Here is a 56,263-nt window from a genome sequence, read left to right on the forward strand (position 1 = left end):
CTCGATGCGGTTGAGTGCGGCGACGCGCTTGTCCTCCAGCGGGCCGAGGATGGCGTTCTGGACGAAGTTCGGGCCGCCCTGGCCGACGGTGTCGATGAGGCGCTGGTTGGCTTCCTGGATCTGCGTGTCGAGCTGGGCGAGGTTGCGGTCGACCTCGGCCTGCGCGGAGGCGGGGATGGCCGGGAGTTCGCCCTCGACCTCGGGGCAGGTGATGGTGCCCGCGGCACCGGCGTTGCCCGCGTCGGCGGCACCCTCGCCGGCACCGGCCTCGGCACCCGCGCCCGCCTCGGCGCCCGCACCGGCCTCGGCTCCGGCATCCTGGCCGGCCTCGGCCTCCTCACCGGCGCCCGCGGCACCACCCTGGTTCAGCTGGCAGGGCGCGAGGGCTTCGAGGCCTTCGGGCTTGGCGGCGGCGCGGCCGATGGCGGTCTCGATGCGGTTGAGTGCGGCGACGCGCTTGTCCTCCAGCGGGCCGAGGATGGCGTTCTGGACGAAGTTCGGGCCGCCCTGGCCGACGGTGTCGATCAGGCGCTGGTTGGCTTCCTGGATCTGGGTCTGCAGCTGGGCGAGGTTGCTGTCCACCTCGGCCTGCGCGGAGGCCGGGATCGCCGGGAGGCTGCCCTCGACGGCCGGGCAGGTGATGGTGCCGGGGGAGGCGTTCCCCGCGGCGTCCTCGTTGTTGGCACCCTCGCCGGCGAGGGCGGAACCCGCGATGACCGCTCCGGAGAGCACGACCGCGGCGGCGCCGCCGATGATCCCTACGCGACGCTTGTTGTACTTCGGAAGAGCCCTGGACATGCGGATGCCTCACTCGGGTCGGGTGTGGTCGGTGTTTACGAACGCGGCGCCTGCGTCCGGTGTGAGTTACGTGAAAGCGGTTTCGTTTGTTCAAACGTTTCTCGGCGTCTCTCGAACTTCTCCCAGATTGACGATTCATGCAGAGTTCTGCATACTCATGCATGGCAGTGAACGCAGTAAGCGGAGATCTAGGAGCAACGCGAGTGAGCAGCAACAGCGGTGACGTACGGCTCTGGGGCGGCCGTTTCGCCGACGGTCCCGCCGAGGCCCTGGCGAAGCTGTCCGCGTCCGTCCACTTCGACTGGCGGCTGGCCCCGTACGACATCGCGGGCTCCCGTGCCCACGCGCGCGTCCTCCACAAGGCGGGCCTGCTCACGGACGACGAGCTGACGGACATGCTGGCCGGCCTGGACCAGCTGGAGGCGGACGTCGCGGACGGCTCCTTCGTCGGCACCATCGCCGACGAGGACGTGCACACCGCCCTGGAGCGCGGCCTGCTCGAGCGCCTCGGCCCCGACCTGGGCGGCAAGCTGCGCGCCGGCCGGTCCCGCAACGACCAGGTCGCGACCCTCTTCCGGATGTACCTGCGCGACCACGCCCGCACGATCGGCGGTCTCATCGCCGAGCTCCAGGACGCGCTGATCGGTCTCGCGGAGGCCCATCCGGACGTGGCGATGCCCGGCCGCACCCACCTCCAGCACGCCCAGCCGGTCCTCTTCGCCCACCATGTCCTCGCTCATGTGCAGTCCCTGTCCCGGGACGCGGAGCGCCTGCGTCAGTGGGACGAGCGCACAGCGGTCTCCCCGTACGGCTCGGGCGCCCTCGCGGGCAGCAGCCTCGGCCTGGACCCGGAGGCGGTCGCGAAGGACCTCGGCTTCGAGCACGGCAGCTCCGCGAACTCCATCGACGGCACGGCGTCCCGTGACTTCGTCGCCGAGTTCGCCTTCATCGCCGCGATGATCGGCGTGAACCTCTCCCGGATCGCCGAGGAGGTCATCATCTGGAACACGAAGGAGTTCTCCTTCGTGACCCTCCACGACGCGTTCTCGACGGGCTCGTCGATCATGCCGCAGAAGAAGAACCCGGACATCGCGGAGCTGGCCCGGGGCAAGTCCGGCCGCCTGATCGGCAACCTGACGGGCCTCATGGCCACCCTCAAGGCCCTGCCCCTCGCGTACAACCGCGACCTCCAGGAGGACAAGGAGCCGGTCTTCGACTCCATCGACCAGCTGGAGGTCCTCCTCCCCGCCTTCACCGGCATGATGGCCACCCTCACCGTCCACCGCGAGCGCATGGAGGAACTGGCGCCGGCCGGCTTCTCCCTCGCCACCGACGTCGCCGAGTGGCTCGTCAAGCAGGGCGTCCCCTTCCGCGTCGCCCACGAGGTCGCCGGCGAGTGCGTCAAGGCCGCCGAGGCCGAGAACAAGGAACTGAACGACCTCACGGACGACCAGTTCGCCAAGATCTCGACCCACCTCACCCCCGAGGTCCGCTCCGTCCTCAACGTCCCCGGCGCGCTGGCGTCCCGCAACGGCCGAGGGGGCACGGCCCCGAGCGCGGTGGCGGTCCAACTGGCGGACATCAAGCGCGATGTGGCGGCCCAGCACACGTGGGCGACAGCCAAGAGGAGCTGACCACACACGCGCCCCGAAAGGGGCGCGGGCAACTGCGCGACCAGCCCCCACCGAACCCGCACACGGGGGTCATAGGGGCGCAGCCCCTGAAGGGCGGGACGGGACGGGACGGGACGGGACGGGACGGGTAGGGGCGGCGGGGGCGAAAAACTCCCCGAAGCCCCCACCCCCCGCCCCACACCGCACCACGAAGGTCATCACGGGTTACGTTGGCTCAGGAACCGCAAGGAGCCGACCCGAACGGAGCCCGCGATGCCCTTCGCCCGACTGGCCGCAGCGACCACCCCCACCTGCCACATCGGCTTCGGTCTGGCCGCGGTCGCCCGCCCCGGCTACATCAACCTCGGCCGCGACGACGACCTCGGCGAGGACCGCAGCGTCGAAACCCTCCGCGCCCGCACCCACGAACTCCTCGACGCCGCCTACGCCCAGGGTGTCCGCTACTTCGACGCGGCCCGCTCCTACGGCCTTTCGGAGGAGTTCCTGGCCGCCTGGCTGGCCACCCGCCCCGACATCGACGACATCGTCATCGGCAGCAAGTGGGGCTACACCTACACCGCCGACTGGACCACCGACGCCGAGAAGCACGAGGTCAAGGACCACAGCGTCCAGACGTACGAACGGCAGCGCGCCGAGAGCGCCGACCTGCTCGGCGACCGCCTCGACCTCTACCAGATCCACTCGGTGACCCCGGACAGCCCAGCCCTCACCGACAAGGAACTCCACGCCAGGCTGGCGGAGGCCGTCGCCCAGGGCGTCACCGTCGGCTTCTCCACCAGCGGCCCGGCGCAGGCGGACGCCATCCGCGCCGCGCTCGCCGTGACCGTCGACGGTGAGCCCCTCTTCCGTACCGTCCAGTCGACGTACAACGCCCTGGAGACCTCCGCCGCCGCCGCACTCGCCGAGGCGCACGACGCCGGACTGACGGTGATCGTCAAGGAGGGCATGGCCAACGGCCGCCTCGCGGCTCCGCACGCCCCCGACCCGCTCAGGGCCGTCGCCGAGGAGACGGGCCTCGGCTGCGACGCGGTCGCTCTCGCCCTCGTCCTGCGGCAGCCGTGGGCCGGCGTCGTCCTCTCCGGCGCCGCCACCGTCAACCAACTCGCCTCCAACCTGCACGCGGCGGTCGTCGACCTCGACGACGACCAGCTGACCCGCCTCGCGGACCTCGTCGAGGACCCGCGGACGTACTGGGAGAAGCGCGGCAGCCTGCCCTGGCACTGAAAGGCGCCGGTGAGTGACCAGCCATGAGACGCCTATGCTCTCTATGAGACAGCAATGTCTCACGTGCGCTATGGTTGTCTCATGGCTGTCGATCGTGAGCATGTGCTGCGCAGCGCAGCCGCCCTGCTGACCCGTAAATCCACCGCGACCATGGACGAGGTCGCCAAGGCCGCCGGGATCAGCCGTGCCACGCTGCACCGCCACTTCGCCGGGCGCGACGCGCTCGTACGGGCGCTGGAGGCGCTCGGCATCGCGGAGTGCGAGGCGGCGCTGGACGCTGCCCGTCTGGCCGACGGCCCGGCGCGCGAGGCCGTACGACGGCTCGTGCGCGAGATCGAACCGGCCGCGGGCCTCCTCGCCTTCCTCTACACCGAGAACCAGCTGTTCGAGGGGGAGGGGCAGAACGAGGGCTGGACCCGGATCGACGACCGCGTCGCGACGCTCTTCAGGCGGGGCCAGGCGGCCGGCGAGTTCCGTATCGACCTCACCCCGGCCTGGCTCACCGAGGCGCTGTACGGCCTGCTGGCCTCCGGCGCCTGGGCGGTCTCGGAAGGCCGCGTGGCCTCCAAGGACTTCACCTTCATGATCGTCGAGCTGCTGCTCGGCGGCGCGCTGCGTCATCCCGAACACGCGCCACGTCATCCCGGACCCACGCCAGACCATCCCGGACACACGCCAGACCATCCCGAACGACCGAGAGAGGAATCATGACCAGCACCCTGCGGCCGGCCCGCGCGGCGGAGACGGAGAAGAGGCCGGGCCGCTGGCTCGCGCTCTCCGTCCTGGTGCTCGCCGTGCTGCTGGTGGCCGTCGACGCGACCGTCCTCGGCCTGGCGACCCCCTACATCAGCGAGGACCTGAAGCCCTCGGGCACCCAGCTCCTCTGGATCGGCGACGTCTACTCGTTCGTCATCGCGGGTCTGCTCGTCTCCGCCGGCAGCCTCGGCGACCGCGTCGGCCGCAAGAGGCTGCTGCTGATGGGCGCCACGGCGTTCGGCGCGATATCCGTGCTCAACGCGTACGCGACGACACCCGAGACGATGATCGTCGCCCGGGCGCTGCTCGGTGTCGCCGGCGCGACCCTGATGCCCGCCACCCTCGCCCTGATCCGCAACCTCTTCCACGACCCGCGCGAACGCAGCCTCGCCATCGGCATCTGGGGCGCCACCGCCTCCGCGGGCACGGCGGTCGGCCCGGTCGTCGGCGGCTTCCTGCTCGAACACTTCTGGTGGGGCTCGGTCTTCCTGATCAACCTGCCCGTGATGGCCGTCCTGGTCCTCGTCGGGATCAAGCTGCTGCCCGAATCACGCCACCCGAACCCGGGCCCCTGGGACCTGCCCAGCGTCGGCCTGTCGCTCGTAGGCATGATCGGTGTCGTCTACGCGGTGAAGGAGACCGCGGCCCACGGCCTCGACGGCAACGCACTCGCCGCCGGCCTCCTGGGTACCGCCGCACTGTTCGTCTTCGTACGCCGTCAGCTCACCCTGCCGCACCCGCTGCTGGACATGCGGCTGTTCCGCAACCGGGGCTTCTCCGGAGCGGTCCTCGCCGACCTGCTGACCATCCTCGGCCTGTCCGGCCTGGTCTTCTTCCTGTCGCAGTTCCTGCAACTCGTGCAGGGCAGGCGCCCGTTGGAGGCGGGCCTCGCCGAACTCCCGGCAGCCGTGGGCGCGGTGGTCGCCGGCCTGATCGCCGGAGCCGCCGCCCGCCGCCTCTCCGTCCGCTCCGTGGTGGCGGGCGGCCTCGCGGCCATCGGCGTGGCCCTGGGCCTGCTCACCCTGGTCGACCAGTCCACCGGCTACCCCCTGATCGGCGCCGCCCTGCTGATCGTCGGCATCGGCGCGGGCTTCTCCTTCACCGTCACCGCCGACGTCATCCTCTCCAGCGTTCCCAAGGAACAGGCCGGCGCGGCCTCAGCGGTCTCCGAAACGGCCTACGAACTGGGCGCCGCCCTCGGCATCGCGGTCCTGGGCTCGATCGTGACGGGTGTGTACCGCGACTTCACAGCCCCCGCGGGCACACCGTCCGGCGCCCACGAGTCCCTGGGCGGCGCGGTGGAGGCGGCGGCGACCATGCCGCCGGACGCGGGTCAGGCCCTGCTCGCGTCGGCCCGCGATTCCTTCGTCGACGGTCTGACGATCGCCGCCGGTGCGGGAGCGGCGGTCCTGCTGGCAACGGCGGCAGCGGCATGGTTCATGCTCCGCGGCCAACGGCTCGACAGCCGCCCTTGAGGGGCGCGGGGCTGTATCGATCTGCGGCTCCGCCGCGTGGGCGCGACAAGCCCCCACCGACCCGCACCCGACAAGCAACCGAAGTCCCCGGCACCCCCAAGCGGAGCGGCCCCGCGGAGCTACGCCGCTTCCTTGGCCTTGGACGCATACATGTCCACGTACTCCTGCCCCGACAACCGCATGACCTCGGCCATCACGGAATCGGTCACCGCCCGCAGCACATACCGGTCCCGGTCCATCCCCTCGTACCGGGAGAACTCCATCGCCTCACCGAAACGCACCGTCACCCGGTGCGGCCGGGGCAGCCCCGCACCCCCCGGCTGGATCTTGTCCGTCCCGATCATCGCGAAGGGAACGACCGGCGCCCCGGTCATCAACGTCAGCCGGGCGATCCCCGTACGCCCCCGGTACAGCCGCCCGTCGGGCGAACGCGTCCCCTCGGGGTAGATACCGAACACCTTGCCCTCGTCCAGCACCCGCCGTCCGGTCATCAGCGCGGCGACACCGCCCCGGCCGCCGTCGCGGTCGACGGGGATCATGCCGACCCCGGTGAAGAACCAGGCCATCAGACGGCCCTTGACGCCCTTTCCGGTGACGTACTCGTCCTTGCCGATGAAGAAGACCTGACGGTCGCAGACCAGCGGCAGGATCATCGAGTCGATGAAGGTCAGATGGTTGCCGGCGAGGATCACCGGACCGTCCCCCGGGATGTGCTCCGCGCCTTCCACCCGGGGGCGGAACATCAGGCGCATGATCGGTCCGAGCACTGCCTTGATGAGCACGAAGCGGGACAACTGGCCCTCCCATGTCAAGCGTTCCGGTACAAGTCTGTGCAGGTGAGGACGATACTCCCGGCCCACAGGGCGGCGCACATCGGGTTCACCGAGTGGATACCTACTGTTGACACACCTTTACCTGCGGTGACGCGCTGATGGCGGGTTGTCACCCGCTGCGACATGTGACGGACATCGCGTCGCCGAACAGATACTCCATCAACTTCTGCCTCCGGTGCGACATAAGGCGTCTTCCGCGTGTTCGGTCCCAGGTCTCCCGGCGGTCACCTCGGGACACCTACGATCGTCCCGCTTTGACAGGTGCGGGGCATCACGGTGGAGGAGCCGGTCATGGGGACGCAGGAGTCGCGGCAGTCGCAGGACTCGCAGGAGCAGGGACGCGCAACGGGCCGACGGGCGCTGCTCGGTGCCGCGGTGCTCGGCGCGGGCGGAGCGGTCCTCGGACTGCCGGGCGCGGCGAGAGCCGACGAGGCGAAGACGTACGGCAATTCGGGTGACGGCTTCCGGAGCCTGCCCGTTCCGACGGTCATCGCGCACCGCGGCGCCAGCGGCTACCGCCCGGAGCACACGCTCGGCTCGTACCAGCTCGCCCTCGACATGGGCGCGCACGTCATCGAGCAGGACCTCGTGCCCACCAAGGACGGCCATCTCGTATGCCGTCACGAGAACGACATCACCGGCACGACCGACGTCGCGGCCCATCCCGAGTTCGCGTCCCGGAAGACCACGAAGGTCGTCGACGGCGTCTCCTACACCGGCTGGTTCACCGAGGACTTCACCCTCGCCGAGCTGAAGACCCTGCGCGCCAAGGAGCGCATCCCGGGCAACCGCCAGGAGAACACGCTCTACGACGGCCGCTGGGAGGTGCCCTCCTTCGAGGAGGTGCTGCGCTGGGCCGACAGGGAGGGCAAGAAGCGGGGCCGGCGCATCTGGCTGCACGTCGAGACCAAGCACCCCACCTACTTCCGCAAGCTCGGCCTGGGCCTCGAGGAGCCGCTCGCCAAGCTGCTGCGCAAGTACAACCGCCACAGGAAGAACTCGCCCGTCTTCCTGCAGTCCTTCGAGCCGAGCAGCATCCAGCGCCTGAACCGCCTGGTCGACAGCCCCCTCGTCGTCCTGCTGTCGGGCGCCGCCACCCGCCCCTGGGACTTCGTCGAGGCCGGCGACCCGCGCACCGTCGCCGACCTGGTCAAGCCGGCCGGGCTCGCCTGGATGGCCACGTACGCCAACGGCATCGGCCCCACGCTCGACCTGATCATCCCGCGCGACTCCGGCGGCAGGCTCACCACGCCGACCACCCTCGTCGCCGACGCGCACGCCAAGGGCCTGATCCTGCACCCCTACACGATGCGCAACGAGAACACCTTCCTGCCCGCCGACTTCCGCAAGGGCACGGACCCCAACGCCTACGGCGACGCCTTCGCCGCGTTCAAGGTGTACTTCGACACCGGCATCGACGGCATCTTCACCGACAACCCGGACACGGGCCTGCTGGCCCACGCGGACTTCGTCAACGACTGAGACGGCCCGACCGTCGGGGGGACCGTGAGCACCGCGACCACGGCCCCGCGCGTCAACGGCCGAGCCCCGTCGCCCCGTTTGGGGTGACTCCCGTCCGCCCCGGCAACCCCTTGCCGGGGCGGCGGCGTCCCGGGGCATATGACCCACGACATGCTCGCCACCCTCCGCCCCCTGCTGGTCGCGGAGGTGTCGGCCGAGGCGTACGCGGCCGGTACCGACACGGGGGACCTGGAACAGGCGGTCTGGCTGCGCCTGCTGGAACGGCTCGACGCCGACGGCCCGCCCGCAGATCCCGAGAGCTGGCTGCGCAGCGCCGTCCGCTTCGAGGCCCGCCTCAGCCGACGCGCGGCCCGGACCGAACGCCCGTACGTCGACGAGCCCGTCGACGACCACGCGCCGGGTCCCGAACAGCAGGCCCTCACGGCCGCCCGCCGCCGCGCGCTCTACGCGGCCGTCCGCCGGCTCCCCGGCCGCTGCCCCCGTCTGCTCGCGGCTCTGCTGTCCCCGCAGGACCTCACATATCGCGAGATCGCGGGCGAGTTGGGTATCTCACAGGGCAGTCTCGGCCCGGAACGTTCCAGATGTCTGGGATGTCTTCGGCGATTGCTGACCGCGGAGGTTGCGGCGCGCGAACCGCGGGGATAGGAGTGAAGGACATCGGGTGAGCAGGTGAGCGGGAGGCGTGCACACATGGGCATGAGCGTGACCATCTCGGTGGCGACCGAGCAGGACGCCGAGCAGATCTTCAGGCTGCAGTACCTGTGCTTCCAGAGCGAGGCGGCACTGTACGGCAACTACCGCATCGATCCGCTCGTCCAGAGCCTCGACTCCGTCCGCGAAGAGGTCGCCTCGGACTGTGTGTTCGTGGCCCGGCTGGGCGACGAAGTGGTCGGCTCCGTGCGCGGCGCCCTCGACGACGACGGCACCGCCTCCATCGGCAAGCTCTGCGTCCACCCGCGCCTCCAGGGCCACGGCATCGGCGCGAGGCTGCTCCGCGCCGCCGAGTCGGCCCTCGCCGAGGAGCGCGGCGCCACCAAGTTCCGCCTCAGCGCGGGCCACCGCAGCGAGGGCAACCTGCGGCTGTACCGCCGGGTGGGGTACGAGACGGTCGGCACCAGTCAGGGTCAGGACGGTGTGCCGATGGTGGTGCTGGAGAAGCCGGCGGGGGCGTACGCGACGACGGCTTGACAGGGGCGCCCCTGAAAGGGGGCGCGGGGACTGCGCGACCAGCCACGACGAGCCCGCAGCCGCCTGACGGTCCTCAGGCGGCCTCCCCCCGTCGCGCACTCTTCCGCAGCCAGTACATCGCGGTGACCGGAAGAATCACGGGAATGAACAGGTACCCGATCCCGTAGTCCGACCACACCGTCTTGTCCGGGAACGCCGACGGCTCCACCAGCGTCCACGTACCCACGATCAGCACGCCCGCCAGTTCCACCGCACAACAGATCCGCGCCGCCTTCCGGGCGAACTCCCCGCCCCGCACCAGCGAGTACGTGATGAAGCCGTACACGACACCCGCCACCGCCGACAGCGAATAGGCGAGCGGCGCGTGCTCGAACTCGGTCGAGATCTGCACGACGGAACGCGACACCGCCCCGACGACCATCACGCCGTACAGCCACACCAGCAGCATCCCCGGGCCGCTGATGAGCCGCGCCCGCTTGGTCTCCCGCTGTGCGCGATCCGTGGCGGACACGTCAGCCTCCCCAGATGTCATAGAGCCGCACCTGCAGGACGGCGAGCACCACACCACCCGCCGCGACGGTCACGCTGCCCCAGCGCGTGCGCTCCGCCAGCGACATGAACCCGGTCACCGGGACACAGGCGAACGCCCCGAGGAGGTAGGAGACGAAGATCGTGGTCCCCTGCTCCGGCTGCTGCCCGCGCGCCAACTGCGCGATCCCGACGACCAGTTGGACGAGAGCCAGCACCGACACCACAGCCATGCCGATGAAGTGCCAGTCCTTGGTCGGCTGATCGCGGTAGGCGGCCCAGCCGCACCAGGCGGCGAGCAGGAGCGCGGCGACGGCGGTCGTCACCGTCAGGGCAACAAGCATGCCGCGACCCTATTACGGCTCAAAAGCCCCGCCGCGCCCGGCCCCGGGCCCGGAAACCCGCGGGCGGCCCATCGTGGCCTCGGCCACAGTGGTGGGTGGCCACATGGCGGACAGCATCGGTCCGCACCTGCGGAAATGCCCGCCCGACCGTCCGCTATACGGACAGCCCTCGCTCGCCTGCGCCATACATCTGCTTTACTGATCTCATGACCACGACGAGCTACCGCACCCTTGCGACCGAGGCGACCATGACGCCCGGTGCTCGTTGTATGTGTCGAATGTGCGCCTTCTAGAGGGCCCCGTACGCCGTTCCGCGTAGCGGACCGAGCTTCCCCGCGCACATGTTCTCCCCCGGTTCCCTCGCCACCGCGAGAACCGTGTCGCGTCCCTGACCGCTTGCACCTCTGCCCGGGCACACCCACGCCCGCGCACTCGACAGTGACGGAAACCCAGTGATCACCACATCGGGCCTGACCAAGGTCTACCGCGGTCGTGGCCGCGAGACCATCGCACTCGACGGCGTCGATCTGCACGTACGCGAGGGTGAGGTGTACGGCGTGATCGGCCAGTCCGGCGCCGGCAAGTCCTCGCTCATCCGCTGCGTCAACCTCCTCGAACGCCCCACCTCCGGAACCGTGACCGTGGCGGGCCAGGACCTGACCGCCCTGGCCGGTCAAGGCCCCCGCGCCGGCCGGGAACTCCGCCGCGCGCGCAGCCGTATCGGCATGGTCTTCCAGCACTTCAACCTGCTGTCCTCCCGCACGGTCCAGGACAACGTCGAGCTGCCGCTCGAGATCCTCGGCACGTCGGGCAAGGAGCGCTCCCGCAAGGCGCTGGAGCTGCTCGACCTCGTCGGTCTGGCCGACAAGGCGAAGGCCTATCCGGCCCAGCTCTCCGGAGGCCAGAAGCAGCGCGTCGGCATCGCCCGCGCGCTGGCCGGCGACCCGAAGGTGCTCCTCTCCGACGAGGCCACCAGCGCCCTCGACCCGGAGACCACCCGCTCGATCCTCCAACTGCTGCGCGACCTGAACCGGCAGCTGGGCCTGACCGTCCTGCTCATCACGCACGAGATGGACGTCGTCAAGACGATCTGCGACTCGGCCGCCCTCATGGACAAGGGCCGTGTCGTCGAGTCCGGCACGGTCAGCGAACTGCTCGCCACCCCCGGCTCCGAACTGGCCTCCGCCCTCTTCCCGGTGGGCGGCGAGGCCTCCGGCGCCGACCGCACCGTCCTCGACGTCACCTTCCAGGGCGAGGCGGCCACCCAGCCGGTCATCTCGCAGCTGTCCCGCACGTACAACATCGACATCTCGATCCTCGGCGCCGCCATCGACACCGTCGGCGGCCTCCAGATCGGCCGGATGCGCATCGAACTGCCCGGCCGCTACGAGGAGAACGTGGTCCCCGTCGGCTTCCTGCGCGAACAGGGCCTGCGGATCGACGTGGTCGACCCGGACGCCCAGACGTCCACGCCGGTGAAGGAAGGCGCCAAGTGACCTGGACCGAGACGCGCCCGCTGCTGGAGCAGGCCTGTTGGGACACCCTCTACATGGTCGGCTGGTCCACCCTCATCGCCGTCGCGGGTGGCCTCCCGCTCGGCATCCTGCTCGTCCTCACGGACCGGGGCGGCCTGCTGCAGAACGTCCTCGCCAACAAGGTCATCGGGCAGATCGTGAACATCGCCCGCTCGATGCCCTTCATCATCCTGATGGTCGCGCTGATGGAGTTCACCCGCTGGGTCACCGGCTCGACCATCGGCCGCGAGGCCGCGATCGTGCCGCTCGCCATCGGCGCGATCCCGTTCTTCGCACGCCTCGTCGAGACGGCCGTCCGCGAAGTGGACCACGGGCTCGTCGAGGCCGTGCAGGCCATGGGCGGCAACACCTGGACCGTCGTCCGCAAGGTCCTCGTCCCGGAGTCCCTGCCCTCGCTGATCTCCTCCGCCACCACGACGATCGTCGCCCTCATCGGCTACTCGGCCATGGCCGGCACCGTCGGCGCCGGCGGCCTCGGCGACATCGCCATCCGGTACGGCTACCAGCGCTTCGAGACCGAACTGATGTGGATCACCGTGGCGGTCCTCGCGGTCGTCATCTCCGTCATCCAGTTCGCCGGCGACTACGCCGCCCGCGCCCTGCACCGGCGCGGCGGCCGCTCCGGAGCCGCACCGAGGCTCCGACTCCTGAAGGCCGGGCCCACCGTGCCCGAGGTCACCAAGGCCTAGCCGTACCCGAGGCCCAGCCCGTCTCGGAGGCACCCCAAGGTCTCCCGTCCCACCCAAGACGGGATCGCTCCACCCAAAAGGAAAGGCACTTTTCGTGCGTAACACCGCCAAGCTCACCACCGCCGCACTGGCCGCAGGAGCCCTCACCCTCGGGCTCACCGCCTGCGACGCGGGCCAGGACTCCGCCTCCGACACGAGCGGCCCGCTGGTCGTCGCCGCCAGCCCGACCCCGCACGCCGAGATCCTCACCTATGTGAAGGACAACCTGGCGAAGGACGCGGGCCTCGACCTGGAGGTCAAGGAGTTCACCGACTACCTCACGCCGAACACGGCGACCGAGGACGGGTCCGTGGACGCCAACTACTTCCAGAACCAGCCGTACCTGGACGACTTCAACAAGAAGCGGGGCACCCACATCGTCCCCGTCGTCACGGTCCACCTGGAGCCGCTCGGCCTCTACTCGAACAAGGTCAAGAGCGCCGACGCCCTCAAGAGCGGCGCCACCGTCGCCATCCCCAACGACACCGTCAACGAGGCACGTGCCCTCAAGCTCCTCGACGCGAACGGGATCATCACGCTCAAGGACGGCGTGGGCACCGAGGCGACCCCCGCGGACATCACCGACAACCCGAAGAAGCTCGAGTTCAAGGAGTTGGAGGCCGCCCAGACCGCGCGCTCCCTGGACGACGTCGACGCCGCGGTGATCAACGGCAACTACGCCCTGGAGTCCGACCTCTCACCCGCCGACGACGCTCTCGCCGTCGAGCCCGCCAAGGACAACCCGAACGGCAACTTCCTCGCCGTCAAGGAGGGGCACGAGGACGACCCGCGCGTCGAGAAGCTCGCCAAGCTGCTCACCTCCGCCGAGGTCAGGAAGTTCATCGAGGACAAGTGGAGCAACGGCTCCGTCCTCCCGTCCTTCTGACCGTCCTTCTGGCCGCCCTTCCGACCGGCCTTCGCGGCCGACGGCACGTATACGGCGTATCGCCACGCACGGGGTCCACTCGCTCACCGCGGGTGGGCCCCGTGGTGCGATTCAGTGCTTTCATGCTGCATGCTGGGCAGTTCAGCAGGCCCTCACAGCTTTCGAAGGTTACGGAGCGGCGCATGACGAACACCTTCCCCGACATCTCCATCAGCACGGAGCGGTTGGTTCTGCGCCCGTTCGACGAGGACGACATCCAGGCGCTCACCGAGATGATGAACGACGAGCAGGTGATGGCCTGGACGGACGTCCCGCAGCCCTTCACCGAACGCGGGGCGCGTACCTGGATCACGGAGTACGCGCCCACCGAACGCACCTCGGGACGCGGCATCGACCTCGCCGTCACCGAGTTCCTCACCCAGCGCCTGGTCGGCGTCATCCAGCTGACCAGGACGAACTGGCACGTACGGTCCACGGAACTGTCATACGTCGTCGCCCCCTGGGCGCGCGGCGAGGGTTACGCCTCCGAAGCCGCCCTCGCGACCGCCCAATGGCTGTTCCGCGAGCAGAAGTTCGAGCGCATCGAACTGCGCACCGCCGCCGACAACACCGCCTCCCAGCAGGTCGCGCAGAAGATCGGCTGTATCAGCGAGGGCGTGCTGCGCAACGCCTGCATAGCCCGGACCCGCACCGCCGAGGACAGCTGGACCGAGGTCCGCACCGACTTCATCGTCTGGAGCCTCCTGCCGGAGGACATCGAGGGCGTCAGCGAGGAACTGGCCGACAGTGGTGGTTTCGGCTCCTACTCGGACTGGAACTGAACAACCCACGGGCACGCGCACGGCCGCCGCCCGGCCGCCGGGGCCCTCCGCGTCACCAGGTACTCTCACGGGACCCCGAGCGGGCAATCCCGACGACCTGCGAAGACCCTCTGGAGACTGACGACGATGGCCGACCGGGTCACGGTGATCGGCTGGGACGGCTCCCCCCTGACCGCCGCGGCGCGCTCCGCCCTCGCCGCCGCCACACTGGTCGCCGGCGCGGCCCACCATCTGGCGCTGCCCGAAGTGCCCCCGGCCGCCGAACGCATCCGGCTCGGCAGCGTCGCCCTCGCCGCCCGCCGCATCGCCGCCCACCGAGGCACCGCCGTCGTCTTCGCCGACGGCGACCCGGGCTTCTTCGGAGTCGTCCGCACCCTCAGGTCCCCCGAGTTCGGCCTGGAGGTCGAGGTCGTCCCCGGCGTCTCCGCCGTGGCCGCCGCCTTCGCCCGCGCGGGCATGCCCTGGGACGACGCACAGGTGGTCGTCGCCAACGGCCGTACGCTGCGCCGCGCGGTGAACGTCTGCCGCGCCCACACCAAGGTCGCCGTCCTCACCTCACCCGGCGCCGGACCCGCCGAACTCGGCCTCCTCCTCGACGGAGTTCACCGCACCTTCGTCATCTGCGAGGAACTCGGCACCGCACGCGAACGCGTCACCGTCGTCACCTCCGACAAGGCCGTCGACCACACCTGGCGCGACCCCAACCTCGTCATCGTCATCGGCGGTCCCGTCACCGCGGGCGAGGGCGGCGGCTGGCTCGCCGGCCGCGCCCCCGGCACCGGACCGCGCGGCTGGGCCCTGCCCTCCGACGTCTACGGCGGCGCCATGGGCGAGGGCGAGGCCGAACTGCTGCGCTCCTCCCAACTCGCCCTCCTGGGACCACGCGTGGGCGACCTGGTGTGGGACATCGGCTCCGGCAGCGGCGCCTTCGCCACCGAGGCCGCCCGCTGCGGCGCCGCCGTCATCGCCGTCGACCGCGACCCCGAGGCCTGCGGCCGTACGACCTTCGCCGCCCGCCGCTTCGGCGTCCAGCTCCAAGTGGTGCACGGCGCCGCCCCGCACATCCTGGAGAACCTGCCCGAACCCGACGTCGTACGCGTCGGCGGCGGGGGAGCGGCGGTGGTCTCCGCCGTCGCCGACCGCCGCCCGCAGCGCATCGTCACCCACGCCCTGACCCGCCCCGCCGCCGAGCGCGTCGGACGGGACCTGACCGAGCACGGATACGAGGTCAAGTGCGACTTCGTGCAGTCCGTCGAACTCGATACAAGGGTGTGGACGGAGCGGGAACGAAGTGTCGCCTTCCTGCTCAGCGGGACCTTGCCCGAACGTTCCCTGTGATCCGGTTGTCGTACCGGCGCGGTAGGCTGGCCGACCGTCGTACCGCATGTGGACACCCGGCACTTCGTCGGTCAATGTCCTAAAAACGCGCCCGATTTGAGGGTGTGTGTGGTACGGCGGAACGGGGAGGACGCGCAACGTGGCGCAGTCCACAGCGGACCGTCGCGGATCAAGCTGTCGCGACGGGGGGACGACCGCGACAATGGCCATTCAATGGCTTTGTCGACATGCAGGCGGGTCGTCACGTGCCGCTGGGCACGCACGCTCGTTCTCCACAGTGGGGCGGTAGGTGCGCCGTCCCGGGCCAGCTGGCATGGAGGCACTAACCGATGGGCGAGGGGTACGCATGACCGACACCGGCCAGGTCCCGGGCGAGGGACAGCCGGAGAGCGCAGGCACGGTGGAGCAGCCGGGCGTCCCTGCGCCGGGTGCGTACACCTACCTCTCCGAGACCGCCGCCGAGGACGAAGACCTTCTGCTTCCGGGCGCCCAGGGCGCGTGGGGCAACGAAATGCCGCCGCCCGCCCCCGAGCCCGTCGTCCAGGTCGTCCACGAGCCGGGCCCGCACGAGATGTCCGGCCGGGACAGCGGCTCGCACGACCTCAGCGCCGTCCGCACTCCCGTGGCGACCCCCGTCCCGCAGCCGCCGGTGGCCCGCCGCCCGCTGCACCTCGGCCCGCCCACCCCCGACGCCTCCGCCAGCCCGGTCCGCTCTCTCGCCGACCGCGGTCCGGCGGGCGCTCCCGTCCCGCCCAGCGCCGCACGCCCGTCCGGCCCGCCCACCACCGGGCCCGAGTACCTCGACGTGCCCCCGCAGCCCGTGTCGCAGTGGGTCGGCGCACCGGCTCAGACCGCGCCCGCACCGGCAGTGGCCGCCGAGGGCACGGCTGCAGAAACGGTCGTTCCGCAGGAGGAGCAGGTTTCCGTGGCCGTCGCGGAGGCGTCCCTCGCAGCGGAGGCTCCGCAGGTCGCGGCACCGGAGGAGATCCAGGACCTGGAGGCCCTCCACCAGGCCCAGGATGCCGCCTACGCCCTGGCCCAGGAAGCGGCGGCCGCCCAGTTCCGGAGCCCGGAAGCCGTGGGGACCCCGATCGCCGCCCAGCTGCAGACCCCGGAGGCGGCCGAGGCCCCGGCCGCCGTCGAGCCTGAGGCCCCGGAGGCAGCCGAGGCTCCCGCCGTCGAGCAGGCCGAGGCTCCGGGGGCCGCTGAGACTCCGGCTGCCGTAGAGGCCGAGGCTCCGGAGGCGGTCGAAGCGCCGGTTCAGGCCCCGGCGGAGGCGCAGGTGTCGGGCGATGCGCAGGCTGCTGTCCAGACACAGGCTCCGGAGACGGCTGAAGCCCCGGACCCGGACCAGACCCCGGCCCCGGAGGCGGCTGCGGAGCCCCCCGCGACGCCCGAGCCCGCCGAGGTCGCGGCCGTCGTGGAGGCCGCGCAGGCTCCGCAGACCGAGACACCGCAGGACCCCGAGCCCGTGGAAACGACACCCGACGCGCAAGCTCCTGAGGTGCAGGCCCCCGTGGTGCGGGCCCCCGAGGCGCAGGCCCCCGGGGAGGTCGCGCCCGGCGCCCCGGCCGCGCAGGTGCCGGACGCGACGCCCTTCCCTCCGGCCGCCCAGGGCCCCGAGCCGGTCCCGGCCCAGGTGGTCGCCGAGGCCCAGGAGGGCCCCCAGGTACCGCAGGAGCCCGAGCAGGGCGCGGAGCCCGCCGACGCGTCCGTACCGGCCCAGACCGTCGAGGCCGACGTGCCGCCCCCGGCCGCCGAGCCGGGCACGCTGCCGCAGACCGGGACCGGGACCGGGACCGGGACCGAGACCGAGACCGTAGTGCCGGCGCAGGCCGAGGCGCCGTCCGCGGTGGAGGACGCCGAGCAGGTGGCCGCCGCCGCCGCCGAGGAGGCCGGGGCCGCCGCCGAGGAACAGTCGCCGACCGCTGTGACCGACGAGCAGGCTGCCACCGGCGTCACGGACCCCCAGCTCGCGACCGCCGCGCCGGCCGGCGAGAGCGTTGCCGCGTCCCCTGCCGAGCCGGCCGCCGACGCCGTACCGGACCCCCCGCAGGACACCGAGCCCGCGCAAGCCGCGCAGGAGTCGGCGGAGGCGCCGGTCGCCGAGGCACCGCAGCCGACGGAGGCCGGGCCGGGCGAGGCCCAGACGCCGGAGGCCCCGGTGGCGGAGGCCGCGCAGCCCGAGGCCGTCGCCGAGGAGGCCCAGCCCCTGGAGGCCGCCCAGCCGGAGCCGCAGTCCGCCGCCCAGGGCCCGCAGGTCACCGAGCCGGTCGCGCCCGCCGCTGACGCGACAAACCAGGAGCAGGACCAGGAGCAGGACCAGGCCGCGGGGGAGCAGGACACCGACCCCACCTCCCAGCCGGAGGGCGCACAGCCGCCCGTGGCCGAGGCCGGCGTCGAAGCCCAGGTCACCGAGGTGAACGCGGCGGACGAGCGGGCCGACAGCGCGGACACCGCCCAGGAGCCGACGCCCGCCGGCCAGCTGACCGGCGAGGCCTCGGCACCGGCGGCACCCGCCGATCCGGCAGCCGTGGACCCCGAGGCCGGGAACCCCGCAGCCGTGGCACCCCCCGTCACCGAGGCCCCGGCGCCCGTGCCCTCCCAGATCGACGCCCCTCAGGGTGCCGTCGTCCAGAGCCTGGCCGAGCCGTCCGCTGACGCCCCGCTCGCGGACGCACCCGAAGAGCCCCGGACCGAGCCCGAGGCCGAGACCGACCAGCCACTGGGCCAGTTCGTGCCCGTGGACGGCTCGGTCCCGACCGCCCCGCACGCCGCCCCCGCCCCGCCCCAGGGGATGACGGTGGCCGCGGACGATCAGCGGACCCCTGTCGCCGCCGAGTTCCCGGCGGCCGAAGGACAGGCAGAGGCCGCCGAGGAGGCACCGGAGCCGGAGGCGCCGGCCGAGCCCGTCGCCACCGTCCCCGCGCCCCGGGGCTCCGAGGCCGAGACGATCGTCGTACCGCGTCCGCCGGCGGCGGCCGACGCGGACCCCGAGGTCGTCCAGAACGCGGAGGACCTGGACACCAGGGCCGCCGATCAGGAAGACAGCGAAACAGCAGCGGTGGAAGCAGTAGCAGCAGCCGAAGAGAGCGCGGCCCCGGTGGAAGAAGCACCCGAAGACGTCCGGGACGAAGTACGGCGGCCCACGGGCCCGGCCGCGCCCCCCTACGACGACGCCGAGCGCGATGCCGTCCTCAAGGTCATGCGCGAGCGCCGTGACATCCGCAACGGCTTCCGCGGCGACCCGATCCCGCACGACGTGTTGCTCCGTGTCCTGGAGGCCGCCCACACGGCGCCCTCCGTCGGCCACTCGCAGCCCTGGGACTTCGTCGTCATCCGCTCGGCCGAGACCCGCCGCACGATGCACGAACTCGCCCAGCGCCAGCGCGAGGCGTACGCGAAGTCGCTGCCCAAGGGGCGGGCGAAGCAGTTCAAGGAACTGAAGATCGAGGCCATCCTCGACACCCCGGTGAACATCGTCGTCACCGCCGACCCGACCCGGGGCGGCCGCCACACCCTGGGCCGCCACACCCAGCCGCAGATGGCGCCGTATTCCTCCGCGCTCGCGGTCGAGAACCTCTGGCTCGCGGCCCGCGCCGAGGGCCTCGGCGTCGGCTGGGTCAGCTTCTTCGACGAGCGCGAGATGGTCCGCGCCCTCGGCCTGCCTGAGCACCTGGAGGTCGTGGCGTACCTGTGCGTCGGGTACGTCGACGAGTTCCCGGAGGAGCCCGAGCTGATGCAGGCGGGCTGGGCCAAGCGCCGCCCGCTGTCCTGGGTCGTCCACGAGGAGACGTACGGCCGCCGCGCCCTGCCCGGGGCCGAGCCGCACGACCTGCTGGCCGAGACCGTCGCCGGTATCCGCCCGCTGGACGCCAAGGCGCTCGGCGAGGCCTGGGAGCGCCAGAAGCGCATGACCAAGCCGGCCGGCGCGCTCGGCATGCTGGAGATCATCTCCGCCCAGCTGTCCGGGCTGTCCCGCCAGTGCCCGCCGCCGATCCCGGAGCCCGCGGCGGTCGCGATCTTCGCGGGTGACCACGGCGTCCACGCCCAGGGCGTCACCCCCTGGCCGCAGGAGGTGACGGCCCAGATGGTCGCCAACTTCCTCGGCGGGGGAGCGGTCTGCAACGCCTTCGCCACCCAGGTCGGCGCCGAGGTCTGCGTCGTGGACGTCGGCGTGGCCGCCGACCTCCCCGCGACCCCGGGTCTGCTGCCGCGCAAGGTCCGCGCCGGCACGTCCGACATGACCACCGGTCCTGCGATGACCCGCGAGGAGGCCAAGCAGGCCATCGAGGTGGGCATCGAGACGGCCCGCGACCTGGTGGCGGCCGGCAACAAGGCCCTCCTCACGGGCGAGATGGGCATCGCCAACACCACGGCGTCCGCCGCCCTGATCGCCGTGTTCACGGGCGCCGACCCCGCCGAGGTCACCGGCCGGGGCACCGGCATCAACGACGAGACCCTCGCCCGCAAGACGGAGGTCGTCCGCCGAGCCATCGAGCTCCACCAGCCGGACCCGGCCGACCCCATCGGCGTCCTGGCCGCGATCGGCGGCTTCGAACACGCCGCCATCGTCGGCCTCCTGCTGGGCGGCGCCTCCCTCCGTACGCCGGTCATCCTCGACGGCGTCAGCGCCGGCGCCGCCGCCCTGGTGGCCCGCGCCATCGCCCCCGAGGTCCTCGCCGCGTGCATCGCCGGGCACCGCAGCGCCGAGCCGGGCCACGTGGCAGCCCTCCAGAAGCTGGGCCTCCGTCCCCTGGTCGACCTCGACCTCCGCCTCGGCGAGGGCACCGGCGCCCTGCTCGCCCTCCCGGTCGTCCAGAGCGCGGCAAGAGCGATGCACGAGGTGGCGACGTTCGATTCGGCGGGGGTGACCGAGAAGTAGGCGAGGGGGCGCGGGGTGCCTGGTGACCCGGGCGCGGTTGTGGGCAGTCGTTCCGCAGGGACGACGGGGGCACCTCCCGCTCGAGCGAAGCCGAGAGTGGGGAGGGTGGGCACAACCGCCCACGGACGTTCAGTCGGCAACGGCGCTCAGCCACTGGACCAGCAAGCCGCCCATCCGACCCGCACTCTAGAATTCCGCACGTCAGAGGCGCTCCAGAGTCGCAGCGCACCTCACCCGCACAAAGCCCCGCAGGGAGCCGCACCCTCATGGCCGAACACCCCGCCTACCCCGTAGGCCTCCGCCTCACCGGCCGCCGAGTGGTCGTCATCGGCGGCGGCCAGGTCGCCCAACGCCGCCTCCCCGCCCTCATCGCGGCCGGCGCCGACATCCTCCTCGTCTCCCCGTCGGCCACCCCCTCCGTGGAGGCGATGGCCGACGCGGGCGAGCTGACCTGGGAGAAGCGCAGGTACGCGGAAGGCGACCTCGCCGAGGCCTGGTACGTCCTGATCGCCACCGGCGACCCGGAGGCGAACGCACGCGCGTCGGCCGAGGCGGAACGGCACCGCATCTGGTGCGTCCGCTCCGACAACGCCGAGGAGGCCACCGCCTGGACCCCGGCGACGGGCCACAGCGAGGGCGTCACGGTCGCCGTCCTCACGGCCAACGCCCAGGGGCGCGACCCCCGCCACACCGCCGCCATCCGCGACGCGGTCGTCGAGGGCCTGCGCGACGGCACCCTCGTCGCCCCCCACCACCGCACCCGCGCCCCCGGCGTCGCCCTCGTCGGCGGCGGCCCCGGCGACCCGGACCTGATCACCGTGCGCGGCCGCCGCCTCCTCGCCCAGGCCGACGTCGTCATCGCCGACCGCCTCGGCCCGCGCGACCTCCTCGCCGAACTCCCGCCGCACGTCGAGGTGATCGACGCGGCGAAGATCCCGTACGGCCGTTTCATGGCCCAGGAGGCGATCAACAACGCGCTGATCGAGCACGCGAAGCAGGGCAAGTCGGTCGTGCGACTCAAGGGCGGCGACCCGTATGTCTTCGGCCGTGGCATGGAGGAACTGCACGCGCTCGCCGAAGCCGGCATCCCCTGCACGGTCGTTCCCGGCATCTCCAGCTCGATCTCCGTTCCGAGCGCGGCCGGCATCCCGGTCACCCACCGGGGCGTCGCCCACGAGTTCACCGTGGTCAGCGGCCATGTGGCCCCCGACGACGAGCGCTCCCTGGTCGACTGGCCCGCCCTCGCCCGGCTGACCGGCACGCTCGTGATCCTCATGGGCGTCGACAAGATCGGCCGCATCGCCGAGACCCTGGTGGCGAACGGCAAGTCCCCCGACACCCCGCTCGCCCTGATCCAGGAGGGCACCACGGCGGCCCAGCGCCGGGTCGACGCCACCCTCGCCACGGTCGCCGACGTCGTGCGTACACAGGAGGTCAAGCCGCCGGCGGTCATCGTCATCGGCGACGTCGTGAAGGTGGGTCCCGGGGCGAACGCCTGATTCCGTTCGGGGGCGCCGGATCCCACACCGTAACCACGGGTAACACAACCCGTCCCAAGCCGTTGGCACCACACCCAGGACAAGGCAGTATCACCCTGTGGCCGATCTCATCACCGTTGAGGACCCCGACGACCCGCGCCTGCGCGACTACACCGGCCTGACCGACGTGGAGCTGCGCCGCAGGCGCGAACCCGCCGAGGGCCTGTTCATCGCCGAGGGCGAGAAGGTCATCCGACGGGCCAAGGAAGCCGGCTACGAGATGCGCTCGATGCTGCTCTCCGCCAAGTGGGTCGACGTCATGCGCGACGTCATCGACGAACTCCCGGCCCCCGTCTACGCGGTCAGCCCGGAACTCGCCGAACAGGTCACCGGCTATCACGTGCACCGCGGCGCCCTCGCCTCCATGCAGCGCAAGCCCCTGCCGACGGCGGACCAACTCCTGGGCGCCGCCCGCCGGGTCGTGATCATGGAGTCGGTCAACGACCACACCAACATCGGCGCGATCTTCCGCTCGGCCGCCGCCCTCGGCATGGACGCGGTCCTGCTCTCCCCGGACTGCGCCGACCCGCTCTACCGCCGCAGCGTCAAGGTCTCCATGGGCGCGGTCTTCTCGGTCCCGTACGCCCGTCTGGAGACCTGGCCCAAGGGCCTCGACGCGGTCCGCGACGCCGGCTTCACCCTGCTCGCCCTCACCCCGGACGAGAAGGCGAAGCCGCTCGACGAGGCCGCCCCGCACCGCATGGACCGCGTGGCCCTCATGCTCGGCGCCGAGGGCGACGGCCTCTCCACCAAGGCCCTCATGTCCGCCGACGAATGGGTCCGCATCCCCATGGCCCACGGCGTCGACTCCCTCAACGTGGGCGCGGCGGCAGCGGTCGCCTTCTACGCGGTGGCGACGGGACGCCCACACCTCTGAAAGGGGCCGGCCTGTCAGAGGCACCGGGAACCGTGCGACGAGCCCCGTCGAACCCGCGGCGAAAAACCGAGCCGCAGTCCCGAGCTCTGCCTCTCGACGTCCTTGTCACCGGCCGACCGTCAGCCGCCGTCCAACTCCACGAACGACCGCTCCTGCCGGGGGCCCCCGTCCCCACCGAGCCCCCGCGAGGGACCCTGACACCCCTGCGCCGTAGCGATGCCGAGTGCCGCGAGCAGCGTCACCACGACGAACACCACAAGCCGCTGCCGCAACAGCCGAGGATTGGCGGGCCGCCGCCCCGTCCCGTTGGTCCGCGGCCCCGGCCGCCCCGCACCCCCGCGCGGCGCGGGCCGCTTCCCGGATCCGGTGGTGTTGCGAGACGGCGCGGGCCGCGCACCGGGCCGTGAGCCACCGCCGGTCCGCGCACCGGCCCCGCCCGTACGGGAACCGTTTCGGGGCAGCGGCGTACCCGGCGCCCCCGACCTGCCCGGCTGTGTCCCACGGGTCTCCGGCGGCTGCCGCAAGGTGCGCTGCTCGACGTACTGCTCCGCGAGCCGCCCGGAGGGCCGGTCCTGATCCGTACGCGGCGCGGGCGGCCGGACGTCCGACAGCCCCTGCGCCTCACGGGCGGCGATCTCCTTGAGCCGCAGCGACAGCTGCAGCGTGCTGGGCCGCTCCTCCGGGTCCTTCGCCAGACAGGCGCGGACGAGCGGGGCGAGCGCGTCGGGCACTCCGCGCAGCTGCGCCTCCTCGTGCACCACCCGGTAGAGCATGACCTCCGAACTGCCGTGTCCGAAGGGCGAGTCGGAGGTCGCCGCGTAGGCGAGCGTGGCCCCCAGGGAGAAGACGTCCGTCGCCGGCGTGACGGTGGCCCCGCGCACCTGTTCGGGCGCGAGGAAGCCGGGCGAACCCACGGCCGTACCGACATGGGTCAGGGTCGAGGCCCCGGTCGCCCACGCGATACCGAAGTCGATGATCCGCGGCCCCTTCGGGGACAGCAGGATGTTGGACGGCTTCAGATCACGGTGTACGACACCGGCCTCGTGGACGGCCACCAGACCCTCGGAGAGGGCGGCACCGACGGCGGCCACGTCGGCGGCCGACATGGGCCCCTCCTCGGCGACCTTGTCGTGCAGCGAGGGCCCCGGCACGTACTGCGTGGCGAACCACGGCCGCTCCGCCTCCAGGTCGGCGGCCACCAGCCGGGCCGTGCATCCGCCCCTGATCCGCCGCGCGGCCGACACCTCGCGCGCGAACCGCGATCTGAACTCCTGATCCTCCGCCAGATCCGGCCGGATCACCTTCAGCGCGACTCGCTGTCCACGCCGGTCGGAGCCCAGGTAGACAACGCCCATCCCGCCCGCGCCGAGCCGTCTGTGGATCCTGAACGAGCCGACGACGCGCGGGTCCTCGCGCCTCAGGCGCATCATCGCCATGTTCATCCCCGCTGCCCGTTCCGTCTGACGAGCCACAGCTTACGTTTCCACGGCCGGGCGTGCGCAGAGGCCGCGCCCTCACGACCCGATCGATTGTCAGTGCCGGGTGGGAGACTTGAAGGGTGGTCAGGGAACAGCAGTTCGGGCAGGTGTTGGGCCACCTGTGATCCCAACCGCCCACCACCGAAGGGGGATTGAACCCGTGAAGGGTGACCGTGTGGAGATAGTCGTGGATGCCGGGGACACGACGCGCACCTACGAGGTGATCGCGAGCAGGGCCGGCCGCCGGGTGGAGACGGCGGTAAGGCGAGGTGTCGTGGAAGTGAGCGAAGTCACCCGAAACGGCTCCGTGGTACGAACGGCAAGGTTCATGGCGAACCGCGTGCTGGCGCTGGTGGAACAGCCGGTTCCCCGCGAGGACGGGTCGGAGCGCAACCCGTAGCAGAAGGGGCAGACCGGGCGTCCCCTCCGGGAAGACCCCGAGACCTAGGACCTCGTCTCCACCCTGGGGAGTACGTCGCAGGTCATCGCTCATCCTCGGGGAGGCCCGGCAAGCGGTACGAGGGCATGACGACCCAGACGCGCCACACGCCTAGATTTGAGGTCAAGCGGCGGGTGCAGCACTCGTCCCCCGAGGTCAGACACCCGCCGCTGCCAACAAGAGCAAGACCGACGAGAACAGTCAGGAGGAGGGACCATGGCCTACACGGCACCGCGGACCGAGATCCGCACACGGGAGCGCAGGGCGTTCACCGCCGACCGCCGTCCGGGCCGTCGTCACCCCTTGGTGGCGACCGCGATGGTCCTCCCCCTGGCGGCCCTGCTCGTGTACGCCTTCGGTGGCTGGGATGCAGTGGTCACACAAGCGTCGTCCGTGGGTGTGATGCTGGGGCGCTGAGCGGCGACCCCAGGCCCGGAAGAGCGGTCCGGGCGGGGACATCCACCCATGAAACCCCGTGGGGACGGGGGTGCGGCGGACGGCAAATAAACGCCCGCGCAGCTGGGGAGCTGCGCGGGCGTTGTCTTTTTGCGCCCGAACCGGCGCCTCGCAACCGCCGAGCAGTGGAACCTCCCCGGCCGGCCCCAGCGCACGGCCCCGGTCCGCGTAGGCTCGAGCTCGGCGCCGTACGACCACGCAGGGGGACCCATGACCGCCACCGCCGACGCAGCCGTACTCCCGGCCCTCAAGGCCAAGGTACGAAGCACGGCCCACCCCGCGTCCGCCCCCTGCTCCCACCCCGACACGGTCCTCGCGGAACGCGCGGACGGCACGGTCGTCCGCCACGCCGACACCGTCGCCAAGGCCCACGCCCCCGATACGGATCCCACCCACCTGACCCTCCGTCTGACCGTCGCCGCCACCGACCCGGACACCTTCCTCGCCCCCCTCCACCCCACCCCGACCCCCCTCCACGGGCGCCTCGTCACGTTCTGGCCGTACGGCACCCCGGTCGACCCCGAAGCCCCGGAGCACGCCCCCTGGGAAGAGGCGGCCACCCTCCTGGCCCGCCTCCACCAGCAGCCCGCACCCGCCGGCCTGCCTCCGATGCGAGGCCCGGCCAAGGCGGCCCGAGCCATCGCCCGCCTCGGCACCACCGCGCCCCACCACCCCGCCGCCGCCACCGTCCTCCGCGCCTGGCGCACCCTCCCCGCCTGGGCCAGAGCCGAGGCGCCCATGCCCGACTCGACCACCCTCTGCCACGGCGACCTGCACCTCGGCCAACTGGTCCGCCACCCGGCCACGACCGGCCCCTGGCGGCTGATAGACGTCGACGACCTCGGCGTGGGCGTCCCCGCGTGGGACCTCGCCCGCCCGGCCGCCTGGTACGCCTGCGGCCTTCTCCAGCCTGACGAATGGATCCGCTTCCTCACCGCCTACCAGCAGGCCGGCGGCCCGGCAGTTCCCGCGCACGGCGACCCCTGGCCCGTACTGGAGGTACCGGCCCGCGCACTCACCGTGCAGACGGCTGCCCTGGCGATCGCGAAGTCCACGGTGGCCGGCCGCCCTCTCGATGACGCGCAACAGTCCGTTGTGGACGCATGTGACCGAATAGGAGGCATCCCGCCGGAGTTGGTGGGGGCTTTCCCGAAGTAGGGTGCAACCGACCGCAGCCGGACAGTGTCTGTCCTGGCGTAACGCGAAGCAGCACCGAACGGCGAGGAGTTGAGCCGAACCATGCACATGCAGTGTCCGAAGTGCCATGCGCCGATGCACACCTACAACCGCAATGGCGTCCAGATCGAGCAGTGCAGCGGCTGCCGCGGGATCTTCCTCGACTACGGCGAGCTGGAGGCCCTGACCCGCCTGGAGGGCCAGTGGGCCGGCGGCCCGGCCGTTCCGCCTCCGCCGGCCGCCCCGCAGTACCCGGCGGGAGGCGGCCACAACGCCCCTGCCTGGGGTGCCCCGCACGGTGGTCACCATGGTGGGCACCACGGTGGCCACGGTCACCACAATCGCGGCTTCGGCCACATGCTGTTCTCCAGCTGAGCCGCGCGTGTGGCGCCGGTCGCGCCACACGTACGACGAAGCCCCCGGCCGTACGAGACGGCCGGGGGCTCGGGGTGTGTGGACGATACTGGGATTGAACCAGTGACCTCTTCCGTGTCAGGGAAGCGCTCTCCCGCTGAGCTAATCGTCCTCGGGATCACAGCCCGGGGCTGTGGATCTTGCGTGCGCGATACTGGGATTGAACCAGTGACCTCTTCCGTGTCAGGGAAGCGCTCTCCCGCTGAGCTAATCGCGCGAGTCGAAGCCTTACGGCTCCAGAAGCCCTGGGGCCTCAGTGGACGATACTGGGATTGAACCAGTGACCTCTTCCGTGTCAGGGAAGCGCTCTCCCGCTGAGCTAATCGTCCTTGGAGGTGGAGACGGGATTTGAACCCGTGTAGACGGCTTTGCAGGCCGTTGCCTCGCCTCTCGGCCACTCCACCAGGAGTGTGGGGCTCGGGAAGATCCCCCACTTTCCTGCGAGCGGACGACCAGGTTCGAACTGGCGACCTCAACCTTGGCAAGGTTGCGCTCTACCAACTGAGCTACGTCCGCGTGTCGTTTCCAGTCCGCTTCCGCGTCCCGGCGACGAGTTGAACTCTAGCGGATTCCGGGGCCAGTACAAAAACGCGTTTGTGCAGCGTGCTGCGGTGCGTCCGGTCCGCGACCCGGCCGGGCCCGCCCACGGGGCACCCGTCCTAGACTCGACTGCGTGCTCGACCTTCCTCCGCTCGCCCGCTTCGGCGACCTCGTGGCCACCGGTCTCACCGATGTGACCAGCGATGCCGCCGCCCTGGACTCGTCCGGCTTCTGGGCCGTGTGCGCGGACTACGAGGGCGGTCTGGTGTGCGCGCGCTTCAGTGACGTACGTCGCGAGCCGGCACCCGCCCCGGTACCGGGGGAGTGGCACGGCCCGAGTGCCGGTGACTGGACGTCGTCCCTCGACCGCGCCGCGTACACGGCGGGAGTACGCCGGATACGTGAGCACATCGCCGCCGGCGAGGTGTACCAGGCGAACCTCTGCCGGGTGCTGTCCGCGCCCGTCGCGCCGGACGCCGACGTGGACGCGCTGACCGCGCTGCTGGCACGCGGCAATCCGGCGCCGTTCGCAGGAACGATTCGCCTGCCGGTGCGCGGCGTCGAGATCGCCACCGCGTCCCCCGAACTGTTCCTGCGCCGCGACGGCCGGGTCGTCGAGTCGGGCCCGATCAAGGGCACCGGACGCACCGAGGCGGATCTCCTGGAGAAGGACTACGCCGAGAACGTGATGATCGTCGACCTGGTCCGCAACGACATCGGGCAGGTCTGCGCCACCGGCTCCGTGACCGTGCCCGAGCTGTGCGTCGTCGAGAAGCACCCGGGACTGGTGCACCTGGTCTCGATGGTGCGCGGTGAACTGCGGGACGGGGCCGGCTGGCCGGAACTGCTCGCCGCCGCCTTCCCGCCCGGCTCCGTCACCGGCGCGCCCAAGTCCAGCGCCCTGCGGATCATCGACGCCCTGGAGGCCGCCCCGCGCGGCCCGTACACCGGCGGCATCGGCTGGGTCGACGCCGACCGGGGCACCGGAGAGCTGGCCGTCGGCATCCGCACCTTCTGGATCGACCGGGCCGCGGGCGAGCTTCGCTTCGGTACGGGCGCGGGCATCACCTGGGGGTCGGACCCCGAGGCGGAGTGGGTGGAGACCGAGCTCAAGGCCGCCCGACTGCTCGCGGTAGCGTCGGGGACGTACGAGGCGAGTGGGAGGACCCTTACGTGAAGATCTGGCTCGACGGCGGCCTGCAGGAGATCGACTCCGCCCGTGTCTCCGTCCTCGACCACGGACTGACCGTGGGCGACGGCGTCTTCGAGACCGTGAAGGCGGTCGACGGGCGGCCGTTCGCACTGACCCGTCACCTCGACCGGCTGAGCCGCTCGGCGCGCGGACTCGGGCTGCCCGAGCCCGACCTCGACGAGGTACGCCGCGCCTGCTCCGCCGTGCTGGAGGCGGGCCCGGTGGCGCTCGGCCGGCTGCGCATCACCTACACCGGCGGTGTCTCCCCGCTCGGCTCCGACCGGGGCGACCACGGCCCGACCCTCGTCGTCGCCCTCGGCGAGACCGCCCGGCGCGCCGACTCCACCGCCGCGGTCACCGTTCCGTGGACCCGCAACGAGCGCGGCGTCCTCACCGGCCTGAAGACCACCTCGTACGCCGAGAACGTCGTCGCCCTCGCCCGTGCCCATGAACAGGGCGCGACCGAGGCGCTGTTCGCCAACACCGTGGGACAGCTCTGCGAGGGCACGGGCTCCAACGTCTTCGTCGTCCTCGACGGCGAGATCCACACCCCGCCGGTCGCCTCCGGCTGCCTCGCCGGCATCACCCGGGCCCTCGTCGTCGAGTGGACGGGCGCCCGCGAGACCGACCTGCCGCTGGACGTCCTGGAGCGCGCCGACGAGATCTTCCTGACGTCGAGCCTGCGCGACGTGCAGGCCGTGCACCGCGTCGACGCCCGCGAACTGTCGCCCACGCCGGGCCCGGTGACGGCCAAGGCGATGCGGGTCTTCGACGAGCGGTCCGGCGACGACCTCGATCCCTGAAAGCCTCGGATATTGAGCTGACCCGGTGGTCCGAAGCGGGTAGAACACCCCTGATGACCACCACCCTGCGGCCCATCGAGCCGCTTCAGCACGCCGCCGACGGGTCCCGTTCGCGCCGCTACCAGGTGTGCGTGAACAGCCGTCCCGTCGGCGAGATACACCTCGGTACGCGCCCCGACCCCGGGTCCTCGGCCGCCCGGATCCTGGATCTGCGGATCGACGAGCCCGACCGGCGGCGCGGCCGGGCCACGGTGGCCGCGCTGGCGGCCGAGGAGGTCGCGCGTGGCTGGGGCTGCCGCCGCATCGAGGCGTCCGTGCCGGCCGACGCCGAGGCCGCCCTGCGACTGACCCAGGCCCTCGGCTACGTCCCGCGCAACCGCAGCATGCGCAAGCCCCTCGACGGCACCCCGCCCGAACTGCCCGAGGGCAGCCGGGGCCGGCCCATGACCGAGGCCGAGTACGGGCCGTGGAAGGAGGCCGGGCTGGAGGGCTACGCACAGGACCTGATCACCCGTGGCGTGCCCGAGGCGGAGGCGTACGGGAGGGCCGTCGACGACTACGAGCGGTGTCTGCCGCAGGGACCGACGTCCGAGAACAACCTGTGCCTCGTGCTGGAACACGAGGGGACGAGAGTCGGCACCCTGTGGCTGTGGCTTCCCGACGACACCGCCTGGGTGTACGACGTGGAGGCGGACGCGGCTCACAGGGGGAGGGGGCACGGCCGTACGCTCATGCTGCTGGCCGAGGCCCAGGCGGTGGCGGCGGGGAAGACCGCCATCGCGCTCAACGTCTTCGCGGGCAACTTCCGGGCCGAATGCCTCTACGACTCCCTCGGCTACGAGACGACCGCCCACCACCTGTCCAAGCCGCTGCTCTGACGGCCGGGGGCGGCGCGTGGCGCCCGGCCGCCCCCGGCCGGGCAGCCGACGGCGGTCAGGCGTCCCCGGCCAGCAGCCGGTCGGCGATCTCCTCGATCCGCTCACGCAGCCCCGCCTGGCTCTTGCCGCCGTCCAGGCGTTCGCCGCCGATGACGTAGGTGGGCGTGCCGGTCACGCCGATCGCCTTGCCCTCGGCCTGGTCGGCGTCGACGATCAGGATGTGCCGGCCGTCGATCAACGCGGTGTCGAACTCCTCGGCGTCCAGACCGAGTTCACGCGCCACCTCGACCAGGAAGGGCTCGCCCGCGCGGTCCAGCTCCTCGACCCTGCCGAGCACGGCCTCGACGTACGGCCACGCCTGCCCCTGCTCCGTGGCCTCCTCGGCGGCCTGCGCGGCGGCGAAGGCGTGCTTGTGCTTCTCCAGCGGGAAGTGCCGCAGCCGTACGTCGAGCCGGTCGCCGTAGCGGGCCCGCAGCGCGCGGATGTCGCCGAGGGCGCTGCGGCAGTCGGGACACTGGAGTTCGCACCAGACGTCCAGGACGACGGCGGACGGTACGGGGGAGGAGTCGCTCATGGGGATCAGTCTTTCAGCTTCCCGGACGTGCGACCGACCCCGAGGCGACCCGGAGATGTCCCTGAGGTCTCCCCGGACCATGGCATATCGGACGCGCGGCGGTGCAGGATGGAAGGGACGGACGAGACCGCCCGACCGAGTACCGCCTGGAGGACCGGATGATTGCCGAGACAGTGTGTGCCGCCGTCTCCGCGGCAGGCCTGGGCGTCGCCGCCATCACGGCGTATCGGAAGCGTTTCCTCAGGGCGACTCGTATCGCCGCCTATTCACTGGTGCCCCTCGGGCTGGTGATGACCGGCGTCGTCGAGTGGGTGGCCGACACCGCGTTCAGCCCGACCGCTTGGGCCGGCTTCGGTGTGCTCGGTGCCGCCTGGTTCCTGTTCATGACCACCCGTGCCGTGGAGCGGCGCCGTGGAGTCACCGGCAAGGATCGCAAGGAGGCCAAGCCCTCGCGTACCGAGGCGATAGCCCCGGCCGCCTCGGCGCCCTCGCTGGGACAGAGCGCACGGCCGGCGGCCCGCCCGGCGGCCACACCCCGGGCGTCGGGTTCCGGGACGTCAGGCGCGGACGACTTCAGCGACATCGAGGCGATCCTGAAGAAGCACGGCATCTGATCGAGGGGGCCGCGCACGGCATCCAACGGGTCCAAGTGCCCCGCGGACTGAAACGACACAGAAGGTCGGGCGGCGGCGCCGAAGTGATCACGTTCGCTCCGGACGTTGTGGATATTGGCGAACTCTCCGTCATTCCAGGTTGGTTGATCGCGCGGAGGGTGCCCGCTGCGTCATCATCGCGGCGAGATGCTGGACACAACACAGAGCGACACCGTCGCCCCACCGGAGGAGCGGCGAGGTTGTCTCTTCGCGCTCTCCCAGCCACCGCTGATGATCTTCCTTGCGGTGATCGGCTGCCTGCTGCTCATGGCGTCACTGCACGACCTGCTGATGCTCTGAGCCGTAAACGGAGCCCCTGACGTCACCCGTCGAGGGCTCCGTCAGTCCCGGTATTCGTCCCGGTCTCGTCTTCGTCCTCGTCCCGGTCCCCGTCCTCGTCGTCGGCTCCGGCCGTGCTGTCAGCCCGCCGCCTCCTTGCGTCGTGCCCGGTAGGCGGCCACATGCAGGCGGTTGCCGCAGGTGCGGCTGTCGCAGTAGCGGCGGGAGCGGTTGCGGGAGAGGTCGACGAAGGCCCGTCGGCAGTCGGGCGCCTCGCAGCGGCGCAGCCGCTCCTGCTCGCCGGCGACGACGAAGAAGGCGAGCGCCATGCCGCAGTCGGCCGCGAGGTGGTCGGCGAGGGACGCGCCGGGCGCGAAGTAGTGCACATGCCAGTCGTAGCCGTCGTGGTCGGTGAGCCGGGGCGTGGTGCCCGCCGCCGCGATCAGATCGTTGATCACCGAGGCGGCCGAGCCCGCGTCCGGGGCCGCGAAGACCTCGGCGAACCGGCCGCGGATCGTGCGCACGGCCGAGAGGTCGAACTCCGACAGCACGCCGACATCGCTGACCTCGTGGTTGCGTACGAAGTCGGCGAGCGACGGGACATCCCCTAGCCCGTCCTGCGCCGTGTCGTTCTCCGGCGCGGTGTTCACCAGATCCACCACGGTGTCGAGGGCACACCGGGTGTCGTGGGTGATCAGCACGTTTCGCTCCCTGGCCTGCGAGGGTCGGGCGGGGCGCCCGCCGATGCTGGCCGATGGTAATGGCTCGGCCAGGGCGGCGGACCGGCATGGACCGGCCTGGAGCACCCCTGTACGAACCGGAACGGGTCAGGGGCCCGATTAGGTGCCCCTGACCCGTTCCGGCGGGCCGTGGCACGGCGACGCCGCCGCGCGGAGGACCGCGCGACGGCGTCGGTGGGTCGGCCTGAGCCGTATTCGGTTGTGTTGGCCCGAGCCGTCTCCCCGAGTGGACGGCGCCGGGCGGCTCTGTGGGGCCTCGCCCTAGCTTTCCGCCAGAATGTGCGAGAGCTCCTGATCGAGGTCGAAGTGCCGGTGCTCCGTGCCGGGCGGCACGGCGGCGTCTGTGCGCTTCAGGAAGGACTCCAGGGCCCGCGCCGGGGCCTCGAGGAGAGCCTCACCCTCCGGAGAGCTCAGGGCGATGCACACGACGCCCTGACCGTGGCTGCGGGACGGCCAGACACGGACGTCGCCGGTGCCGGTGGGCCGGTGCAGGCCCTCGGCGAGGAGGTCGCGGGCGAACACCCACTCGACCGTTTCCTCGGCTCCGGTGTGGAAGGTGGCGTGCACGGCGTAGGGATCGGCCGTGTCATACCGCAGTCCTGCGGGAACAGGCAGTGAGGACTCGCTCGACACAACGAGGCGCAGGTGCAGCTCGCAGCTGACCGTGGTGTTCATAAGCGCCAAGGCCTTTCGCTCAGTGTGCGCTCGGGGATTCGCACGTCGGCGAAATCGACATGCCACCTACGGTGCCGTTGTAAACCCCTCTGGGAGTTTTGCGTCGCTTTTGGTAGCTCATCCGGCCGAGACCGACTTCTGTCGGTACGGCCATTCCGGTGACCGGTTTCTCTCCGGTAGGGTTTGGCCGTATGGACACGGGGAGTGACGGAACGGGGGAGGTCGCCGTGGCGGCCGATCGAACGAAGAGTGACACGAACGTAGCGAACAGTGAGGCCGATGTGGCCAAGGACGAAGCGCCGCTAGGATCTCGCGCGCCGGAATTCGTCAAAGCGCGACGGATGCTGCACCTGAGCTGGCAGGTGGCCATCTTCATCGTCGGGCTCGCGGTGGTGGTCGCGGGTGTGATCATGCTTCCGCTGCCCGGCCCCGGCTGGGTCGTGATCTTCGGCGGCATGGCGATCTGGGCGACCGAATTTGTCTGGGCCCAGCTGGTGCTCCGCTGGACCAAGCGGAAGGTCACCGAGGCCACTCAGCGCGCTCTCGATCCGAAGGTCCGGCGCCGGAACATCATTCTGACGACGATCGGCCTCGTGATCGTGGCCGTCCTCGTCGGTGTCTATGTCTGGAAGTTCGGCTTCGAGATGCCCTGGAAGATCAAGGAACAGTGATCCCGGACGGAGTGGCGCAGGCGGCGGGGAAGGTGGTCGGGGGCATCCCCTGACATGGGGTAATGTTCTTCCTGCGTCCGGGCGATTAGCTCAGCGGGAGAGCGCTTCGTTCACACCGAAGAGGTCACTGGTTCGAACCCAGTATCGCCCACCAGCCGATAGCGACCCGGCCCACGGAAACGTGGGCCGGGTCGTTTTTCGTCGTGGGTCGCGAGGAAGTGCGCGGGGTGCCGCCGGGGTCGTGCGTCTGCCGGGAGACCGGCCGTCGGACAAGTCCGACCGCCCGGCATCTGTGGCTGACGCGGCGCTGCCGACTCCGCCCGTACGTGGCTGGTTCCGATGCCTCACCGACATCGTTTCGACGACTCGCGCTCGGCCGGCCCGTCACGTTCCGGGAGCGGTTCGGCGGGAATCGCCGACGTCGCCCCACTGACTCCTTTCAGCCTCGTCCGTTCGTCGCTCGACGGCCACCATCGCGTTCGGCCCCTCGACCGCAACTCCCCGACCTGCGCTTTCAGTTGACCGGCCGTCACCTGCGGCGGCTGTTCGCCCGGCGCGGTGGCGCCTTGGCTTTCCATCAATTCCTGTCCGAATCATTGACGTCTCCTGAGCGTCTCCGTACCTTGTGCCAGCAAGCGCTTACTTGAAACGATTCATGGCGCGGGACGCAGCGTCGCGGGGAGGCTCAACCATGCAGCAAAACAGGAACGTTGAGAGGCGGACGGTCCTCAAGGCGGCCGGAGCCTCACTGGCCGTCGCGGGGCTGGGGGCGACGGCCACGGCCTGTGGCGGCGACAGTGGGTCGTCGGGCGACGGGACAGTGACGATCCGTTACGCGTGGTGGGGCGCGGAGGACCGGGCGGAGCGCATCAAGAAGACGATCGCGCTTTTCGAGAAGAAGTACCCGAAGATCAAGGTGAAGACGGACTTCCAGGTTTATCCCGACTTCTGGAAGAAGTTCAACACGCAGGCCTCCGGTGGAAATCCCCCGGACGTCTTCCAGAATGCCATCGGCTTCCTGCGGAAATACGATGCGAAGAATGTGCTGCTCGATCTCGGCGCGCAGGTCGAGGCGGGCAACCTCTCCATGGACGGCTTCAGAGCGGGCTTGGAGAAGTTCGGCGAGATCGACGGCAAGCTGCTCGGAGTTCCGGTCGGCTCCAACTCCATGGCCCTCGTGATCGACAAGCCCGTCTACACCAAGTCCGGTGTGAAGCCGGAGCAGGGCTGGACCTGGGACGACTTCGACGCGGCGATGAAGAAGATCCGGGACAAGGCGGGACGGGCCGGCGACAGCGGCATGTACGGCGTCATGTACCTCTACGACCTTTATCTGCGCCAGAACGGCAAGGCGTTCTTCACCGAGGACGGACTCGGCTTCACCGAGGCGGACCTGAAGGAGTGGTGGACGAAGGCGGAGAAGGGCATCAAGGAGGGCATCTACGCCGACCCCAAGAAGGTCGCCCAGACCAAGCCCAAGTCGGCGGTCGCCGCGGAACTCGCCGCCGGTGAGTTCACCTGGGACAACTTCACCGTCCGCTACACCTCCGAGGGCAAGAGCGAGTACGGTCTGGCCCCCATCCCGACCACGGACGGCAAGAAGACCGGCCAGTACCTTGGCTCCCTCATGCTCAGCGCGTCCAAGCGCACCCAGCACCCCAAGGAAGTCGCGCAGTTCATCAACTTCATGGTGCACGAGCCCGAGGTCGCCGAGATCATGGGCTACGACCGAGGTGTTCCCGCGACCCAGGCCCAGTACGACGCGTTCAAGCCGACCGACCCGGTGAACAAGGCCATCGCCGAGTACGAGGAGTCCCTCGTCGCCGCCGGCGTCCTGGAGCCCATCACCCCGCATCCGAACGGCGCGGACATCTGCGAAGCCGGGTTCATGCGCATCGCCGAGGAACTCGCCCTGGGGAAGCGGTCGGTCGACGACGCCGTCAAGCAGTTCTTCACCGAGTCGAAGACGGCTCTCGGCAGCTGATGGGAACCGCCGTGACACACGCCCCTGCGATGGAGGACCTGACCAAGGACTCCGAGCCGCGGCACCGTCCGGCCAAGTCTCCGCGCCCCGCCGCACTCAAGCGGCGGGGCCGCCGGGAGACCCTGGCCGGCTATCTCTTCATGTCCCCGTGGATCGCCGGGTTCCTGCTGCTGACAGCGGGCCCGATGGCCGCCTCGCTCTACTTCGCCTTCACCGACTACAACCTGTTCGACGCGCCCAAGTGGATCGGCCTCGACAACTTCTCTGAGATGTTCGCCGATCCGCGCTGGCAGAACTCGGTGCGGGTGACCCTCTGGTACGTCGTCGTCGGTACGCCGATCAAGTTGATCGCGGCCCTCGGTGTGGCGCTGCTGCTGGCCCAGAAGCGGCGCGGACAGGCCTTCTACCGGGCCGCGTTCTACGCGCCGTCGCTGATCGGGGCCAGCGTCTCCATCGCCATCGTGTGGAAGGCGATCTTCTCGGACGACGCCATCGTCGACCGTACGCAGAAGATCTTCGGCATCGACGTCGGCGGCTGGACCGGCGACCCGGATCTGATCATCTACAGCCTGGTGGCGCTCACCGTCTGGCAGTTCGGTGCCCCGATGGTGATCTTCCTCGCCGGTCTCAAGCAGGTCCCGCGCGAGCTGTACGAGGCGGCCGAGGTCGACGGGGCGGGTACGTTCCGGCGGTTCTGGAACATCACCCTGCCGATGATCTCCCCTGTCCTCTTCTTCAACGTCCTGCTGGAGACGATCCACTCTTTCCAGATCTTCAGCTCGGCCTACATCGTCGGCGGCGGCGCCGGCGGCAGCGCCTGCGGTCCGGCCGACGGCTCGATGGTCTACACCTGTTATCTGTACGTCCAGGGTTTCGAGAACAGCCGGATGGGTCTGGCCTCCGCCATGGCCTGGGTGCTGCTGGTCGCGGTCGCCCTGGTGACGGCAGTGCTGTTCTGGTCCCAGAAGCGCTGGGTGCACTACGAGGAGGGTGCCTGATGAGCGCACAGGCCACCGAGATCAACCCAGCCCCGGCCCGGTCCACGAAGGGGGGCGCCCTCCGGCGCAAGCTGCCCGGCTCCCTCGCCTGGCACATCGGTTCCCTGCTGATCCTCGCGGTGATCCTCTATCCGGTGATCTGGGTCGTGGGGGGTTCGTTCAAGAACAGTGACGACATCGTCGGCAGCTTGGACCTGTTCCCGAGCGACCCGATCATCTCCAACTACACACGCCTCACCGAGGGCATCGCCGACATTCCGATCTCCACCTTCTTCCTCAACTCGCTCACGCTCGCGCTCGGTTCGGTGATCGGGATCCTGGTGTCCTGCTCGCTGACGGCGTACGCCTTCGCGAAGATCAAGTTCGCGGGCCGGAATCTGCTGTTCACGCTGATGATCGGCACGCTCCTGTTGCCGTACCACGTGCTGCTGATCCCGCAGTACGTGCTGTTCCGTAACATGGACATGATCAACACGTACACCCCGCTGCTGCTGCCGAAGTACCTGGCCACGGAGGCGTTCTTCGTCTTCCTGATGGTGCAGTTCATGCGGAACCTGCCCAAGGAGCTCGACGAGGCGGCCCGGCTCGACGGCTGCGGGCACTTCCGGATCTACTGGTCGATCGTGCTGCCGCTGTGCCGGCCCGCGCTCATCACCAGTGCCATCTTCACCTTCATCAACGCCTGGAACGACTTCATGGGTCCGCTGATCTATCTGAACGAGCCCGACAAGTACACGGTCTCACTTGGCCTGAAGATGTTCGTGGACCAGGACGCCGTGGCCAACTACGGCGGCATGATCGCGATGTCGCTCGTGGCCCTGCTGCCGGTGCTCGCGTTCTTCCTCGCCTTCCAGCGCTATCTGATCGACGGCATGGCCACGTCCGGTCTGAAGGGCTGAGGTGAGCTGACCATGGCCCTGGCCCGTGCCCGTACCCGCGTCCGTGTGAAGTCCGCCGCTCCCCGTGAGGAGTCCCTGCTCGCCGAGCGGTTCGCGCTGTTCGCCGAGTGTCTGCTCACCGGGGTGTGGATCGCGCTGGCCTCGCTGCCGCTGGTGACGTACCCGGCCGCGTTCGCCGCGGGCTCCCGGCATCTGCGCCGCCGTACGGCCCATGAGGGCGGCGGGTGGCGGGAGTTCGTGGCCGACTTCCGGACGGCGGTGCGAGGCGGCTGGCTCGTCGGGCTCGCCGGGTGGGCGGCGCTCGCGGCCGTATGGGTGGACGTCCAGGCCGTACGCGCCGGGATTCCGGGCGGGCCGCTGGTCGGGGCCGTCGGGGTCCTCGCGCTGATCGGCGCCGCCGTCGCCGGACTGCGCGCGGCGGCGGTCTGGCGGCCCGGCATCACCTGGCGGACCTTGCTCGGTGGGGCCGGGCGGCGGACCGTACTCGATCCCGCCGGATCCTTCCTGCTCGTCGGCGGACTGGCCGTGGTGGCCTGTTCCGCCTGGTTCGTCGCGCCGTTGGCGGTCCCTGTCCTCGGGGCCGTCGCGGCCGCGGCCGTCGCCGTGGAGGAGCGGTACAGGCGCCGCCGCTGATTGAAGCGGCGGCGTTCCGCGCCCAGGTCGGCGCCCGAGGCGTCGTGCCTTCCTCTGTCATGCCCCTGACCATCCGCTGCACGCACGCTTCCCGCACGCAAGACCTCCCGCACGCAAGACCTCCCGTACGGAAAGGAAAGGCCATGTCCCCCATCGACCGCAGGTCCCTTCTCAAGGCGGCCGCCGTCGCCGGAGCCGCCGCGCAGTTCAGCTGGGCGCTAGGGAGTACGAACGCTCAGGCCGCGCCCAGAGCCGAGGCGACCGATGCGGACCCGGTGACCCTGGACTGGCTGGAGGACGGCGGACTCGGCGCCGCCCCCGGGTCCACCGTGGGTGTGCCGTGGCCCAAGGGCGCCTACGGGAAGGAACAGTCGTTCTCTTTGACGGACGCGGCCGGCAAGGACATCCCCGTCCAGTCCTGGCCCATCGGCTACTGGCCCGACGGCTCCGTGAAGTGGACCGCGCACGCGGTGGGCGCGGGCGCCGGTTCCGGCAAGCTCACCCTCGCCGGCGGCACCCCCGCCGCGCCGGAGAAGAAGGTCACCGTCGACAAAAGCGGCGGCACCATCGACGTGGCGACCGGTGTCATCACCGCCAAGATCGGCAAGAGCGGTTCCACCCTCGTGAAGTCCGTCCTGCGCGGCTCCACCGAGATCGCCCACACCGGCCGTCTGGTGCTGCTGCGCCAGCCCGAGATCGAGGACGGCGACCAGGGCACGGAGAAGTACGAGCGCTTCGAGAGCGTCATCGGTGAGGTCGAGGTCGAGCAGGAGGGCCCGGTCCGTGCCGTGATCCGCATCGACGGCAAGCACCGCAAGGGCAGCCGGAGCTGGCTGCCCTTCTCGATCCGCCTCTACTTCTACGCGGGCGCCGAATCGTTCCGCATGGTGCACACCATCACCTTCGACGGCACCCAGGAGCCCGGAAAGGCCAGCGGCGACTTCGTCCGCGGCATCGGCGTGCGCTTCAAGGTGCCGATGCGCGACGCCGCCTACGACCGCCACATCCGCATCGGAGGCGAGGGCACCGGTCTGCTGCGTGAGGCGGTCAAGGGCGTCACCGGGCTGCGGCGCGACCCGGGCGCGGCCGTTCGTACGGCCCAGTTCGAGGGCAAGAAGCTGCCCGACCCGTCCACCTGGGACCAGCGGGTCACCACCCGCCTCCAGTACATCCCCGAGTGGGGCGACTACACGCTCTCGCAGCTGTCCGCCGACGGCTTCGGTGTCCGCAAGCGCACCAAGAAGGGCCACGGCTGGATCCCGGCCGGCGGCGGTCGGCGGGCCAGCGGCTTCGGATACGTCGGCGGCGCGTCCGGCGGGTTCGCCTTCGGTCTGCGGGACTTCTGGGAGAAGTTCCCCGCCCAGCTCGACATCCGCGACGCCCAGACCGACACCGCCGAGGTCACCCTCTGGCTCTGGTCACCCGAGGCGCAGCCCATGGACCTGCGCTTCTACCACGACGGCATGGGCCAGGACACCTACCCCGAGCAGCTCGAAGGCCTCAACATCACCTACGAGGACTACGAGCCCGGGTTCGGCACCCCCTACGGCATCGCCCGCACCAGCGAACTCCTCTTCTGGGCCCACGAGTCCACGCCCAGCGCCGAGGACATGGCCAAGCAGGTCGAGGCGGTCCGCACGCCTCCGCAGCTCGCCGCCCCGCCCAAGCAGCTGATCAAGGCCGGGGTCTTCGGCAAGCTGTTCGCCGAGCCGGACCGCTCCACCGCCGCCAAGGCGAAGATCGAGGACCACCTCGACTTCCTCTTCACCTACTACAAGGACCAGGTGGAGATGCGGCGGTGGTACGGCTTCTGGGACTACGGCGACATCATGCACAGCTACGACCCCAGCCGCCACCAGTGGTGCTACGACGTCGGCGGCTACGCCTGGGACAACTCCGAGCTCTCGCCCGACCTGTGGCTGTGGTTCGCGTACATGCGCTCCGGGCGCGCGGACATCTTCCGCTTCGCCGAGGCCATGACCCGCCACACCGGTGAGGTCGACGTCTACCACCTCGGCAAATGGGCGGGCCTCGGCACCCGCCACGGCGTGCAGCACTACGCCGACAGCGCCAAGCAGCAGCGGATCGCCAACACCACCTACCGGCGCTACTACTACTTCCTCACCGCCGACGAGCGCGTCGGCGACCTGATGCACGCCAACGTCGACTCCGACGAGACGTTCCTCGTCCTCGACCCCATCCGCAAGATCCGCACCGAGCCGTACACCCCCGACCGCAACGCGCTGTCGATCGGCTTCGGCACCGACTGGTCCGGCCTGGTGTCGGCGTGGCTGACCGAGTGGGAGCGGCGCGGGCCCAAGTGGGAGAAGGCCAAGGCGCGCGTCCTGTCGACGATGGAGACGATCGCGGCCCAGCCCAACGGATTCGTCCAGGGCAACGGGCTGTACGACCTGGACACCGGGAAGTTCGCCGTCGCGGACAAGCCCGTGGTCGGGGTCTCGCACCTGTCGGCCATGTTCGGTCTGGTCGAGATGTGCGCGGAACTCCTCGACCAGATCGACATGCCCAAGTTCAAGGAGGCGTGGCTGGACTACTGCCGCTACTTCAACGCCACGAGGGCCGAGCAGACCGCCCGCTACGGCTCCCACTTCGGGACCCTGCTGCTCTTCCAGGGCCACTCGCGGCAGGACGCGTACGCGGCGGTCCAGCTGGGCGACGACAAGCTGGCGGCCCGGGCGTGGCGGCAGTTCTACAACAGCGCCGACACCTGGGACTACAAGGAGTCGACCGACTGGTCCACGAAGAAGATCGAGGGACCGACGGCGCTGGTGCCGGGCAGCGAGGCGGCGTGGGTGTCCACGAACGCGACGGCGCTGTACGGCCTGGCGGCCATCCAGAACCTGGCTCTGGTGGGCGACAAGATGCCGTGACGCTCCGCTCGGGGCGCCGGGGGGCGCCGGGGGGCTCCGGGGTGCCTGGGGTCGGTGGGGAACCGCATGATCGTGTGGCTGGTCGCGCGGTTCCCCGCGCCCCTGGAGGGGCGCTTCAGCTGAGCTTTCCGAGTATGTCCCGCATGCGGCGGGCGTCGCGCAGGCGTTGTTCGTAGGTGGCGCCCGCCGCGAGGAGGGCGAGACCGGCGAGTGCGGGCGGTACCCAACGGGGGAGGGCGTCCACGACCTGGGCGATATACGGGGCCAGTTCGTGCAGGGCGACCAGCGTGAGGGTGGCGCCGCCGAGGAGGAGCGGGGCCTGGAGGCGGTGGCGGGCGCCCAGCAGGGCGACCGCCAGGGCGACGGCACCCAACAGCAGCGGACGGAGCCAGTGGGCGTCGCTCCAGGCGGCGACAAGGCTCGGGACGAGAGTGATGGCGAGTCCCGGGCCGTACGCCGTCCACGAGGAGGCCGTCAGGTCGCGGCGCCGGCGCAGGTGGCCGACGACCAGGGCCGGGACGGTCACCGGCAGGGTGTACGCCTCTGGGGAACCGACCTCCCAGACCGCCAGCCGCACCCAGGAGGCCAGCACGAAGAGTGCGGCGGCCGCGTAGCCGACCTGACGCCGGTCCGGTCGTACGGCCGTGCCCGCGGCGACGACTCCGCAGAGCGCGAGGGTCAGGGCCAGCAGGGGCGGGTGCGTGGCGGAGAGGCCGATGGCCAACAGGCCCGCCGCGGCGCCGGTCGTCTCCACCGGGATCGTCATGGGCGAGTCACCGAGACGGGCCGCGACCAGGGCCGCGATGGCCGGGACGGTGAGGACCAGCAGGGCCGTGTGCTGTGGGTCCCAGCCGGCCGAGGCGCCGATCGCGCAGGTCAGAGCGGTGGCGTACACGAGCGAGGCGGGCGCGGTGAGCGGGCCGGCGCCGGTGCGCCAAGCCGCCGCGCCGAACAGGACGGCCGAGGTGGCGAGGACGGCGAGGGTGGCCTGCTCGGTGGCGAGGGAGGAGAACGCGAGGCTCAGGGAGGTGACGAGGGACAGGAGGACGGCGGTCAGGGGGAGCGGCGACGGGAGGCGCTGGGATTCGGCGGACCGCACGAGTCCGGCGAACCCCAGGGTGGCGACGACCACAAGTCCCTGAACCACCAGCCCGGCCGTGTACGGCAGTTCGGCAATCGCCGGGATGAGCAGCACCGTGGCCCAGGCGAGGACGAGGGCACCCACAAGGGCGTGGGTTCGCCACGGCACGGTCCGCGCCGCCAGGGCCAGCACCCCGGCGACGACGGCGAGGACCAGGGGCACCGTCTCCGTGTTCGGGGGCCACGACGCGTCGACCGTCACCGCAGCGCGGGCGTCCCCGGGCGCGCCGGACCAGATGCGGTCGAGTCGGCCGACCGGGCCCAGCAGGGTGATGAGCAGTGCGGGCACGGCCGTGGCCAGGGCGAGGGCCTGGACGAGCGCGGAGGCGTGGGCGAGGCCTCGGCGCACCGGTTCGGGGGCCTGGATCCGTACGGCTGCCAAGAGGGCGATCCCGCAGAGGAGATGAGCCGGGACCGTCCACACCCCGGGCAGGAACGACCGCGCGATGCCGCCGAGACCCGCCACCACGAGGAGGCCGGCGGTGAGCGCGGTGCCGAGGGCCAGGGCCGGCTTCGGCGCGAACCACGCGGTCGTCAGGGCGACCGCGGCGGCGAGGGCGAGGAGCGCCGCCGCACGGGCGGCGGCGCCCGGGCCGGAGGCGGCCCACGAGAGCCACCCGGCCGCCAGTACACCCCAGGCACCCCAGCCGAACGCCACCACCACGGCGACGATCCGTACCGGCTTGTGGGCGACCCGGAGCGCGATCGCGGTGTCGGCCGCCGCTGTCACCAGCAGCACGGCCGTGACCGTCTCCACGCCCGCGTCCAGCGCGAACGACCCGAGCACGAGGGGGAGTTGAGCGACGACCAGGGCGAGGGGGAGCGGCAGGCCGAGGGCGTGCCGCGGGATCGGCGAGCCGGTGTCCGCAGTCCTGGGCGTCAGCGCGCCGACACCCAGGCCGTACGCCGCCCACACCGCGGCCAGCACCGCCGCCGCGACCGCCGCGTATCCCGTGCCGTCCGCCCCGGCGAACGCGACCTCGTGCAGGGCGTACCCGTCGAGGACCGTCAGGGCGAGGCCGAGAGCGGCCACCGCCTCGGCGGTCGAGCGCAGGCCGTGGCGGAGGAGCGGAACGGGGGCGCCGAGCGCGGCCAGGGTGACCGCCCCGAGGACCAGGGCGCGGCCCGCGATTCCCAGGTTTCCCCAGCTGACCAGCGTGAACGCGATCGCCGCGACCGTCAGCAGGACGCCGCCGAGGATCAGCAGCACGTTCTGGACGCTGGGCGCACTCGCCTCGGGACGCCGCACGGGCGGAGCGGTGGGCACGGAAGCCGGCGTATGCAGGGCGTTGACCAGCCAGGCGCGCCGGGCCAGCAGGAAGGCGCGACGGGCGTCGAGTTGCCGCAGCTCGGAGTCGAGGACCCGCAACTCCTCGACCGGGGACGGAAAGTGCGTCATGAACCGGAGTGTGGTCCGCGTCACGACGTGCGACATGAGCGCGGGTACTCAGGGCGTACTCAGATCCCGCACGGACACCCCCTGTGCGGGCAGAATCCGACCATGGACTGGTGCCACTACCGCTTCCGCACCCTCTGGAACCTGCCCGCGTCACCCACCACCGTGTTCGACGTGCTCCAGCGGGCCGACGACTACCCGAACTGGTGGCCTCAGGTCCGCGAGGTGACCAGGATCGACGACACCACCGGCACCATCAGGATCCGCTCCGTCCTCCCGTACGACCTCGCCTTCACCGCCCGCGAGGTACGGCGCGACCCTGCCGCCGGAACCCTGGAGATCGAGATGAGCGGTGACATGGACGGCTGGGCCCGCTGGACGCTCACCGCCGACGGCTTCGGCACCCTCGCCCGCTACGACCAGGAAGTCGATGTCACCAAGCCCCTGCTGCGCCGGCTCGCCGTACCGGGGCGGGCCGTGTTCCGCGCCAACCACACGCTGATGATGCGCGCGGGCAGGCGGGGACTCCTCGCGTACCTGGACGGTGACTCCACGGCCCACCGACGGTGACCGGGCAAGCGGTTTGAACCAGACCCGTCGGGACCTGTATTGTTCACTGCGTTCCCGGGCGATTAGCTCAGTGGGAGAGCGCTTCGTTCACACCGAAGAGGTCACTGGTTCGAACCCAGTATCGCCCACCGGGTAAAGCCGGTCCGCACACGCGGACCGGCTTTTTTCATGCCGCCGCCGGCAGATCCGGACGCAGCGGCCACGCCGGGTCCACCGCCTCCTCCGTGCCGCTGCGCGCGAACCACGCCTGCAGGCCGCGCGCCTGAGCCGCGTGCCACACGGCCTGCAGAGTGTGCAGTTCGGCCGGCGAGAGCCGGGCCAGCCGGGTCGCGAAACGACGCCCCACCGCCCGTACGACGTCCATCGCGGCCTGCGCGTCGGCCGCCGCGTCGTGCGCGCCGTCCAGGACGACCTCGTAGTGCGCGCACAGATCGGTGAGCGTGCGACGGCCCTTGCGGTAGCGGTCCAGATGCTTGTCCAGGACCCGCGGATCGAGGACACGCAACGGCGTGGTCTCGAACCAGTGGTCCAGCGACGACGCGCGATGCCGCCGCAACTCGCGGTCCAGCAGGGTCAGATCGAACGGCGCGTTCATCACCACCAGCGGACGGCCGCGCACCGCCTGCTCGGCCAGCGCCCTGGCTATCTCCTCCATCACCGGCGACGGCCAGCGACCGTCGCGCTGCAGTTGTTCGTCCGTCAGCCCGTGCACCGCCGTCGCCGCGGCGGGCACGGGCACGCCCGGGTTCACCAGCCACCGCGTCACCCGGGGTCGGGTGCCGGGCGCGTCCTGGACGACGACGGCGGCCGACACGATCCGGTCGGTCTCGACGTCCACACCCGTGGTCTCCGTGTCGAACGCCGCCAAGGGCCCCTCGTACCAACACGTCATGCGTACACAACTCCTCGTTCACCCACGGCAGCTGACGTCCCGTCTTCTGCCCGTTTGGTGATACCCGGGCTGTTTGCGCCGTACGCCGGAAGGAGACAACAGAAGTAGGGGTCTGCGCAGTTCAGAGGCCCGGCACGGGGAAACACCTGTAGGGGAAGGCTGTTGGTCATGGCCATAGCGCAGCCCGAGCGGGGCGGGCTGCTGCCCGAGCACGCGGCGGCAACGCATCGCGGCTCCCTCGCCACCACCGCCTGCATGGAAACCCTGCAGGTGGGCTATCTGCACGCGGTGGCCGCGGCGGCGGGCTGCTCCCTGTCCCAGCCCTTTCCGGACAACGGCATCGACTGGCACGTCAGCCACGGCTCGCCCGGACACACCGTCGACGACGAGGTCACCATCAAGGTGCAGCTCAAGGCCACCTACCAGCTCGCACCCCACCCGCCGGGCCGCACCTTCTCCTTCACCCTCGACAACGAGCACCTGGCGAAGCTCGCCCGCACCCCCGTCTCGGTGCACAAGATCCTCGTGGTGATGATCGTCCCCCGATCGCGGGAGCAGTGGCTGCGGGCCGGCCACGACCGGCTCGAGCTGCGGCACTGCTGCTACTGGATCAACCTCGCCGGACACCCGATCACCGGCCGGCGCCGCACCACCGTGCGCATACCGACCTCGCGCATCTTCGACGACCGAGCGCTCTGCGAGATCATGACGCGGGTCGGAACGGGAGGCAGACCGTGACCCACGGCCCCATCGACGACGTGCCCGGCCCACGCCCGCACGCCGAGAGCGTGTCCGTACGCCGTCCCATCAACCAGCCCGTACGTCCCGTACGGCCCCACCCCGTCGAGCCCACCTGGACCCAGCCGCCCGACCCCGCCCAGGTCGACCCCGCCGTCCTCGGCGCCCTCCTGCGCAGGCACGGCTGGCAGCGGCGCGGCGGAGCCGCCGGACGGTACGGCCGCTGGACCCCACCGGGACCGGCAGGCCGGGGCATGAGCCTGCTCGTCCCCGAGAACCGGGCCTTCCCCGACAGCGACGACCTGCTCGGCGAAGCCCTCACGGCCCTGTCCCGCAGCGGCTCGCCCGCCGCGCGTGACGTGCTGGTCGCGCTCACCGTGCCCAGCGACGAGATCCACTGGTGGCGGGACGTGCCGACCGGCCCCCTGGGCACCGCCTCCTGGGCCGTCGAGGACCAACTGCGCTCCGCCGCCCGCCAGATGCTCCTCGCCGCGGCCCTGGCCACCCGCGCGCGTGCCGGGTACTACGGCGCCCGGCACCGCCGGCCCGCCGCGGCCTCCCTCGACGGCGTCCTCGTCGGAGCCGCCCCCGGCGGACGCCGCCTCACCGCCTTCGTCCCCGTCGTCCCCGGCCGCCCTCTCGCCCTGCGCCTCCACCAGGCCCTGTACGCCGCCCGTGAGGCCATCGACTACCAGCGCGCCACCGGCGGCATGGACGCCTTCGACGGCGCCGTCGAGGCCGGGGTGAGCCATGAGCTGACCGAGGCCCTCGTCGCCCTCGTCCGCGGCACCGAGGGTGCCCGGATCGCCGTCGACTGGGCGCCCGCCGCCGGCGTCCCCGAGGGCGGGGCGACACCGGCCGAGCCCGTCGAGTTCTCCCCTGGCGACCTGCCCGTGCTGCGCGAGGCCGGGGCCCGCTATCTGCGCGAGGAACCGCCCATGCCGGTGCGGATCACGGGGGCCGTGGTACGGATGCGCCGGTCGGCCGCGCGCGGCGAGGGCACGGTGCGGCTGCGGGTCATCGCCGGGGCCGAGGTGCCGCACGTCCGGATGACCCTGGACGAGGAGTCGTACCGGATAGCGGGGCACGCCCATCTCGTCGGACTGCCGGTCCGGGTGCACGGGAGGCTGGAGAGCCGGGGCGGGTTCCGCCGGCTCACCAACGCCGGCGGCCTCGCACCCGTGCAGGTCGACGAGGCCGAGCGGGACCGGCTGATGAAGTCCCTCCAGGAGAACCTGGACTTCTTCGAGGAGGCGCGCGGAGAGGAGTGACCCCGGGGCCGTACCGGGGGAGCCGTAACCGTTTCGCGGAGCGCCCCCACGGCTCGGTACGATTCCTGTCTGCGTACGCGGACGCGTGCGCGTTCACCATCAGGCAGGAGAGTCCGGTGTCAGACGTCCGTGTGATCATCCAACGCGATTCCGAGCGGGAAGAGCGCGTGGTGACGACGGGCACTACGGCCGCCGACCTCTTCGCCGGCGAGCGGACCATCGTCGCGGCCCGCGTGGCCGGTGAGCTGAAGGACCTCGCGTACGAGGTGAAGGACGGCGAGACCGTCGAGGGCGTCGAGATCTCCTCCGAGGACGGCCTCAACATCCTGCGCCACTCCACCGCGCACGTCATGGCCCAGGCCGTGCAGGAACTGTTCCCCGAGGCGAAGCTGGGCATCGGCCCGCCGGTCCGGGACGGGTTCTACTACGACTTCGACGTGGCCGAGCCGTTCACCCCCGAGGACCTCAAGCGCATCGAGAAGAAGATGCAGGAGATCCAGAAGAGGGGACAGCGTTTCTCCCGTCGGGTCACCAACGACGAGGACGCGCGCGTCGAGCTGGCCGACGAGCCGTACAAGCTGGAGCTGATCGGCCTCAAGGGCAACGCCGCGAACGCGGCCGAGGGCGCGGACGCCGAGGTCGGGGCCGGCGAGCTGACCATCTACGACAACCTCGACGCCAAGACCGGCGAGCTGTGCTGGAAGGACCTCTGCCGCGGTCCCCACCTGCCCACCACCCGGAACATCCCGGCGTTCAAGCTGATGCGCTCCGCCGCCGCCTACTGGCGTGGCAGCGAGAAGAACCCGCAGCTCCAGCGCATCTACGGCACCGCCTGGCCGTCGAGGGACGAGCTGAAGGCATACCTCGACTTCCTCGTCGAGGCCGAGAAGCGGGACCACCGCAAGCTCGGCGCCGAGCTGGATCTGTTCTCCATCCCGGAGGAGCTGGGCTCCGGTCTCGCGGTGTTCCACCCCAAGGGCGGCATCGTGCGCCGGGAGATGGAGACCTACTCCCGGCAGAAGCACGAGGACGCGAACTACGAGTTCGTGAACACCCCGCACATCGCGAAGGAAAACCTCTTCGTGACCTCGGGGCACTTGCCGAACTACTCGGACGGCATGTTCCCGCCCCTGGAGTTCGACGGGCAGAACTACCGCCTCAAGGCGATGAACTGCCCCATGCACAACCTGATCTTCAAGGCGCGCGGCCGTTCGTACCGTGAACTGCCCTTGCGACTCTTCGAGTTCGGCACGGTCTATCGATACGAGAAGTCCGGAGTCGTGCACGGTCTGACCCGCGCGCGCGGCTTCACCCAGGACGACTCGCACATCTACTGCACCAAGGAGCAGATGGCGGGCGAGCTGGACTCCCTGCTCACCTTCGTCCTGGACCTGTTGCGCGACTACGGCCTGAGCGACTTCGAGCTGGAGCTGTCCACCCGCGACGACTCCCCGAAGTTCATCGGTGAGGACGCCGAGTGGGAGGAGGCGACCGAGGCGCTCCGCCAGGCCGCCGAGAAGCAGGGCCTGCCCCTCGTGCCCGACCCGGGCGGCGCCGCCTACTACGGCCCGAAGATCTCCGTCCAGGCCAAGGACGCGATCGGCCGCTCCTGGCAGATGTCCACCATCCAGGTCGACTTCCAGCAGCCCAAGCGGTTCCAGCTGGAGTACACCGCGGCGGACGGCTCCAAGCAGCAGCCGGTCATGATCCACCGTGCGCTGTTCGGCTCGATCGAGCGCTTCTTCGCCGTGCTCCTGGAGCATTACGCGGGCGCGTTCCCGGCCTGGCTTGCACCGGTGCAGGCGCTCGGCATCCCGATCGGCGACGCCCACGTGCCCTACCTGGCGGAGTTCGCCAAGAAGGCCAAGGCCGCAGGCCTGCGCGTCGACGTCGACGCCTCCTCCGACCGCATGCAGAAGAAGATCCGCAACGCCCAGAAGGCGAAGGTGCCCTTCATGGTCATCGCCGGCGACGAGGACATGGCGGCAGGCGCCGTCTCCTTCCGCTACCGCGACGGCTCCCAGGAGAACGGCATCCCCGTCGAGGAGGCCATCGCGAAGATCGCGCAGGTCGTGAAGGACCGCGTCCAGATCTGAGCCGGCCGCACAGGCGAGCCGCAGGCCCTCGGGGGTTCAGCCCCCCGGGGGCCTACGTTCGTCGTCCCGCGCGAACACCTTGAGCAGCCACGACGAGAACGACCCGGTCACCGCTCCGAGCAGGGCGAGACCGCATGCCATCATGAACACGGCGATCGACCGGCCCAGCGGTGTCACGGGGGTGACATCCCCGTACCCCACCGTGGCGAGCGTGGCGCAGGTCCACCACACGGCGTCCCCGAAGGTCAGGATCGTGGCGTCCGGCGCCGTGTGTTCCTGCTGGTAGACGGCGAGGGCACCGGTGAAGCCGAGCAGGGCCGTCGACAGGCCCGCGTAGACGGCCACGCGCGCGTGCAGCGCGAGCCGGGGCTGGTCCCGGCGACGCTGTACGGCGTCGTGGATCTGTACGACGCGCAGCGGACGCAGCAGCGGCAGGACGAGCACGAGCGTGTCCAGCCAGTGGACGCGCACGAACCTCGGGCCGAGACCGCTCAGCCGCCAGCGCACCGCGTAGTCGAGGGCGAAAACCGCCCAGGTCAGCAGGGTCACCGCGAGACAGAGGCCGCGCCAGCCCTGGGGCAGGCCGTGGGCCAGCACCCGTACCGCGTACGAGGCGAGGAAGAGGGCCGACGCCCCGGCGAGGACGCGTCCGGTGCGCCGCTCCCAGCGGAGCGCGCGGCTGTCGTGGTCCATCGCCTCAGCTTGGCCTCGGCCGTCCCGCCCCGGCACCCGGCGACACGCCGCGAACGGGCGAAGCAATATGCTGCACTGCATGACGAGTGAGCCGGAACAGCAGATCGGAGTGGGAACGCAGGACGCGTTCCAGCGCCTGTGGACGCCCCACCGGATGGCGTACATCCAGGGCGAGAACAAGCCGACCGGCCCCGGGGCCGACGACGGCTGTCCGTTCTGCTCGATCCCGGCCAAATCGGATGAGGACGGCCTGGTCATCAGGCGCGGGGAGCATGTGTACGCCGTGCTCAACCTCTACCCGTACAACGGCGGCCACCTCATGGTCGTGCCCTACCGGCATGTCGCCGACTACACCGACCTCACGGGGCCGGAGACCGCCGAGCTCGCCGAGCTGACCAAGCAGTCCATGACCGCCCTGCGCACCGCCTCCGGCGCCCACGGCTTCAACATCGGCATGAACCAGGGCACGGTCGCCGGCGCGGGCATCGCGGCCCACCTCCACCAGCACATCGTGCCGCGCTGGGGCGGCGACACCAACTTCATGCCGGTGGTCGGGCATACGCGGATCCTGCCGCAGCTGCTGGCCGACACGAGGAAGATGCTCGCGGACGCCTGGCCGGCCGGCTGAACCGGCAGCGGGGAGCGTTTTCGGGTGCGGGTGAGTGGGGGCTGGTCGCGCAGTTCCCCGCGCCCCTGAAAGACCAGGCACTGCGGGCCTGGAAGACGACGGTCCTGCGGGCCGAAAAGCACGGGGCGCAGCCCCTGCTTTTCAGGGGCGCGGGGAACTGCGCGAGAAGCCCCACTCACCCGCACTGGAAAACGGCCCCCAAACCCCACGCACCCCCCGGCCAAGGCGAGCGCAGCGCTCACGCGTCGTAGAGGTCGGCCTTCCGCGGCGTCGGGTCCTGCACCGCCGTGCTGAGGAATGCCGACCGCGACCCGAACTTCTCCGTGTCCACGCCGTTCTCCTGCAGCACCTTGATCGCGGCGTTGTGGACCACGCGGAGCACCGGCGTGGCCGCGCGCAGCGCGTCGTCCGCCATGAAGCGGTGGCGCCACGGCTGGTCGGCCCAGGCGTGCCGCAGGCCGAACGGCTCGGGCAGGCCCATGGAACCGCCGAGCCAGTTGAGCAGCGGCGGGTACCAGGTCAGCGGGGCGCGCGCGGCGAGCCGTACGACCTCGTCGGCGTCGACGAGCGGGAGCTTGACCTTGCGGGTCTCCCAGAACCGCAGCGACTTCTGGACTTCCTTCTCCTTGGCCGCCGGCCCGGTCGTGAACAGTCCGTGCACCGGGCCCAGGGCGTGTCCGGTGACCTCGATGCGGAGCGTCTGGTGCAGGACGGTGACCGTGACCAGCATGGTGATGATCAACTGGCCGTCCCAGAGCGTCCACTGGACGCCCAGGTAGTGCCGGTTGCCGCTGCCGAAGTGCTGCTTGTTGCAGATCTCCTGTATGGCGTGGGTCTTGTACTGGTACGCGTCCACGTCGGTGCTGTCGGGCCGGGCCACGGCGGCGGCGCCCTCGCCGATGGGGCTGACGATCCAGTGCTTGATGGAAGGTGCCGTGAAACCACCGGTGTTGAGGGGTGTGCGCTCCAGCATGCGCAGCTGGTCGTGGATGGCGCGTATGACGTCCCAGCTGCGGAACGGGTGGATCTCCTTGCCGGCGTCGGCCGGTACCAGGTCCTCGGCGAGCTGCCAGCTGCCCCAGCGGGTGCCCATGCCGAGGATGCCCTTGGGCCCGGCGTAGAAGACGAGGTTGGAGCGCTGCTCGGCGCTGAGCCTGGCCAGCTCCTTGCGCAGCTGCTCGGCCTTGGTCTCGCCGGGGCTGCCGGGCACGGCCTCGGGGATCTTGGCACCGATGCCGCCGCCGGCCAGCAGGCCGGCCCAGCGGTCCCGCAGATCCGCGGCGGTGCGCTCGCAGATCTGCTTGGCCCAGAACCAGCCGACCACGGGCAGCACGACGCACGCACGCGCGTACCAGGCCCAGAAACCGTCGAACGGCATCCTGAGCAGGAAGATCACGGCGAGTGCGCCCACGGCGACCAGCAGCGTGGTGCCGAGGGCTCCGGCCCGCTTGTCGTCACGCTTGGCGACCGTCGTGCGGATCTGGAAGACCAGCAGCCACAGGAGAAGCCCGGGCAGGAAGAGCACACCGCACAGGACCATCACGGCCGAGAGCCAGTTGTCGCGCTCCCTGCGGATGTTGTTCGCCGCGAGGCAGTGCTCGACGACGACCTGTGGCTCCATGCCGAAGGACTGGATGAGTGGCTTGCGGCCCGCGCCGACCATCCGGTCCCGCACCGCGAGGGAGAACGCCTCTCCGAGATTGGGTCGGAAGATGGTCGCCCACTTGCGGCCCGGCTTGACCGTGGACTTGTGCCAATCGTTGTTGGCCTTGAGGATCTCCGCGATCTCGTTGTCCCGGTAGGCCGCGGACGCCAGGGCGTACGTCGCCGCGGTCTGGCCCGCGGCGCCTGTCAGCGGCACCTGTGCCCCGGGAGTGAAATCGAATCCGTCCGCCACCGTTGCCGCCCCCATCGCCGCACACTCGCTCCTGCGGCTCTTCCCGACTTCCGTGCTCCGCACACCTGTTGATCAGGTCATAACCCGATCTGGACCTGATCGAGCCACACTTGTCGATCAGGTGATCAGCGTATCCTCAGCCGCGAACATCGCGCGGTGCGAAGAACGGACATTCACGGAACCCATCGGCCTTGAACCGGCCCGCACCGGCCTTGCGCAGGCCTCGAACCGGCCCTGAACCTGCCCGCACCGGCCTTGCGTAGGCCTTGAACCTGCCTTGAGGTCCCGCGTCCGCCGGCGGACGGCCACAGCCGCCCACCGTGCGGGGCTCCCGAACTGTCAGTTCTCCTTCGCCTGTTCGCGGACCTTGTCGGCGACATGGGAGGGCATCGGCTCGTGCCGTGTGTACCGGCGGCCGAAGCGCGCGGTGCCATGGGACAGGGAGCGCAGATCGACGGCGTACCGGTCGATCTCGATCTCCGGCACCTCGGCCCGGACGAGGGTGCGTCCGCCGCCCGCCTGCTCGGTGCCGACGACCCGGCCGCGCCGCCCGGACAGATCGCTCATCACGGGGCCCACGTACGAGTCGCCGACCAGGACCGACACCTCGGCCACGGGTTCGAGGAGGTGGATCTTCGCGTCGGCCGCGGCCTCGCGCAGCGCCAGCGCGCCCGCCGTCTGGAAGGCGGCGTCCGAGGAGTCCACCGAGTGGGCCTTGCCGTCCCGCAGCGTGATCCGTACGTCGATGAGCGGATAGCCGGCCGCGACTCCCTTGGCGGCCTGCGCCCGCACACCCTTCTCGACGGACGGGATGAACTGCCGGGGCACGGCGCCGCCGACGACCTTGTCCACGAACTCGATGCCCGAGCCGCCGGGCAGCGGCTCGACCTCGATCTCGCAGATCGCGTACTGCCCGTGTCCGCCCGACTGCTTCACATGCCGGCCACGGCCCGCCGACCTGTCGGCGAACGTCTCCCGCAGGGAGACCTTGTGCGGTACGACGTCGACCTGGACCCCGTAGCGGCTGCGCAGCCGCTCCAGCGCCACGTCGGCGTGCGCCTCACCCAGGCACCAGAGGACCACCTGATGGGTGTCCTGGTTCTGTTCGAGCCGCATGGTCGGGTCCTCCGCGACCAGCCGGGCGAGGCCCTGCGAGAGCTTGTCCTCGTCGGCCTTGCTGTGCGCCTGGATGGCGAGCGGCAGCAGGGGATCGGGCATCTCCCACGGCTCCATGAGGAGCGGGTCGTCCTTGGCCGAAAGGGTGTCCCCGGTCTCCGCGCGGTTCAGCTTCGCGACGCACGCGAGGTCGCCCGCGATGCAGTGGGTGAGCGTCCGCTGCTGTTTGCCGAACGGGGTGGACAGGGCGCCGATCCGCTCGTCGACGTCGTGGTCCTCGTGCCCCCGGTCGGTGAGCCCGTGCCCGGAGACATGCACCGTCTCGTCGGGGTGCAGGGTCCCGGAGAAGACCCGTACCAGCGAGATACGGCCCACATACGGGTCGCTGGCGGTCTTCACGACCTCGGCGACCAGCGGTCCGTCGGGGTCGCAGGCCGCGTCGATCTCGCGGGGCCTGCCGTCGGGGGTGGTGACGGTCGGCGTCTCGCGTTCCAGGGGGGTGGGGAAGCCTCCGGTGACCAGTTCGAGCAGCTCGACCGTGCCGAGGCCCTGCTTGGCGCCGTCGGCCGCGGGGGCGGCGGCCAGCACGGGGTGGAAGACACCGCGGGCGACGGCCCGTTCCAGGTCGTCGATGAGCGTCTTGACGTCGATGGCCTCGCCGCCGAGATAGCGGTCCATGAGGGTCTCGTCCTCGCTCTCGGCGATGATCCCCTCGATGAGCCGGTTCCGGGCCTCCTCGATCGCCGGCAGTTGCTCGGGGCTCGGCTCGGACTCCTTGCGCTCCCCGGAGGAGTAGTCGAACAGCTTCCGCGACAGCAGTCCGGTCAGACCCGTCACGGGCGCGTGCCCGTCCGGACCCTGGGGGCCGTGCAGCGGCAGGTAGAGCGGTAGTACGGCGTCGGGGTCGTCGCCGCCGAACGTCTCCGCGCAGATCCTCGTCATCTCCTCGAAGTCCGCCCGCGCGGCCTCCAGATGCGTGATCACGATCGCCCTGGGCATGCCGACCGCCGCGCACTCCTCCCACACCATGCGGGTCGAGCCGTCGACGCCGTCGGAGGCCGAGACGACGAAAAGGGCCGCGTCCGCCGCTCGCAGACCGGCCCTGAGTTCCCCGACGAAGTCGGCGTATCCGGGGGTGTCCAGCAAATTGATCTTGTACCCGCCCCATTCGACGGGGACGAGGGAGAGTTGCACCGAGCGTTGCTGCCGGTGTTCGATCTCGTCGTAGTCGGAGACGGTGCCGCCGTCCTCCACACGGCCCGCCCGGTTCACCGCTCCCGCCGTCAGCGCGAGAGCCTCCACCAGAGTCGTCTTGCCCGAACCGGAGTGGCCGACCAGCACCACATTCCGTACGGACGCGGGGTGGTCGGCCGCCGTAGCCCTGCCGGCGGCTCCGGGATGTGCGTTCGCCTTGTCGCCCATGATCCTGCCTCCCGTGCACGGTGAGGTCACTGTGGGCGCGGACATGCGGATCCGCGTGCGGTGGCGGCTCCGATGACGCCCGCGGTGTCTTCGAGCTTTGCACTCGCGTCACCATGCGTCCATACGAAGGACGCGATCGCTCCTCGCCGCCCAGGTGGGACCGGCTACGGCCGGTCCGTGCTCCCGCCGCGCCACCCGTGCCGTCAGGAACCGTGACACCGGCCGCATCCGGACAAGACACGGCGGGCTGGTGCCCGACGGTCGCACACCCGCGCGCGTGGCTACGATGGGCCAGCCGGATGGCCAGCAGGGGCCACGCGGCGACACCGACCCTCGGGAAGGCCATGCTGAACAAGTACGCGCGTGCATTCTTCACGCGTGTCCTCACACCGTTCGCTGCGTTTCTGATCCGCAGGGGCGTCAGCCCCGACACGGTCACGCTCATCGGAACCGCCGGAGTGATCGCGGGCGCACTGGTCTTCTACCCCCGGGGCGAGTTCTTCTGGGGCACGGTCGTCATCACGCTCTTCGTGTTCTCGGACCTCGTCGACGGCAACATGGCCCGGCAGATGGGCCGTTCGAGCCGCTGGGGCGCCTTCCTCGACTCCACGCTCGACCGTGTCGCCGACGGTGCGATCTTCGGCGGCTTCGCCCTCTGGTACGCGGGCAAGGGCGACGACCTCGCTCTGTGCGCCGTCTCGATCTTCTGTCTGGCGAGCGGCCAGGTGGTGTCGTACACCAAGGCCCGCGGCGAGTCGATCGGCCTGCCGGTGGCGGTCAACGGTCTGGTGGAGCGCGCCGAGCGCCTGGTGATCTCGCTGGTCGCGGCCGGTCTGTCGGGTCTGCACGCGTTCGGTGTGCCCGGCATCGACGTCCTGCTGCCCATCGCCCTGTGGATCGTGGCCGTCGGCAGCCTCGTCACGCTGATCCAGCGCGTGGTCACCGTCCGTCGCGAGTCCGCCGAGGCCGAGGCGGAGGCAGCCGCCGCGACCGCAGAGGAGACCCCGGACACCGCCCACAACAGCGAGGCGACCCCGTGAGCGCTCTGCGGGACCGGCTGACCGACGGGCTGTACGGCCTGGGCTGGAGTACCGTGAAGAAGCTCCCCGAGCCCGTCGCCGTACGCCTCGGCCGGACGATCGCCGACGCCACCTGGAAGCG

50 protein-coding genes and 7 tRNA genes (1 of these 57 running past the window's edge) are annotated in these 56,263 nt (G+C 71.0%); 39 read left to right on the forward strand and 18 right to left on the reverse strand.

Features of this window, described 5'->3' with window-relative positions; translation table 11 throughout:
• A partial coding sequence (locus tag ACWD26_RS34350) for a hypothetical protein (protein ID WP_451275948.1) occupies positions 1-798 on the reverse strand: 798 nt, incomplete at its 3' end.
• A gap of 203 nt (positions 799-1,001) precedes the next feature.
• Here ACWD26_RS34350 and argH point away from each other — a divergent pair.
• The 4 genes from argH (at position 1,002) to ACWD26_RS34370 (ending at position 5,887) form a co-directional block, all read left to right on the forward strand.
• Positions 1,002-2,432: an argininosuccinate lyase gene (gene argH / locus ACWD26_RS34355; protein ID WP_451275950.1), complete on the forward strand. Its 1,431-nt coding sequence runs from the start codon at positions 1,002-1,004 to the stop codon at positions 2,430-2,432.
• A 252-nt stretch (positions 2,433-2,684) separates the two neighbouring features.
• Positions 2,685-3,656, forward strand: coding sequence for an aldo/keto reductase (locus tag ACWD26_RS34360; protein WP_451275952.1), 972 nt, complete (start codon positions 2,685-2,687; stop codon positions 3,654-3,656).
• An 81-nt stretch (positions 3,657-3,737) separates the two neighbouring features.
• Entirely contained in the window at positions 3,738-4,367 is a 630-nt protein-coding gene (locus ACWD26_RS34365) for a TetR/AcrR family transcriptional regulator (RefSeq protein WP_451275954.1), read from the forward strand.
• Positions 4,364-5,887 carry an MFS transporter gene (locus ACWD26_RS34370; protein ID WP_451275955.1) on the forward strand — a complete coding sequence of 508 codons (1,524 nt, stop codon included), beginning with the start codon at positions 4,364-4,366 and terminating at the stop codon, positions 5,885-5,887. Before ACWD26_RS34365 ends, ACWD26_RS34370 begins: the two co-directional genes overlap by 4 nt.
• 119 nt (positions 5,888-6,006) lie before the next feature.
• On the opposite strand, the gene ACWD26_RS34375 is transcribed toward ACWD26_RS34370, so the two are convergent.
• A complete protein-coding gene (locus ACWD26_RS34375) occupies positions 6,007-6,681 on the reverse strand; it encodes a lysophospholipid acyltransferase family protein (protein WP_451275957.1) in 675 nt (224 codons plus the stop codon).
• 330 nt (positions 6,682-7,011) lie between these two features.
• On the opposite strand from ACWD26_RS34375, the gene ACWD26_RS34380 reads away from it, so the two are divergent.
• The 3 genes from ACWD26_RS34380 to ACWD26_RS34390 all read left to right on the forward strand — a co-directional run bounded on the left by ACWD26_RS34380 (position 7,012) and on the right by ACWD26_RS34390 (position 9,390).
• Positions 7,012-8,202, forward strand: a complete 1,191-nt coding sequence (locus ACWD26_RS34380; protein ID WP_451275959.1) for a glycerophosphodiester phosphodiesterase — start codon at positions 7,012-7,014, stop codon at positions 8,200-8,202.
• Positions 8,203-8,340: 138 nt separating this feature from the next.
• Positions 8,341-8,847, forward strand: a complete 507-nt coding sequence (locus ACWD26_RS34385) for an RNA polymerase sigma factor (RefSeq protein ID WP_451275961.1) — start codon at positions 8,341-8,343, stop codon at positions 8,845-8,847.
• A gap of 45 nt (positions 8,848-8,892) precedes the next feature.
• Positions 8,893-9,390, forward strand: a complete 498-nt coding sequence (locus tag ACWD26_RS34390; RefSeq protein WP_451275963.1) for a GNAT family N-acetyltransferase — start codon at positions 8,893-8,895, stop codon at positions 9,388-9,390.
• Between the two features lie 73 nt (positions 9,391-9,463).
• Here ACWD26_RS34390 and ACWD26_RS34395 read toward each other — a convergent pair whose 3' ends face one another.
• Positions 9,464-9,922: a hypothetical protein gene (locus ACWD26_RS34395; RefSeq protein WP_451275965.1), complete on the reverse strand. Its 459-nt coding sequence runs from the start codon at positions 9,920-9,922 to the stop codon at positions 9,464-9,466.
• On the reverse strand, positions 9,903-10,262 hold the full coding sequence (locus ACWD26_RS34400) for a hypothetical protein (protein ID WP_451275967.1): 360 nt from the start codon (positions 10,260-10,262) through the stop codon (positions 9,903-9,905). The genes ACWD26_RS34395 and ACWD26_RS34400 overlap by 20 nt, the downstream gene beginning before the upstream one ends.
• 452 nt (positions 10,263-10,714) lie before the next feature.
• On the opposite strand from ACWD26_RS34400, the gene ACWD26_RS34405 reads away from it, so the two are divergent.
• The 8 genes from ACWD26_RS34405 (at position 10,715) to ACWD26_RS34440 (ending at position 22,870) form a co-directional block, all read left to right on the forward strand.
• Positions 10,715-11,758, forward strand: coding sequence for a methionine ABC transporter ATP-binding protein (locus ACWD26_RS34405; protein WP_451275969.1), 1,044 nt, complete (start codon positions 10,715-10,717; stop codon positions 11,756-11,758).
• A complete protein-coding gene (locus ACWD26_RS34410; protein ID WP_451275971.1) occupies positions 11,755-12,486 on the forward strand; it encodes a methionine ABC transporter permease in 732 nt (243 codons plus the stop codon). The genes ACWD26_RS34405 and ACWD26_RS34410 overlap by 4 nt, the downstream gene beginning before the upstream one ends.
• Before the next feature lie 94 nt (positions 12,487-12,580).
• On the forward strand, positions 12,581-13,411 hold the full coding sequence (locus tag ACWD26_RS34415; protein WP_451275973.1) for a MetQ/NlpA family ABC transporter substrate-binding protein: 831 nt from the start codon (positions 12,581-12,583) through the stop codon (positions 13,409-13,411).
• 182 nt (positions 13,412-13,593) lie between these two features.
• Positions 13,594-14,232 carry a GNAT family N-acetyltransferase gene (locus ACWD26_RS34420; protein WP_451275975.1) on the forward strand — a complete coding sequence of 213 codons (639 nt, stop codon included), beginning with the start codon at positions 13,594-13,596 and terminating at the stop codon, positions 14,230-14,232.
• Between the two features lie 126 nt (positions 14,233-14,358).
• Positions 14,359-15,570 carry a precorrin-6y C5,15-methyltransferase (decarboxylating) subunit CbiE gene (gene cbiE / locus ACWD26_RS34425; protein WP_451275977.1) on the forward strand — a complete coding sequence of 404 codons (1,212 nt, stop codon included), beginning with the start codon at positions 14,359-14,361 and terminating at the stop codon, positions 15,568-15,570.
• A gap of 346 nt (positions 15,571-15,916) precedes the next feature.
• Entirely contained in the window at positions 15,917-20,455 is a 4,539-nt protein-coding gene (gene cobT, locus ACWD26_RS34430; protein WP_451275978.1) for a nicotinate-nucleotide--dimethylbenzimidazole phosphoribosyltransferase, read from the forward strand.
• Between the two features lie 266 nt (positions 20,456-20,721).
• Entirely contained in the window at positions 20,722-21,954 is a 1,233-nt protein-coding gene (gene cobA / locus ACWD26_RS34435; protein WP_451275980.1) for a uroporphyrinogen-III C-methyltransferase, read from the forward strand.
• Positions 21,955-22,051: 97 nt separating this feature from the next.
• A complete protein-coding gene (locus ACWD26_RS34440) occupies positions 22,052-22,870 on the forward strand; it encodes a TrmH family RNA methyltransferase (protein WP_451275982.1) in 819 nt (272 codons plus the stop codon).
• A 119-nt stretch (positions 22,871-22,989) separates the two neighbouring features.
• Here the strand turns inward: ACWD26_RS34440 and ACWD26_RS34445 are convergent, their stop codons facing one another.
• Positions 22,990-24,312, reverse strand: a complete 1,323-nt coding sequence (locus tag ACWD26_RS34445; RefSeq protein WP_451276058.1) for a serine/threonine-protein kinase — start codon at positions 24,310-24,312, stop codon at positions 22,990-22,992.
• 196 nt (positions 24,313-24,508) lie between these two features.
• Between ACWD26_RS34445 and ACWD26_RS34450 the strand changes: the two genes are divergently transcribed.
• From ACWD26_RS34450 to ACWD26_RS34465, 4 genes are all read left to right on the forward strand, one after another.
• Entirely contained in the window at positions 24,509-24,748 is a 240-nt protein-coding gene (locus ACWD26_RS34450; RefSeq protein WP_257547483.1) for a hypothetical protein, read from the forward strand.
• Positions 24,749-25,003: 255 nt separating this feature from the next.
• A complete protein-coding gene (locus tag ACWD26_RS34455) occupies positions 25,004-25,204 on the forward strand; it encodes a hypothetical protein (protein WP_451275984.1) in 201 nt (66 codons plus the stop codon).
• Positions 25,205-25,453: 249 nt separating this feature from the next.
• A complete protein-coding gene (locus tag ACWD26_RS34460) occupies positions 25,454-26,401 on the forward strand; it encodes a phosphotransferase family protein (RefSeq protein WP_451275985.1) in 948 nt (315 codons plus the stop codon).
• An 87-nt stretch (positions 26,402-26,488) separates the two neighbouring features.
• A complete protein-coding gene (locus ACWD26_RS34465; RefSeq protein WP_451276060.1) occupies positions 26,489-26,794 on the forward strand; it encodes a TFIIB-type zinc ribbon-containing protein in 306 nt (101 codons plus the stop codon).
• A 79-nt stretch (positions 26,795-26,873) separates the two neighbouring features.
• Here the strand turns inward: ACWD26_RS34465 and ACWD26_RS34470 are convergent.
• The 5 genes from ACWD26_RS34470 to ACWD26_RS34490 form a co-directional block, all read right to left on the reverse strand.
• Positions 26,874-26,945, reverse strand: a tRNA-Val gene (locus ACWD26_RS34470).
• A gap of 33 nt (positions 26,946-26,978) precedes the next feature.
• Positions 26,979-27,050, reverse strand: a tRNA-Val gene (locus tag ACWD26_RS34475).
• A gap of 40 nt (positions 27,051-27,090) precedes the next feature.
• Positions 27,091-27,162, reverse strand: a tRNA-Val gene (locus tag ACWD26_RS34480).
• Between the two features lies 1 nt (position 27,163).
• Positions 27,164-27,237 (reverse strand) — tRNA-Cys (locus tag ACWD26_RS34485).
• Positions 27,238-27,276: 39 nt separating this feature from the next.
• Positions 27,277-27,349: transfer RNA gene (locus ACWD26_RS34490), tRNA-Gly, on the reverse strand.
• Between the two features lie 157 nt (positions 27,350-27,506).
• On the opposite strand from ACWD26_RS34490, the gene ACWD26_RS34495 reads away from it, so the two are divergent.
• The 3 genes from ACWD26_RS34495 to ACWD26_RS34505 are packed head-to-tail and all read left to right on the forward strand — an operon-like array spanning position 27,507 to position 30,246.
• Entirely contained in the window at positions 27,507-28,550 is a 1,044-nt protein-coding gene (locus ACWD26_RS34495; protein WP_451275987.1) for a chorismate-binding protein, read from the forward strand.
• Positions 28,547-29,368: an aminotransferase class IV gene (locus ACWD26_RS34500; RefSeq protein WP_451275989.1), complete on the forward strand. Its 822-nt coding sequence runs from the start codon at positions 28,547-28,549 to the stop codon at positions 29,366-29,368. Before ACWD26_RS34495 ends, ACWD26_RS34500 begins: the two co-directional genes overlap by 4 nt.
• 53 nt (positions 29,369-29,421) lie before the next feature.
• Entirely contained in the window at positions 29,422-30,246 is an 825-nt protein-coding gene (locus ACWD26_RS34505; protein WP_451275991.1) for a GNAT family N-acetyltransferase, read from the forward strand.
• 55 nt (positions 30,247-30,301) lie between these two features.
• On the opposite strand, the gene ACWD26_RS34510 is transcribed toward ACWD26_RS34505, so the two are convergent.
• On the reverse strand, positions 30,302-30,820 hold the full coding sequence (locus tag ACWD26_RS34510; RefSeq protein WP_451275993.1) for a DsbA family protein: 519 nt from the start codon (positions 30,818-30,820) through the stop codon (positions 30,302-30,304).
• Positions 30,821-30,978: 158 nt separating this feature from the next.
• Between ACWD26_RS34510 and ACWD26_RS34515 the strand changes: the two genes are divergently transcribed.
• A complete protein-coding gene (locus ACWD26_RS34515) occupies positions 30,979-31,434 on the forward strand; it encodes a hypothetical protein (protein ID WP_451275994.1) in 456 nt (151 codons plus the stop codon).
• A 186-nt stretch (positions 31,435-31,620) separates the two neighbouring features.
• Entirely contained in the window at positions 31,621-31,773 is a 153-nt protein-coding gene (locus tag ACWD26_RS34520; protein ID WP_013004980.1) for a hypothetical protein, read from the forward strand.
• 119 nt (positions 31,774-31,892) lie between these two features.
• Here ACWD26_RS34520 and ACWD26_RS34525 read toward each other — a convergent pair whose 3' ends face one another.
• On the reverse strand, positions 31,893-32,453 hold the full coding sequence (locus tag ACWD26_RS34525; protein ID WP_451275996.1) for a CGNR zinc finger domain-containing protein: 561 nt from the start codon (positions 32,451-32,453) through the stop codon (positions 31,893-31,895).
• A gap of 300 nt (positions 32,454-32,753) precedes the next feature.
• Positions 32,754-33,167 (reverse strand): SsgA family sporulation/cell division regulator, encoded by a 414-nt coding sequence (locus ACWD26_RS34530; protein WP_004002642.1) that lies wholly within the window; start codon positions 33,165-33,167, stop codon positions 32,754-32,756.
• Positions 33,168-33,358: 191 nt separating this feature from the next.
• On the opposite strand from ACWD26_RS34530, the gene ACWD26_RS34535 reads away from it, so the two are divergent.
• From ACWD26_RS34535 to ACWD26_RS34565, 7 genes are all read left to right on the forward strand, one after another.
• Positions 33,359-33,838 (forward strand): TIGR02611 family protein, encoded by a 480-nt coding sequence (locus tag ACWD26_RS34535; RefSeq protein ID WP_451275998.1) that lies wholly within the window; start codon positions 33,359-33,361, stop codon positions 33,836-33,838.
• Between the two features lie 79 nt (positions 33,839-33,917).
• A tRNA-Val gene (locus tag ACWD26_RS34540) sits at positions 33,918-33,992 on the forward strand.
• Positions 33,993-34,529: 537 nt separating this feature from the next.
• Positions 34,530-35,822, forward strand: a complete 1,293-nt coding sequence (locus ACWD26_RS34545) for an ABC transporter substrate-binding protein (protein ID WP_451276000.1) — start codon at positions 34,530-34,532, stop codon at positions 35,820-35,822.
• A complete protein-coding gene (locus ACWD26_RS34550) occupies positions 35,822-36,820 on the forward strand; it encodes a carbohydrate ABC transporter permease (protein WP_451276002.1) in 999 nt (332 codons plus the stop codon). Before ACWD26_RS34545 ends, ACWD26_RS34550 begins: the two co-directional genes overlap by 1 nt.
• On the forward strand, positions 36,820-37,719 hold the full coding sequence (locus ACWD26_RS34555; RefSeq protein ID WP_451276004.1) for a carbohydrate ABC transporter permease: 900 nt from the start codon (positions 36,820-36,822) through the stop codon (positions 37,717-37,719). Before ACWD26_RS34550 ends, ACWD26_RS34555 begins: the two co-directional genes overlap by 1 nt.
• Positions 37,720-37,731: 12 nt before the next feature.
• Positions 37,732-38,352, forward strand: coding sequence for a hypothetical protein (locus tag ACWD26_RS34560; RefSeq protein ID WP_451276006.1), 621 nt, complete (start codon positions 37,732-37,734; stop codon positions 38,350-38,352).
• A gap of 143 nt (positions 38,353-38,495) precedes the next feature.
• The gene (locus tag ACWD26_RS34565; protein ID WP_451276008.1) at positions 38,496-41,243 is read left to right on the forward strand and encodes an exo-rhamnogalacturonan lyase family protein; all 2,748 of its coding nucleotides are present in this window, start codon (positions 38,496-38,498) and stop codon (positions 41,241-41,243) included.
• Positions 41,244-41,358: 115 nt separating this feature from the next.
• Here the strand turns inward: ACWD26_RS34565 and ACWD26_RS34570 are convergent, their stop codons facing one another.
• A complete protein-coding gene (locus tag ACWD26_RS34570) occupies positions 41,359-43,782 on the reverse strand; it encodes an SCO7613 C-terminal domain-containing membrane protein (RefSeq protein WP_451276010.1) in 2,424 nt (807 codons plus the stop codon).
• Positions 43,783-43,884: 102 nt separating this feature from the next.
• Between ACWD26_RS34570 and ACWD26_RS34575 the strand changes: the two genes are divergently transcribed.
• The gene (locus tag ACWD26_RS34575) at positions 43,885-44,349 is read left to right on the forward strand and encodes an SRPBCC family protein (protein WP_451276012.1); all 465 of its coding nucleotides are present in this window, start codon (positions 43,885-43,887) and stop codon (positions 44,347-44,349) included.
• A 56-nt stretch (positions 44,350-44,405) separates the two neighbouring features.
• A tRNA-Val gene (locus ACWD26_RS34580) sits at positions 44,406-44,477 on the forward strand.
• 38 nt (positions 44,478-44,515) lie between these two features.
• Here the strand turns inward: ACWD26_RS34580 and ACWD26_RS34585 are convergent.
• Complete coding sequence (locus tag ACWD26_RS34585; RefSeq protein ID WP_451276014.1) at positions 44,516-45,241, reverse strand: exonuclease domain-containing protein; 726 nt, start codon at positions 45,239-45,241, stop codon at positions 44,516-44,518.
• Between the two features lie 168 nt (positions 45,242-45,409).
• Between ACWD26_RS34585 and ACWD26_RS34590 the strand changes: the two genes are divergently transcribed.
• The 3 genes from ACWD26_RS34590 (at position 45,410) to thrS (ending at position 49,346) form a co-directional block, all read left to right on the forward strand.
• Positions 45,410-45,979, forward strand: a complete 570-nt coding sequence (locus tag ACWD26_RS34590) for a DUF4365 domain-containing protein (protein WP_451276016.1) — start codon at positions 45,410-45,412, stop codon at positions 45,977-45,979.
• Positions 45,976-47,250, forward strand: a complete 1,275-nt coding sequence (locus ACWD26_RS34595; RefSeq protein ID WP_451276018.1) for a hypothetical protein — start codon at positions 45,976-45,978, stop codon at positions 47,248-47,250. Before ACWD26_RS34590 ends, ACWD26_RS34595 begins: the two co-directional genes overlap by 4 nt.
• 116 nt (positions 47,251-47,366) lie before the next feature.
• Positions 47,367-49,346, forward strand: coding sequence for a threonine--tRNA ligase (gene thrS / locus ACWD26_RS34600; RefSeq protein ID WP_451276020.1), 1,980 nt, complete (start codon positions 47,367-47,369; stop codon positions 49,344-49,346).
• A gap of 36 nt (positions 49,347-49,382) precedes the next feature.
• On the opposite strand, the gene ACWD26_RS34605 is transcribed toward thrS, so the two are convergent.
• A complete protein-coding gene (locus tag ACWD26_RS34605) occupies positions 49,383-50,039 on the reverse strand; it encodes a potassium channel family protein (RefSeq protein WP_451276022.1) in 657 nt (218 codons plus the stop codon).
• 67 nt (positions 50,040-50,106) lie between these two features.
• On the opposite strand from ACWD26_RS34605, the gene ACWD26_RS34610 reads away from it, so the two are divergent.
• Positions 50,107-50,667, forward strand: coding sequence for an HIT family protein (locus tag ACWD26_RS34610; protein WP_451276024.1), 561 nt, complete (start codon positions 50,107-50,109; stop codon positions 50,665-50,667).
• Between the two features lie 238 nt (positions 50,668-50,905).
• On the opposite strand, the gene ACWD26_RS34615 is transcribed toward ACWD26_RS34610, so the two are convergent.
• Both ACWD26_RS34615 and ACWD26_RS34620 read right to left on the reverse strand, forming a co-directional pair.
• The gene (locus tag ACWD26_RS34615) at positions 50,906-52,579 is read right to left on the reverse strand and encodes a hypothetical protein (RefSeq protein WP_451276026.1); all 1,674 of its coding nucleotides are present in this window, start codon (positions 52,577-52,579) and stop codon (positions 50,906-50,908) included.
• Between the two features lie 324 nt (positions 52,580-52,903).
• Positions 52,904-55,102: an elongation factor G-like protein EF-G2 gene (locus ACWD26_RS34620; protein WP_451276028.1), complete on the reverse strand. Its 2,199-nt coding sequence runs from the start codon at positions 55,100-55,102 to the stop codon at positions 52,904-52,906.
• 299 nt (positions 55,103-55,401) lie between these two features.
• Here ACWD26_RS34620 and pgsA point away from each other — a divergent pair, with 299 nt between their 5' ends.
• Together pgsA and ACWD26_RS34630 are read left to right on the forward strand one after the other, a co-directional pair.
• Positions 55,402-56,142: a phosphatidylinositol phosphate synthase gene (pgsA, locus tag ACWD26_RS34625; RefSeq protein ID WP_451276029.1), complete on the forward strand. Its 741-nt coding sequence runs from the start codon at positions 55,402-55,404 to the stop codon at positions 56,140-56,142.
• Positions 56,139-56,263, forward strand: partial view of a phosphatidylinositol mannoside acyltransferase gene (locus ACWD26_RS34630; RefSeq protein ID WP_451276031.1) — the 5' portion only. The gene runs 841 nt beyond the window's last position; 125 of the gene's 966 nt are visible here — the first part of the coding sequence; it begins with the start codon at positions 56,139-56,141; its stop codon lies off the right edge, out of view. The genes pgsA and ACWD26_RS34630 overlap by 4 nt, the downstream gene beginning before the upstream one ends.

Source organism: Streptomyces sp. NPDC002787 (assembly GCF_053592095.1).

What these genes read in the sequence shown, in the direction of transcription:
- ACWD26_RS34455 (WP_451275984.1), top strand. Translation starts at nt 25,004, where the DNA reads ATGGCCTACACGGCACCGCGGACCGAGATCCGCACACGGGAGCGCAGG.
- ACWD26_RS34510 (WP_451275993.1), bottom strand. Translation starts at nt 30,820, where the DNA reads ATGAGCGACTCCTCCCCCGTACCGTCCGCCGTCGTCCTGGACGTCTGG.
- ACWD26_RS34550 (WP_451276002.1), top strand. Translation starts at nt 35,822, where the DNA reads ATGGGAACCGCCGTGACACACGCCCCTGCGATGGAGGACCTGACCAAG.
- ACWD26_RS34460 (WP_451275985.1), top strand. Translation starts at nt 25,454, where the DNA reads ATGACCGCCACCGCCGACGCAGCCGTACTCCCGGCCCTCAAGGCCAAG.
- ACWD26_RS34445 (WP_451276058.1), bottom strand. Translation starts at nt 24,312, where the DNA reads ATGAACATGGCGATGATGCGCCTGAGGCGCGAGGACCCGCGCGTCGTC.
- ACWD26_RS34565 (WP_451276008.1), top strand. Translation starts at nt 38,496, where the DNA reads ATGTCCCCCATCGACCGCAGGTCCCTTCTCAAGGCGGCCGCCGTCGCC.
- ACWD26_RS34620 (WP_451276028.1), bottom strand. Translation starts at nt 55,102, where the DNA reads ATGGGCGACAAGGCGAACGCACATCCCGGAGCCGCCGGCAGGGCTACG.
- ACWD26_RS34365 (WP_451275954.1), top strand. Translation starts at nt 3,738, where the DNA reads ATGGCTGTCGATCGTGAGCATGTGCTGCGCAGCGCAGCCGCCCTGCTG.
- cobT (WP_451275978.1), top strand. Translation starts at nt 15,917, where the DNA reads ATGACCGACACCGGCCAGGTCCCGGGCGAGGGACAGCCGGAGAGCGCA.
- ACWD26_RS34465 (WP_451276060.1), top strand. Translation starts at nt 26,489, where the DNA reads ATGCAGTGTCCGAAGTGCCATGCGCCGATGCACACCTACAACCGCAAT.
- ACWD26_RS34515 (WP_451275994.1), top strand. Translation starts at nt 30,979, where the DNA reads ATGATTGCCGAGACAGTGTGTGCCGCCGTCTCCGCGGCAGGCCTGGGC.
- ACWD26_RS34520 (WP_013004980.1), top strand. Translation starts at nt 31,621, where the DNA reads ATGCTGGACACAACACAGAGCGACACCGTCGCCCCACCGGAGGAGCGG.
- ACWD26_RS34570 (WP_451276010.1), bottom strand. Translation starts at nt 43,782, where the DNA reads ATGACGCACTTTCCGTCCCCGGTCGAGGAGTTGCGGGTCCTCGACTCC.
- ACWD26_RS34610 (WP_451276024.1), top strand. Translation starts at nt 50,107, where the DNA reads ATGCTGCACTGCATGACGAGTGAGCCGGAACAGCAGATCGGAGTGGGA.
- ACWD26_RS34615 (WP_451276026.1), bottom strand. Translation starts at nt 52,579, where the DNA reads ATGGGGGCGGCAACGGTGGCGGACGGATTCGATTTCACTCCCGGGGCA.
- ACWD26_RS34360 (WP_451275952.1), top strand. Translation starts at nt 2,685, where the DNA reads ATGCCCTTCGCCCGACTGGCCGCAGCGACCACCCCCACCTGCCACATC.
- ACWD26_RS34380 (WP_451275959.1), top strand. Translation starts at nt 7,012, where the DNA reads ATGGGGACGCAGGAGTCGCGGCAGTCGCAGGACTCGCAGGAGCAGGGA.
- ACWD26_RS34390 (WP_451275963.1), top strand. Translation starts at nt 8,893, where the DNA reads ATGGGCATGAGCGTGACCATCTCGGTGGCGACCGAGCAGGACGCCGAG.
- ACWD26_RS34400 (WP_451275967.1), bottom strand. Translation starts at nt 10,262, where the DNA reads ATGCTTGTTGCCCTGACGGTGACGACCGCCGTCGCCGCGCTCCTGCTC.
- ACWD26_RS34575 (WP_451276012.1), top strand. Translation starts at nt 43,885, where the DNA reads ATGGACTGGTGCCACTACCGCTTCCGCACCCTCTGGAACCTGCCCGCG.
- ACWD26_RS34370 (WP_451275955.1), top strand. Translation starts at nt 4,364, where the DNA reads ATGACCAGCACCCTGCGGCCGGCCCGCGCGGCGGAGACGGAGAAGAGG.
- ACWD26_RS34505 (WP_451275991.1), top strand. Translation starts at nt 29,422, where the DNA reads ATGACCACCACCCTGCGGCCCATCGAGCCGCTTCAGCACGCCGCCGAC.
- pgsA (WP_451276029.1), top strand. Translation starts at nt 55,402, where the DNA reads ATGGCCAGCAGGGGCCACGCGGCGACACCGACCCTCGGGAAGGCCATG.
- cbiE (WP_451275977.1), top strand. Translation starts at nt 14,359, where the DNA reads ATGGCCGACCGGGTCACGGTGATCGGCTGGGACGGCTCCCCCCTGACC.
- ACWD26_RS34545 (WP_451276000.1), top strand. Translation starts at nt 34,530, where the DNA reads ATGCAGCAAAACAGGAACGTTGAGAGGCGGACGGTCCTCAAGGCGGCC.
- ACWD26_RS34385 (WP_451275961.1), top strand. Translation starts at nt 8,341, where the DNA reads ATGACCCACGACATGCTCGCCACCCTCCGCCCCCTGCTGGTCGCGGAG.
- ACWD26_RS34585 (WP_451276014.1), bottom strand. Translation starts at nt 45,241, where the DNA reads ATGACGTGTTGGTACGAGGGGCCCTTGGCGGCGTTCGACACGGAGACC.
- ACWD26_RS34555 (WP_451276004.1), top strand. Translation starts at nt 36,820, where the DNA reads ATGAGCGCACAGGCCACCGAGATCAACCCAGCCCCGGCCCGGTCCACG.
- ACWD26_RS34535 (WP_451275998.1), top strand. Translation starts at nt 33,359, where the DNA reads ATGGACACGGGGAGTGACGGAACGGGGGAGGTCGCCGTGGCGGCCGAT.
- ACWD26_RS34560 (WP_451276006.1), top strand. Translation starts at nt 37,732, where the DNA reads ATGGCCCTGGCCCGTGCCCGTACCCGCGTCCGTGTGAAGTCCGCCGCT.
- ACWD26_RS34420 (WP_451275975.1), top strand. Translation starts at nt 13,594, where the DNA reads ATGACGAACACCTTCCCCGACATCTCCATCAGCACGGAGCGGTTGGTT.
- ACWD26_RS34605 (WP_451276022.1), bottom strand. Translation starts at nt 50,039, where the DNA reads ATGGACCACGACAGCCGCGCGCTCCGCTGGGAGCGGCGCACCGGACGC.
- ACWD26_RS34530 (WP_004002642.1), bottom strand. Translation starts at nt 33,167, where the DNA reads ATGAACACCACGGTCAGCTGCGAGCTGCACCTGCGCCTCGTTGTGTCG.
- ACWD26_RS34395 (WP_451275965.1), bottom strand. Translation starts at nt 9,922, where the DNA reads ATGACATCTGGGGAGGCTGACGTGTCCGCCACGGATCGCGCACAGCGG.
- cobA (WP_451275980.1), top strand. Translation starts at nt 20,722, where the DNA reads ATGGCCGAACACCCCGCCTACCCCGTAGGCCTCCGCCTCACCGGCCGC.
- ACWD26_RS34590 (WP_451276016.1), top strand. Translation starts at nt 45,410, where the DNA reads ATGGCCATAGCGCAGCCCGAGCGGGGCGGGCTGCTGCCCGAGCACGCG.